Source organism: Tsukamurella sp. II2bb (genome assembly GCF_057815145.1).
The window spans coordinates 112,852-167,376 of record NZ_JBYPZI010000011.1 but is presented as its reverse complement, the minus strand read 5'-3'; the positions used below and the strand labels follow the sequence as shown (position 1 = coordinate 167,376).

At 68.2% G+C, this 54,525-nt stretch carries 64 protein-coding genes and 1 tRNA gene (2 of these 65 cut by a window edge); 29 read left to right on the top strand and 36 right to left on the bottom strand.

The window, feature by feature from the left end:
• Positions 1–87, top strand: partial view of a hemophore-related protein gene (locus AC21LY_RS21610; RefSeq protein WP_489048625.1) — the final stretch only. Its footprint begins 306 nt before the window's first position; 87 of the gene's 393 nt are visible here — the last part of the coding sequence; its start codon lies beyond the left edge, outside the window; it ends in the stop codon at positions 85–87.
• Between the two features lie 100 nt (positions 88–187).
• Here the strand turns inward: AC21LY_RS21610 and AC21LY_RS21605 are convergent, their stop codons facing one another.
• From AC21LY_RS21605 to AC21LY_RS21560, 10 genes are all read right to left on the bottom strand, one after another.
• On the bottom strand, positions 188–532 hold the full coding sequence (locus AC21LY_RS21605) for a helix-turn-helix domain-containing protein (RefSeq protein WP_489048624.1): 345 nt from the start codon (positions 530–532) through the stop codon (positions 188–190).
• Between the two features lie 237 nt (positions 533–769).
• Entirely contained in the window at positions 770–1,411 is a 642-nt protein-coding gene (locus AC21LY_RS21600) for an HAD family hydrolase (protein ID WP_489048623.1), read from the bottom strand.
• Positions 1,412–1,422: 11 nt separating this feature from the next.
• Complete coding sequence (locus AC21LY_RS21595; RefSeq protein WP_489048622.1) at positions 1,423–1,827, bottom strand: hypothetical protein; 405 nt, start codon at positions 1,825–1,827, stop codon at positions 1,423–1,425.
• A gap of 40 nt (positions 1,828–1,867) precedes the next feature.
• Positions 1,868–3,145: a reverse transcriptase family protein gene (locus AC21LY_RS21590; protein ID WP_489048621.1), complete on the bottom strand. Its 1,278-nt coding sequence runs from the start codon at positions 3,143–3,145 to the stop codon at positions 1,868–1,870.
• A gap of 189 nt (positions 3,146–3,334) precedes the next feature.
• Positions 3,335–3,691: a PIN domain-containing protein gene (locus AC21LY_RS21585; RefSeq protein WP_489048620.1), complete on the bottom strand. Its 357-nt coding sequence runs from the start codon at positions 3,689–3,691 to the stop codon at positions 3,335–3,337.
• A complete protein-coding gene (locus AC21LY_RS21580; protein WP_489048619.1) occupies positions 3,688–3,930 on the bottom strand; it encodes a hypothetical protein in 243 nt (80 codons plus the stop codon). Before AC21LY_RS21580 ends, AC21LY_RS21585 begins: the two co-directional genes overlap by 4 nt.
• Before the next feature lie 34 nt (positions 3,931–3,964).
• Positions 3,965–6,640, bottom strand: coding sequence for a DNA polymerase I (polA, locus tag AC21LY_RS21575; protein WP_489048637.1), 2,676 nt, complete (start codon positions 6,638–6,640; stop codon positions 3,965–3,967).
• A 68-nt stretch (positions 6,641–6,708) separates the two neighbouring features.
• The gene (locus AC21LY_RS21570) at positions 6,709–7,143 is read right to left on the bottom strand and encodes a hypothetical protein (RefSeq protein WP_489048618.1); all 435 of its coding nucleotides are present in this window, start codon (positions 7,141–7,143) and stop codon (positions 6,709–6,711) included.
• A 27-nt stretch (positions 7,144–7,170) separates the two neighbouring features.
• Entirely contained in the window at positions 7,171–8,406 is a 1,236-nt protein-coding gene (locus tag AC21LY_RS21565) for a TFIIB-type zinc ribbon-containing protein (protein WP_489048617.1), read from the bottom strand.
• Between the two features lie 2 nt (positions 8,407–8,408).
• Entirely contained in the window at positions 8,409–9,545 is a 1,137-nt protein-coding gene (locus AC21LY_RS21560; protein WP_489048616.1) for an SPFH domain-containing protein, read from the bottom strand.
• Between the two features lie 127 nt (positions 9,546–9,672).
• Here AC21LY_RS21560 and AC21LY_RS21555 point away from each other — a divergent pair, with 127 nt between their 5' ends.
• The 3 genes from AC21LY_RS21555 to AC21LY_RS21545 all read left to right on the top strand — a co-directional run bounded on the left by AC21LY_RS21555 (position 9,673) and on the right by AC21LY_RS21545 (position 11,579).
• Entirely contained in the window at positions 9,673–9,858 is a 186-nt protein-coding gene (locus tag AC21LY_RS21555; protein WP_146437377.1) for a YegP family protein, read from the top strand.
• Between the two features lie 84 nt (positions 9,859–9,942).
• Positions 9,943–10,575 (top strand): HEAT repeat domain-containing protein, encoded by a 633-nt coding sequence (locus AC21LY_RS21550; RefSeq protein ID WP_489048615.1) that lies wholly within the window; start codon positions 9,943–9,945, stop codon positions 10,573–10,575.
• 23 nt (positions 10,576–10,598) lie between these two features.
• Positions 10,599–11,579: a HEAT repeat domain-containing protein gene (locus AC21LY_RS21545; protein WP_489048614.1), complete on the top strand. Its 981-nt coding sequence runs from the start codon at positions 10,599–10,601 to the stop codon at positions 11,577–11,579.
• Here AC21LY_RS21545 and AC21LY_RS21540 read toward each other — a convergent pair.
• From AC21LY_RS21540 to AC21LY_RS21530, 3 genes are all read right to left on the bottom strand, one after another.
• Positions 11,554–11,826, bottom strand: a complete 273-nt coding sequence (locus AC21LY_RS21540; RefSeq protein ID WP_489048613.1) for a phospholipase domain-containing protein — start codon at positions 11,824–11,826, stop codon at positions 11,554–11,556. The genes AC21LY_RS21545 and AC21LY_RS21540 overlap by 26 nt on opposite strands.
• Positions 11,827–11,928: 102 nt before the next feature.
• Positions 11,929–13,344: an alkaline phosphatase family protein gene (locus AC21LY_RS21535; protein WP_489048612.1), complete on the bottom strand. Its 1,416-nt coding sequence runs from the start codon at positions 13,342–13,344 to the stop codon at positions 11,929–11,931.
• A gap of 64 nt (positions 13,345–13,408) precedes the next feature.
• Positions 13,409–14,071, bottom strand: a complete 663-nt coding sequence (locus tag AC21LY_RS21530) for a TetR/AcrR family transcriptional regulator (RefSeq protein WP_489048611.1) — start codon at positions 14,069–14,071, stop codon at positions 13,409–13,411.
• A gap of 60 nt (positions 14,072–14,131) precedes the next feature.
• On the opposite strand from AC21LY_RS21530, the gene AC21LY_RS21525 reads away from it, so the two are divergent.
• Entirely contained in the window at positions 14,132–15,655 is a 1,524-nt protein-coding gene (locus tag AC21LY_RS21525) for an MFS transporter (RefSeq protein WP_489048636.1), read from the top strand.
• A gap of 22 nt (positions 15,656–15,677) precedes the next feature.
• Here the strand turns inward: AC21LY_RS21525 and AC21LY_RS21520 are convergent, their stop codons facing one another.
• Complete coding sequence (locus AC21LY_RS21520; RefSeq protein WP_489048610.1) at positions 15,678–16,100, bottom strand: nitroreductase family deazaflavin-dependent oxidoreductase; 423 nt, start codon at positions 16,098–16,100, stop codon at positions 15,678–15,680.
• Positions 16,101–16,228: 128 nt separating this feature from the next.
• Between AC21LY_RS21520 and AC21LY_RS21515 the strand changes: the two genes are divergently transcribed.
• On the top strand, positions 16,229–16,567 hold the full coding sequence (locus tag AC21LY_RS21515; RefSeq protein WP_489048609.1) for a hypothetical protein: 339 nt from the start codon (positions 16,229–16,231) through the stop codon (positions 16,565–16,567).
• Positions 16,568–16,579: 12 nt separating this feature from the next.
• Here the strand turns inward: AC21LY_RS21515 and AC21LY_RS21510 are convergent, their stop codons facing one another.
• Positions 16,580–16,960 (bottom strand): MerR family transcriptional regulator, encoded by a 381-nt coding sequence (locus AC21LY_RS21510; RefSeq protein ID WP_489048608.1) that lies wholly within the window; start codon positions 16,958–16,960, stop codon positions 16,580–16,582.
• A gap of 41 nt (positions 16,961–17,001) precedes the next feature.
• Here AC21LY_RS21510 and AC21LY_RS21505 point away from each other — a divergent pair, with 41 nt between their 5' ends.
• A complete protein-coding gene (locus AC21LY_RS21505; RefSeq protein ID WP_489048607.1) occupies positions 17,002–18,087 on the top strand; it encodes an alkene reductase in 1,086 nt (361 codons plus the stop codon).
• Here AC21LY_RS21505 and AC21LY_RS21500 read toward each other — a convergent pair.
• Entirely contained in the window at positions 18,067–19,062 is a 996-nt protein-coding gene (locus AC21LY_RS21500; protein ID WP_489048606.1) for a glutathione S-transferase family protein, read from the bottom strand. The genes AC21LY_RS21505 and AC21LY_RS21500 overlap by 21 nt on opposite strands.
• A gap of 118 nt (positions 19,063–19,180) precedes the next feature.
• Between AC21LY_RS21500 and AC21LY_RS21495 the strand changes: the two genes are divergently transcribed.
• Complete coding sequence (locus tag AC21LY_RS21495; protein WP_489048605.1) at positions 19,181–19,675, top strand: LppP/LprE family lipoprotein; 495 nt, start codon at positions 19,181–19,183, stop codon at positions 19,673–19,675.
• Between the two features lie 3 nt (positions 19,676–19,678).
• On the opposite strand, the gene AC21LY_RS21490 is transcribed toward AC21LY_RS21495, so the two are convergent.
• A complete protein-coding gene (locus AC21LY_RS21490) occupies positions 19,679–20,176 on the bottom strand; it encodes a VOC family protein (protein WP_489048604.1) in 498 nt (165 codons plus the stop codon).
• Positions 20,177–20,243: 67 nt separating this feature from the next.
• On the opposite strand from AC21LY_RS21490, the gene AC21LY_RS21485 reads away from it, so the two are divergent.
• Positions 20,244–21,017, top strand: coding sequence for an AraC family transcriptional regulator (locus tag AC21LY_RS21485; RefSeq protein ID WP_489048603.1), 774 nt, complete (start codon positions 20,244–20,246; stop codon positions 21,015–21,017).
• Here the strand turns inward: AC21LY_RS21485 and AC21LY_RS21480 are convergent.
• Genes AC21LY_RS21480 through eat form a run of 4 tightly spaced genes read right to left on the bottom strand, consistent with a single transcriptional unit; the run spans position 21,001 to position 24,963 of the window.
• Positions 21,001–21,264 carry an Rv1893 family protein gene (locus AC21LY_RS21480; RefSeq protein ID WP_489048635.1) on the bottom strand — a complete coding sequence of 88 codons (264 nt, stop codon included), beginning with the start codon at positions 21,262–21,264 and terminating at the stop codon, positions 21,001–21,003. The two genes, AC21LY_RS21485 and AC21LY_RS21480, sit on opposite strands and share 17 nt — an antisense overlap.
• 50 nt (positions 21,265–21,314) lie before the next feature.
• Positions 21,315–22,112 carry an ethanolamine ammonia-lyase subunit EutC gene (gene eutC, locus AC21LY_RS21475; RefSeq protein ID WP_489048602.1) on the bottom strand — a complete coding sequence of 266 codons (798 nt, stop codon included), beginning with the start codon at positions 22,110–22,112 and terminating at the stop codon, positions 21,315–21,317.
• The gene (locus AC21LY_RS21470; protein ID WP_489048601.1) at positions 22,109–23,524 is read right to left on the bottom strand and encodes an ethanolamine ammonia-lyase subunit EutB; all 1,416 of its coding nucleotides are present in this window, start codon (positions 23,522–23,524) and stop codon (positions 22,109–22,111) included. Before AC21LY_RS21470 ends, eutC begins: the two co-directional genes overlap by 4 nt.
• Positions 23,521–24,963, bottom strand: a complete 1,443-nt coding sequence (eat, locus tag AC21LY_RS21465) for an ethanolamine permease (RefSeq protein WP_489048600.1) — start codon at positions 24,961–24,963, stop codon at positions 23,521–23,523. Before eat ends, AC21LY_RS21470 begins: the two co-directional genes overlap by 4 nt.
• A gap of 409 nt (positions 24,964–25,372) precedes the next feature.
• On the opposite strand from eat, the gene AC21LY_RS21460 reads away from it, so the two are divergent.
• Together AC21LY_RS21460 and AC21LY_RS21455 are read left to right on the top strand one after the other, a co-directional pair.
• A complete protein-coding gene (locus tag AC21LY_RS21460; protein ID WP_489048599.1) occupies positions 25,373–26,575 on the top strand; it encodes a uracil-DNA glycosylase family protein in 1,203 nt (400 codons plus the stop codon).
• Between the two features lie 140 nt (positions 26,576–26,715).
• Positions 26,716–26,895, top strand: a complete 180-nt coding sequence (locus AC21LY_RS21455) for a hypothetical protein (protein WP_489048598.1) — start codon at positions 26,716–26,718, stop codon at positions 26,893–26,895.
• A gap of 15 nt (positions 26,896–26,910) precedes the next feature.
• On the opposite strand, the gene AC21LY_RS21450 is transcribed toward AC21LY_RS21455, so the two are convergent.
• The 6 genes from AC21LY_RS21450 to AC21LY_RS21425 form a co-directional block, all read right to left on the bottom strand.
• Positions 26,911–27,663: an ABC transporter ATP-binding protein gene (locus tag AC21LY_RS21450; RefSeq protein WP_489048597.1), complete on the bottom strand. Its 753-nt coding sequence runs from the start codon at positions 27,661–27,663 to the stop codon at positions 26,911–26,913.
• Positions 27,650–28,504, bottom strand: coding sequence for an ABC transporter ATP-binding protein (locus tag AC21LY_RS21445; RefSeq protein ID WP_489048596.1), 855 nt, complete (start codon positions 28,502–28,504; stop codon positions 27,650–27,652). Before AC21LY_RS21445 ends, AC21LY_RS21450 begins: the two co-directional genes overlap by 14 nt.
• Positions 28,501–29,712 (bottom strand): branched-chain amino acid ABC transporter permease, encoded by a 1,212-nt coding sequence (locus tag AC21LY_RS21440; protein WP_489048595.1) that lies wholly within the window; start codon positions 29,710–29,712, stop codon positions 28,501–28,503. The genes AC21LY_RS21445 and AC21LY_RS21440 overlap by 4 nt, the downstream gene beginning before the upstream one ends.
• A complete protein-coding gene (locus AC21LY_RS21435) occupies positions 29,709–30,740 on the bottom strand; it encodes a branched-chain amino acid ABC transporter permease (RefSeq protein ID WP_489048594.1) in 1,032 nt (343 codons plus the stop codon). Before AC21LY_RS21435 ends, AC21LY_RS21440 begins: the two co-directional genes overlap by 4 nt.
• Before the next feature lie 4 nt (positions 30,741–30,744).
• Positions 30,745–31,968, bottom strand: a complete 1,224-nt coding sequence (locus AC21LY_RS21430; protein WP_489048593.1) for a branched-chain amino acid ABC transporter substrate-binding protein — start codon at positions 31,966–31,968, stop codon at positions 30,745–30,747.
• A gap of 149 nt (positions 31,969–32,117) precedes the next feature.
• Positions 32,118–32,705: a TetR/AcrR family transcriptional regulator gene (locus tag AC21LY_RS21425; protein ID WP_489048592.1), complete on the bottom strand. Its 588-nt coding sequence runs from the start codon at positions 32,703–32,705 to the stop codon at positions 32,118–32,120.
• A 65-nt stretch (positions 32,706–32,770) separates the two neighbouring features.
• Between AC21LY_RS21425 and AC21LY_RS21420 the strand changes: the two genes are divergently transcribed.
• From AC21LY_RS21420 to AC21LY_RS21410, 3 genes are read left to right on the top strand one after another with little or no spacing between them, the layout of a single operon-like run.
• Entirely contained in the window at positions 32,771–33,694 is a 924-nt protein-coding gene (locus AC21LY_RS21420; protein ID WP_489048591.1) for a metal-dependent hydrolase, read from the top strand.
• A 4-nt stretch (positions 33,695–33,698) separates the two neighbouring features.
• Complete coding sequence (locus AC21LY_RS21415; protein WP_489048590.1) at positions 33,699–34,829, top strand: DUF7802 domain-containing protein; 1,131 nt, start codon at positions 33,699–33,701, stop codon at positions 34,827–34,829.
• Between the two features lie 41 nt (positions 34,830–34,870).
• A complete protein-coding gene (locus AC21LY_RS21410; protein ID WP_489048589.1) occupies positions 34,871–36,178 on the top strand; it encodes a KasA/KasB family beta-ketoacyl-ACP synthase in 1,308 nt (435 codons plus the stop codon).
• A gap of 96 nt (positions 36,179–36,274) precedes the next feature.
• On the opposite strand, the gene AC21LY_RS21405 is transcribed toward AC21LY_RS21410, so the two are convergent.
• Complete coding sequence (locus AC21LY_RS21405; protein WP_489048588.1) at positions 36,275–36,802, bottom strand: hypothetical protein; 528 nt, start codon at positions 36,800–36,802, stop codon at positions 36,275–36,277.
• A 178-nt stretch (positions 36,803–36,980) separates the two neighbouring features.
• On the opposite strand from AC21LY_RS21405, the gene AC21LY_RS21400 reads away from it, so the two are divergent.
• The gene (locus tag AC21LY_RS21400; protein WP_489048587.1) at positions 36,981–37,445 is read left to right on the top strand and encodes a hypothetical protein; all 465 of its coding nucleotides are present in this window, start codon (positions 36,981–36,983) and stop codon (positions 37,443–37,445) included.
• Positions 37,442–37,786, top strand: coding sequence for a transcriptional regulator (locus AC21LY_RS21395; protein ID WP_489048586.1), 345 nt, complete (start codon positions 37,442–37,444; stop codon positions 37,784–37,786). Before AC21LY_RS21400 ends, AC21LY_RS21395 begins: the two co-directional genes overlap by 4 nt.
• Before the next feature lie 7 nt (positions 37,787–37,793).
• Here the strand turns inward: AC21LY_RS21395 and AC21LY_RS21390 are convergent, their stop codons facing one another.
• From AC21LY_RS21390 to AC21LY_RS21370, 5 genes are all read right to left on the bottom strand, one after another.
• Positions 37,794–39,263, bottom strand: coding sequence for a DUF1254 domain-containing protein (locus AC21LY_RS21390; protein ID WP_489048585.1), 1,470 nt, complete (start codon positions 39,261–39,263; stop codon positions 37,794–37,796).
• 74 nt (positions 39,264–39,337) lie between these two features.
• Positions 39,338–40,840 carry a DUF1254 domain-containing protein gene (locus AC21LY_RS21385; protein ID WP_489048584.1) on the bottom strand — a complete coding sequence of 501 codons (1,503 nt, stop codon included), beginning with the start codon at positions 40,838–40,840 and terminating at the stop codon, positions 39,338–39,340.
• A gap of 2 nt (positions 40,841–40,842) precedes the next feature.
• A complete protein-coding gene (locus tag AC21LY_RS21380) occupies positions 40,843–42,294 on the bottom strand; it encodes a DUF1254 domain-containing protein (protein ID WP_489048583.1) in 1,452 nt (483 codons plus the stop codon).
• A gap of 314 nt (positions 42,295–42,608) precedes the next feature.
• Positions 42,609–43,097 carry a hypothetical protein gene (locus AC21LY_RS21375; RefSeq protein ID WP_489048582.1) on the bottom strand — a complete coding sequence of 163 codons (489 nt, stop codon included), beginning with the start codon at positions 43,095–43,097 and terminating at the stop codon, positions 42,609–42,611.
• Positions 43,098–43,476: 379 nt separating this feature from the next.
• The gene (locus AC21LY_RS21370; RefSeq protein WP_489048581.1) at positions 43,477–45,489 is read right to left on the bottom strand and encodes an HNH endonuclease signature motif containing protein; all 2,013 of its coding nucleotides are present in this window, start codon (positions 45,487–45,489) and stop codon (positions 43,477–43,479) included.
• A 40-nt stretch (positions 45,490–45,529) separates the two neighbouring features.
• On the opposite strand from AC21LY_RS21370, the gene AC21LY_RS21365 reads away from it, so the two are divergent.
• Entirely contained in the window at positions 45,530–45,709 is a 180-nt protein-coding gene (locus AC21LY_RS21365) for a hypothetical protein (RefSeq protein WP_489048580.1), read from the top strand.
• Here the strand turns inward: AC21LY_RS21365 and AC21LY_RS21360 are convergent.
• On the bottom strand, positions 45,706–46,164 hold the full coding sequence (locus AC21LY_RS21360; protein WP_489048579.1) for a hypothetical protein: 459 nt from the start codon (positions 46,162–46,164) through the stop codon (positions 45,706–45,708). The genes AC21LY_RS21365 and AC21LY_RS21360 overlap by 4 nt on opposite strands.
• A 9-nt stretch (positions 46,165–46,173) precedes the next feature.
• Complete coding sequence (locus AC21LY_RS21355) at positions 46,174–47,034, bottom strand: TIR domain-containing protein (protein ID WP_489048578.1); 861 nt, start codon at positions 47,032–47,034, stop codon at positions 46,174–46,176.
• 374 nt (positions 47,035–47,408) lie between these two features.
• On the opposite strand from AC21LY_RS21355, the gene AC21LY_RS21350 reads away from it, so the two are divergent.
• The 12 genes from AC21LY_RS21350 (at position 47,409) to AC21LY_RS21295 (ending at position 53,565) form a co-directional block, all read left to right on the top strand.
• Complete coding sequence (locus AC21LY_RS21350; RefSeq protein ID WP_489048577.1) at positions 47,409–48,521, top strand: tyrosine-type recombinase/integrase; 1,113 nt, start codon at positions 47,409–47,411, stop codon at positions 48,519–48,521.
• Between the two features lie 233 nt (positions 48,522–48,754).
• On the top strand, positions 48,755–49,168 hold the full coding sequence (locus AC21LY_RS21345) for a hypothetical protein (protein ID WP_489048576.1): 414 nt from the start codon (positions 48,755–48,757) through the stop codon (positions 49,166–49,168).
• Between the two features lie 572 nt (positions 49,169–49,740).
• A complete protein-coding gene (locus AC21LY_RS21340) occupies positions 49,741–50,073 on the top strand; it encodes a hypothetical protein (RefSeq protein WP_489048575.1) in 333 nt (110 codons plus the stop codon).
• Positions 50,070–50,300 carry a hypothetical protein gene (locus AC21LY_RS21335; RefSeq protein WP_489048574.1) on the top strand — a complete coding sequence of 77 codons (231 nt, stop codon included), beginning with the start codon at positions 50,070–50,072 and terminating at the stop codon, positions 50,298–50,300. Before AC21LY_RS21340 ends, AC21LY_RS21335 begins: the two co-directional genes overlap by 4 nt.
• Positions 50,293–50,583 carry an RNA polymerase sigma factor sigma-70 region 4 domain-containing protein gene (locus tag AC21LY_RS21330; protein ID WP_489048573.1) on the top strand — a complete coding sequence of 97 codons (291 nt, stop codon included), beginning with the start codon at positions 50,293–50,295 and terminating at the stop codon, positions 50,581–50,583. Before AC21LY_RS21335 ends, AC21LY_RS21330 begins: the two co-directional genes overlap by 8 nt.
• Complete coding sequence (locus AC21LY_RS21325) at positions 50,580–50,825, top strand: hypothetical protein (RefSeq protein WP_489048572.1); 246 nt, start codon at positions 50,580–50,582, stop codon at positions 50,823–50,825. The genes AC21LY_RS21330 and AC21LY_RS21325 overlap by 4 nt, the downstream gene beginning before the upstream one ends.
• The gene (locus AC21LY_RS21320) at positions 50,822–51,037 is read left to right on the top strand and encodes a hypothetical protein (RefSeq protein ID WP_489048571.1); all 216 of its coding nucleotides are present in this window, start codon (positions 50,822–50,824) and stop codon (positions 51,035–51,037) included. The genes AC21LY_RS21325 and AC21LY_RS21320 overlap by 4 nt, the downstream gene beginning before the upstream one ends.
• Before the next feature lie 50 nt (positions 51,038–51,087).
• Positions 51,088–52,014, top strand: a complete 927-nt coding sequence (locus AC21LY_RS21315; RefSeq protein WP_489048570.1) for a hypothetical protein — start codon at positions 51,088–51,090, stop codon at positions 52,012–52,014.
• Positions 52,005–52,361, top strand: a complete 357-nt coding sequence (locus tag AC21LY_RS21310) for a hypothetical protein (protein WP_489048569.1) — start codon at positions 52,005–52,007, stop codon at positions 52,359–52,361. The genes AC21LY_RS21315 and AC21LY_RS21310 overlap by 10 nt, the downstream gene beginning before the upstream one ends.
• Positions 52,358–52,513, top strand: coding sequence for a hypothetical protein (locus AC21LY_RS21305; protein WP_489048568.1), 156 nt, complete (start codon positions 52,358–52,360; stop codon positions 52,511–52,513). The genes AC21LY_RS21310 and AC21LY_RS21305 overlap by 4 nt, the downstream gene beginning before the upstream one ends.
• 412 nt (positions 52,514–52,925) lie before the next feature.
• Positions 52,926–53,306, top strand: coding sequence for a hypothetical protein (locus tag AC21LY_RS21300; protein WP_489048567.1), 381 nt, complete (start codon positions 52,926–52,928; stop codon positions 53,304–53,306).
• Between the two features lie 174 nt (positions 53,307–53,480).
• Positions 53,481–53,565: transfer RNA gene (locus tag AC21LY_RS21295), tRNA-Leu, on the top strand.
• Positions 53,566–53,735: 170 nt separating this feature from the next.
• On the opposite strand, the gene AC21LY_RS21290 is transcribed toward AC21LY_RS21295, so the two are convergent.
• Positions 53,736–54,525 carry the 3' portion of an alpha/beta hydrolase gene (locus AC21LY_RS21290; protein WP_489048566.1) on the bottom strand. 326 nt of this gene lie beyond the right edge of the window, so the window shows 790 of its 1,116 coding nt (coding positions 327–1,116); its start codon lies beyond the right edge, outside the window; its stop codon occupies positions 53,736–53,738.

Genomic DNA, 54,525 nt, shown 5'->3' with positions numbered 1-54,525 from the left:
GCCTTCAGCCTGCTCGGCGAGCAGGCGAACGTGCAGCGCGCGGTGGCGGACGCCTACAGCACCTGCGGTACTGCGAAGGCCAAGTAGGCTTCTCCCACTCAACCCCGAACGGCGGCACGCACTGCGCGTGCCGCCGTTCGGCGTCGAGGGCATGAAATTCCCGTCCGGCGCGGCGCCACCGCGGAAGTCAGAGCGCTTCGAGCGCCGCGCGGAGGGCGACCTCCACGGCGGAGACGGCCTCGGCGGTCGCCTGTTCGGGCGATCGCGCGAGCACTGGCCGATCGATGTCCGGCAACAACATCGACGGCGGCACACCCAGTGCCGCGGCCAGACGATAGACGGTCGACATGTGCGGGTCGGAGACACCGTCGTTCGAACTCACGTTGCGTTCGATGTTCGAAACCTGGTTGCGGTGGATACCGGCCAGCTCCGCGAGCTTCTCCTGCGAGAGGCCGCGCGCCTTCCGCACCGTCACCAAGCGGCGGCCGAGCGAGTCACCATAGGTCCCCCACTCGATACTCCCACCGCTCACCTGATCCAGGTTGGTGCATGCACATCACATTGTCTGCCCTACTTGTTGTGCATTTATCCTGCAGCGCAATGCCTTTGCCGCCGCAAGGCGTCGACACGGGCCGGCGCACCGCCGGAGCATGTCATCTGCACAACATGTTCCCCAGCAATGACGGAGGCGCGGTGGAGCCGAGGCGTGGTCATCGAACGGTGCGGGTGCCGGCTCGACGACGGACTCACCCTCCCTCTCCTCGAGGCATCACACCCCCGGCGAGAGGTCCGGCTCCGGCTCCCCGAGACGCGCGAGTCCGGGCAGCAGATCGATGACGTCCGCCAGGTTCCCGACGGTCCACTCGGCTCCCGCGCCGGCCAGCGCGGCGGCGTCGAACTCGCCGGTGGTGACGCCGATGAAGGCGCATTCGGCGGCCCGCGCAGCTGCCGCGTCTTCGATGTGGTCGCCCGCATAGGCGCGCACATTCGTGAAGCGCCGGAGCGCCTCCCCCTTATCCGCCCCGAAGTGCTCGCCCACGACGGCGACGACGTCGAGCTCCGCGTCGGCGACCGCCCGCTCCGCGGCCGCCTGCTGCTTCGCCGACACCACCACCGCCGCGCCCCCGGCGGAGCGGATCGCCGCGAGAAGCTCCTGCGCGCCGGGGAGGACGGGGACCGGCGTCGTGCCGTCCGTGTCGTAGTGGTGGCGGTAGCGGCGCAGGAACAGCTCCGAGTCGATGCCGGGGACCGCGGCCCGCGCGACGTCGTCGATAGGCACGCCCATGTGCGGGAGGAGCACCGCGTCCGGCACGGTGTGCCCCAGGTCGACGAACGCCCGTTGCGCCGCGGTGAGGATCCGCTGCCGCGAGTCGATCAGTGTGAGGTCGAGGTCGAATCCGATGGTGAACACGCCGCCCAACCTTACCGCCGCCACGTGTTCAGGGTGAAGGCGCTGTTGACCACCAGCATGACGGCGCAGCAGCCCCACAGGATCCTCGAACCGAGTGATGGATCGCCGTCGCGGAACGGCATCGACAGAAGGACCAACGCATTCAGGACCGCCTGCACGAAGACTGATGCTGCCACTCGGATCGAGTGGTCGGATATCTGCCTTCGGCGCCACGCGACCAGCACCGACAACGCTCCGAGAGCACAGGCGGCTACACCGAATCCGACGACGAGGGTCGGAATCCGTTCCGGCGAGAGCGCGCCCGCCAGCAGTACCGCCGCCACCGGGACCTGCGTGTACCAGGCGATCCGCATCGGATCAGGTCGCGGCAGGCGCGGCACCCGGACACCGAGAAAAGTCAACGCGTTGCTGTTCATGCGGCCGAACGTGCCACAGGCCACCGACAAGTTCCGGCGATCACCACCGCACCTGTGCGGCCATGGTGAGGAGGCGTTCGCGTCGCCGCTCGTTACCCTGCCCGACCCACGCGATCCGGCCGTAGACGTGGGCACGGAAGTCGGCCAGGCCATCACGGTTCTGGCTCTCGCCGCCGAACCGAGCCGCGTTGTGCAGTAGGGCACGCAGGGTGTCGTAATCGGCACGGAGCACCTGCGGATGGACGTTCACCACGATGCCGGCGAGTTCCTGGCGGGATCCGGCCCGCATGATGCGCGTCTTCGCCGGGTTGACCGAGAGACCCTCCGCCGCAATGATCTTCGGCGCGACACCCGCGATGAGCGAGGGATCGTCCGCACCGGAGAAGGCCAGATCGTCGCCGTACCGGGTATACCGGGCGCCCTGGGCGCGCGCCAGCCCGGACAGCCGGGCGTCGAGGCGGTGCAGCACCAGATTCAGCAGTGCCGGCGACGTGGGTGCGCCCTGAGGGAGGTGGCGCGACCGCAGAACTGCGGCCTGCCATGGGTCGAGGCCGCGCAGTTCGTCACCGGGCGTCGAGGTGGTGCACAGGTCGGCGAGCACGCCCGCGACCGATGATCCGTAGCCCAGGCGCCCGAATGCCCTCCGGACGCGGGGCACCGTCACCGTCGAGAAGCAGTCCCGCAGGTCCAGGCGCACGATGGACCGGGCACCGGCGTGCGGTGCTGCGTACGCGAGCACCGACCCGCCGGGGCGGAATCCGCGGGCCGCGGGGTGCGCTCCCGCCGGGTCGAGGACGTGCCGCAGGATCCGCCGCTGCGCCTCGGCGAGCCGCGGCTTGGGCGCCTCAATCACCCGCACTCCCCCGGCGGGCTTCGTTATCCGCCGCACGCGGTAGTGCCGCAGCGGCGGAGCCGAATGTCGAAGCCACTGACCGTGATCGGCGAACCACTCGAGTTCCGGTGCGGTGACGTCCAGCATCCGCGCGACGGAGGCGAGGTCGGGAAGAGCGCGTCCGGGCACATCGCGCGGAGCACTGGGCTCGATCAGTTCGACGGTGCGGAAGCCCTCCAGCGCCGCGCGAAGGCGGCCGGGCCGGGGCCGGGGCACCGTGCCGTCGACGGTCGCGAACGGCGGCTGCGGGTGCTCGGCGAGCAGACTGCGCGCGATCTGGACGGTCAGGGCCTCCGGCACGATGTCGCGGATCGCGTCGGCGACAGACTCGACGGTCCAGGTCTCCTCGATGAAGAACTGGAGGCGCTCAGCGATCGCGTACAGCCACGCCCGCGGCAGCCGGCGCGAGACCTCGATCGCTGTCATGAGCGGGATGCGAGCGCCGCCCGGGTGACCTGAAACATGTTCCCGGAGCGCCGCCCGGTGCGCGCAGCGCACTGACCGGCGTGGGACGCAGGGTGTAACTGTGCAGTGCCCCCAGCGGTTACCGCTGAGACGGATCGCGCGGATCCCACCTCACCCGGGCGACGTCGCATGAATCCACAATGCCACAGATCAGACCGGCACGATCTCCACGCCTGCAGCCAGCCCACGGATGTCCTCGGGATCGGACGTGAAGACCGTGCCGCTCACACGCTCCGCGATCAAAGCGATGTGAGCATCAACGACGTCGCTGGTCCCTGTGCGGCCGAGGCGCACCCCGATCTTCGCGCCGACCTCCGCATCAAGCGGCTCCACCCGCACGAAGCCGGCGCGCAGGAGACGAGCCAGCGCGTGCTGCCGGGCGCCGCCACGCCACACCTGCCCCAGAACCGCCGTACGGTCCCGCTCGAACTCGTGGATCAGCAAGGTCATGCGGCTGTCACGGCGTTCAATCGCGATGAGAGCTCCCGAATCGAAAACCGGGATCACGACGCCGCCGAATCGACATCACGCCCGAGGACCTGACGTACCCAATCGCGATCCTCGTCGGTGATCGGCCCCGATTCGGCGATGATCTCGTCGATCACCTCACGTGCCATCACCCAATCGGGCTCACGCTCGGCCAACATGGCGAAATACCCCGACACACTATCGGCGTCGCCCGCGTCGACCGCGCGCTGTGCCTTCGCGGCAACCTCGTCCGGAACGCTGATCGTCAACCGCTTCATACTCCGACGATACTCCCGTAATCGCTGGTCGAGACTAGTGTGCAGCGTCGTCCCAGGTGCGGCCGTAGCCGACGGAGACCTCGAGCGGCACCGAGAGTTCGGCGGCGCTGCCCATCGTCTCGCGGACCAGCTTCTCCAGCTCGTCCCGTTCCCCGGCGGCGACCTCGAGCACGAGTTCGTCGTGCACCTGCAGCAGCATCCGCGACTTCAGGCCGGCCTCACGGATCGAGTCCGCGAGCCGGATCATGGCGACCTTGATGATGTCCGCGGCGCTACCCTGGATCGGCGCGTTGAGCGCCATGCGCTCCGCGGACTCCCGGCGCATGCGGTTCGTCGAGGTCAGATCCGGCAGGTAACGGCGGCGGCCGTAGATGGTCTCGGTGAACTCGTTGCGACCGGCCTCGACGACGACGTCCCGCAGGTAGTCGCGCACGCCGCCGAAGCGGGCGAAGTACGCCTCCATCTGATCTTTCGCCTCGTCCCGCGAGATCTTCAGCTGCGCGGCCAGGCCGAAGGCGGACAGGCCGTACGCCAGCCCGTAGGACATTGCCTTGACGCGGCGGCGCATGTCCGGCGTGACCTCGTCGATGGGCACGCCGAAGGCCCGCGATCCGACGAAGTTGTGCAGGTCCTCGCCGGTGTTGAAGGCCTCGATGAGCCCCTCATCGCCCGAGAGGTGCGCCATGATCCGCATCTCGATCTGGCTGTAGTCCGCCGTCATCAACGTCTCGAAGCCCTCGCCGGCGACGAAGGCGTGCCGGATCTGCCGGCCCGCCTCGGTGCGGACGGGGATGTTCTGCAGGTTCGGATCGGTCGAGGAGAGCCGACCGGTGGCCGCCACCGTCTGGTTGAAGGTGGAGTGGATCCGCCCGTCGGAGGCGACGGTCTTGAGGAGGCCCTCGACGGTGACCTTGAGTCGCGTCGCGTCCCGATGCTCCAGCAGGTACTGCAGGAAGGGGTGCGGCTCCTTCTCGTACAGCGCCTCGAGGGCGGCGGCGTCCGTGGTGTAGCCCGTCTTGGTCTTCTTCGTCTTCGGCAGGCCCAGCTTGTCGAAGAGGATCACCTGCAACTGCTTCGGCGAGCCGAGGTTGATCTGCTCGCCGATCGTTTCGAAGGCGGCCGCCTCGGCCGCGCGGATCCGATCGCTGAACTCACTGTGCAGCGACTCGAGGTGCGCCGTGTCCACCGCGATGCCACTGGCCTCCATGACGCCGAGCACGCGCAGCAGCGGCAGCTCCATCTCGGCGAGCAGCGGGCGGGACTCGATGTTGTCGAGCTCCCCGTCCAGCGCGTCGGCGAGGTCGGCGACGGCGCGGGCCCGCAGAATGGCCTGCTGCGCCTTCTCCCCGGCCGAATCATCCGGATCGTCGAGGAGGGAGAGCTGCGAGTCCTCGCCCCCGGCCTCGACGCGCAGCTCGCGGTGCAGATACCGCACCGAGAGGTCGTCGAGGTTGAAGGTGCGTTGGCCGGGCCGCACGAGATACGCGGCGATCGCCGTATCGGACGTGAGCCCACTGAGCGTCCAGCCGCGAGAACCGAGAGCGTGCATCGCCCACTTGGCCTCGTGCACGGCCTTCGGCTGCGTCTCGTCCGCCAGCCAGGCGCCGAGCGCGGCCTCGTCGTGCGGGGTGAGCGAGGAGAGCTCGATGTAGCCGCCCTCGCCGTCGGGGGCGGCGATGACGACGGCCTCCGCGTCACCGTCGACCACGACCTCCGGTCCGATCACGCCCAGGCCGGACCGTGCGCCCGAGGCCCCGTGCTCGGCGAGCCACTCGGCGACGGTGCCGGGCGCGACGATGCCGCCGGAGATCTCGAAGCCCTCCTCCGCCTCGGGCTCCGCACTGGCGAGCTCGGTGAAGATGCGCTCTCGCAGCACGCGGAACTCGAGATCGTCGAAGAGCTGGTGGATGGCCTCGCGGTTCCACGGCTGCAGCGCCAGATCCTCCGGCTCGTAGGGCAGCGTCATGTCCCGGACCATCTCGGTGATCTGGCGGTTGAGCTGCACCGTCGCGAGGTTCTCGCGCAGCGCATCGCCCACCTTGCCCTTCACCTTGTCGACATTGGTGACCAGGCCCTCGAGGTTCCCGTACTCCCGGATCCACTTCGCCGCGGTCTTCTCCCCCACGCCGGGGATGCCGGGCAGGTTGTCCGACGGGTCGCCGCGCAGGGCCGCGTAGTCCGGGTACTGCACCGGGGAGAGGCCGTACTTCGCCTCCACCTCCTCCGGGGTGAACCTGGTCAGATCCGAGACGCCCTTACGCGGGTAGAGCACGGTGACGTCCTCGTTGACCAGCTGCAGTGCGTCCCGGTCCCCGGTGACGATGAGGACCTTGAAGCCCTGCGCCTGCGCGCGGGTGGTCATCGTGGCGATGATGTCGTCCGCCTCGTAGCCCTCCTGCGCCATCGTGGGGATGCCCATCGCCGTGAGCACGTCCTTGACCACGTCGACCTGCCCGCGGAAGTCGTCCGGCGCCGACGAGCGCTGCGCCTTGTACTCGGGGTACATCTCCGCGCGGAAGGTCTGCCGCGAGACGTCGAAGGCCGCGGCGACGTAGCCCGGAGCCTCCTCCTTGAGGAGCTTGATCAGCATCGACGTGAAGCCGTACACCGCGTTGGTGGGCTGCCCGGACTTGGTGCGGAAGCGGCCACCGTCGAGCGGGAGCGCGAAGAAGGCGCGGAACGCCATCGAATGCCCGTCGATCAGCAGCATCGTGGGCTTGGTCGAGGAGTTCGCTGAAGTCACACGGGCAGTCTAGTGATCGCCTCCGACAGATTTCGTCAGGTCGTCGTGGGCGGCAGCTGGGGCCGCACGACGACGGTGTCGGCGACACGCTTCTCGAGGTCGGCGACGTCCGCGGTCGCCGATTCCAGTGCCGCGCGCTTCTCCGTCTCCGGGAGCGCCGCGATGGTCACCAACCGATCGTCGATCTCCTGCGCACGCACCGTCAGCCGCACCTGCTCATCGAGCTGCGCCGCGGAGAGGACACCCGCGGGCTGCTCGAAGGCGCGCAGCGCAGCGCGGATCCGGCGGTGCAACCGCGCCTCCGGAACGTGCGAGCCGGACCAGGACAGCGGCGCGCGGGACGGGAAGGGCATCTCCGCCTCCGCTCGCTGCTGCCGGCGACTGTTACGCACCAACGCCACCGCGAAACCCGTGGCCCCGAGCACGGCCAGCAGCACGACCACGAGCACCACCAGGATGATCGACGACACTTCTCGTACCTCCTCGCTCCGCGGCGACTACCCGCCCCGGGCCTGCATGTACAGGTACACCGCCAGTCCGACCAGCAGCAAGCCGACGGCCACGGCGAACCCGATCTTGATCGCGCTCCACGGCCGTTGCCCCTGCACCTCCCCGGTCACACCGTTGACGAAGACCTGGAAGGGCCGATCGGCGAAGGTGACGGTCAGCAGCCACACGGGCATGAGCAGGTAGAGGAAATCGATCGACTGGTAGACCGGGTTCAACCGGCTGATCCGCTGCTCGTCGCCGCCGATGTCGCGCCGCACCGTGTTCTCGACGATGCGCTCGATCCGCGGCCGCGCCTGCGCCTCGAAGACCTGTGCCGCGTCACCGTCGTAGGTCCGGGCGAGATGCCCCGCGACGAACTCCGGCGTGTACGTGACGGCCTGCTCGGTGGGCCAGGGCTCGAGTTCGCGCACCCGGTCGCCGTCGAGTCCCGTGTTGGCGGACTCGGCGAGCTGCCGGATGCTGTCGTGCACGCGCCCGCTCACGGGCCACCAGTCGGTGTAGGTCTCCATGTTGCCGTCACGGTCCCGCCGCGTCCGGTGGACGCCCCGCTGACCCGAGTAGTCGGTGGTCACCTCGGCGTCGTAGCTGTAGTACGAGAGGTAGACGCTCGTGAACGAGCCGAGCACGCGGTACTTCTTGAACTCGCGCGGCGCGAACCACCGGCTGTTCACCCAGCCCTCGATGTTCCGCCGGGCCTGCTCCTCACCGACCCGCAGCGGCAGGATCCCGTCGATCGGCAGCCGCGCGGGCGCGACCTGCACGTCGGCGCGCTGGATCGGGGTGTTGCAGTACGGGCAGCGCACGGCGGTGAGGGTCCCGCTGAAGAGCGTGTGTCCTCCGCAGTTCTGGCAGACGACCTCGTGGTCGACCACCGGCACGGCTGCGGACGAGGCCGCACGCGCGTACAGCGCGGTCATCGTCGGCCCCAACGGATGCGGAATCAGGGCCTTCCGGGTGTCGAGCAGGACCGGGTACGTGCTGCCGCAGCTCGGCGAGCGCAGCTGTCCGATCGCCGGGTCGTAGACCAGCGCGTCACCGCAGTTCCCGCACGGATAGGTGCGGGTCTGCTCGGTGAAGTGCAGCATCTCGCGGTCGTTCGCCGACGGGGCACCGGGCACGAGCTGCGACGGACCGTGCTGTCCGGGCCCGACGGGGCGGGGCGGCTGCGGCCCGGAACGGCCGGGCAACGGAGGCGGGCCGGGCAGCGGGGGCGGCACCGTCATCGCTAGGCCCGGGGAGGCAGCGGCGGAGGCGTCTGCCCGAACAGCGAGGCCAGGGCCGGCACCTGGCCGGCCGGCGTCCAGCCGGTGAGGGCCGGCGACCAGACGAGCGTCGCCGGCGTGAGGCCCATGCCGCGCAGCTGCTCGATCGGGAACGGACCGGCGGACTGCCCGTTCTGCTCGACGTGGAAGACCTGCGCGTTCGGCAGCGGCGGCGGGCCGGGCTGCGGCGCACCGCCGGCCTGCCCCGCGCCCTGCTGATTCTGGAAGTTCTGGGCGAACTGCTGCCCCATCGCCATCCCCATGCCGGCGCCCAGGAACTGGCCCGTTCCGCCGCCGCCCTCGTTGGTGGCGGCACCGAGCATCGAGTCCGCGGCGCGGCCCTGCTGGAATCGGTTCATGTCGCCGACGTTGCCGTAGTAGCCGCGCTCCTCCACGCCGCGGGCGACACCGCGGGTCATGGCCTGGGTGATCTCGTCGGGCAGGGAGATGTTCAGCTCGACCGCCTCGCAGGCGAGGCCGTACTGCTGATGGATCTTCGACTGCACGTACTCCTGCAGCTTCGCCGCGAGCTCCCGCTGCCGGGCCTGCAGGTCGATCGCGCCGATGCCGGTCTCGATGAGCATCTCGGAGAAGGCGGTGGTGATGGTGCGCCGCAGCAGTTCGGCGATCTCGTCGGAGTCGACGTTCGAGTCGGTGCCGATCACCTGGCGCAGAAAGGTGGGCGAGTCGACGACCCGCACGACGCACAGTCCGTTGGCGCGCACCTGGACCATGCCGAAGTCCTGGTCCCGGATGGTGATCGGGTTCGCCGTGCCCCACCGCAGATCGGTGATGGGTCGGGTGTTGACGAAGTACACCTCGCTGCGGAACGGGCTCGCGAAGCCGTGCGGCCAGCCCTGCAGCGTGGACATGATCGGCATGTTCTCGGAGACCAGCTGGTAGCTGCCCGGACCGTACCGGTCCGCGAGCTGCCCGCGGTAGACGAACAACGCCTCCTGGCCCTCACGCACGATGAGCTGGGCACCGTTCTTGATCTCGTTGTTGTACCGCGGGAACCGCCACGCCATCACCCCGCGGTCGTCCTCGAACCACTCGATGATGTCGACGAGTTCGCCGCGGATCCTGTCCATCAACCCCATGCGCGCTGCCACCCCTGTCGTTGTTGCGATCGAGTCCAACGATAGTCACTTGCCGCGCGCGTAGGCCTCCGACGACTTAGGCTGCTTCCGTCCCGACGACGGGGACACCACGAGAAAGGTGCTCCACATGGCAGGCAAGTTCGAGGTGTACGAGGACAGCGCGGGGAAGTTCCGGTTCCGCCTCAAGGCCGGTAACGGTGAGGTCGTGGCTTCCGGCCAGGCCTACGCCTCCCGCAAGGGCGCCCACGACGGGGCCGCGGCCGTGCAGCGCGCCGCCGAGGGCGCGAAGGTGGTCGACGTCGACAAGGAGTGACCCGACGCCCCTGACCTGCGGGGCTTGACCTTGTCACGGTGAGAGGGTCTTCCATCGGGGCCACCGATGAATGGAGGTGGCCCCATGGCCCGGACCCTGCTCACCCATCAGAACGCCTCGATCCGCCTGCGCGCGGCTCTCGATGCGGGTTCCGCCGCGGATCCGGCCGACGCGCCGGACCTGGTGGCGCGCTGCGCCGTCGAACCGGACTTCTTCGTCCGCGACATGCTCACCTGGGCCCTGACCCGCCTCCCGGCGGCGACGACGGTACCTCTGCTGCGCGCCGAACTCGAATCGGCGGTCCCGCAGGCCCGCAGTCAGGCGCTCCACTCGCTGTCCAAGATCGGCGGCGCGGAGGCCGCCGTGGCGACGCCCCGCGTCCTCGACCTCGCCGGCGACCCCGACCCGGACGTCGCGAGGGCGGCGTGGCGCACCGCCGCGGCGCTCGCCCACGGGCCGGAGGAGCGACGGTGCGCCGCCTCCACCCTCGCGGCGCACCTCGGGCGCGGCGATGGCGAGACCCGGCGCAGCCTGAGTCGCGCGATCCTCGGCCTCGGCGACGAGGGGGTGACGGCGCTCCTGTCGGTGACCGCGACGTCGGACGCCGCCCGCGAGCACATCGCCGATACCATCCGGATGTCCGAGGATCCCGACTCCGGATTCGCGGACGCGGTGCACGAGGCGCGCCGCGTGGCCGCTCTGGGCCGCACGGACTGACGTGATGGAGGCGGGCGGATCGGATGCGGATCGGCGAGGTGGCGCGACGGTCGGGGGTCAGCGCTCGCATGCTGCGGCACTACGACGCGCTGGGCCTCGTCCGGCCCTCGCAACGATCGTCCTCCGACTACCGGGAGTACTCGGCCGCGGACATCCGGCGCATCTTCCATGTGGAGAGCCTGCGGTCACTCGGCCTGTCGCTCAAGGAGATAGGTCGCGCGCTCGACGATCCGTCCTTCGCGCCGGAGCATCTCGTCGCGGACATGGTCGCTCGCAGCCGGGAGCGGATCCGGCTGGAGAGCGAGCTGCTCGAGCGGCTACAGCGCGTCGCCGCCGCGGAACCGTCGGACTGGGAGCAGGTGCTCGCGGTGGTGGCGCTCCTGTCCGAGCTCGACTCCGAGTCACCCGGAGGCCGGCAGCGGGCCGCGCTCCTGGCCGGCGGGCGTGCCCCCGTCGACGCGCTCACGGGGGCGTTGCTCGCGGAGGAGAGCACGAACGTGGCCGGGGCCCTGCGCTGGGCCCTGGCACAGGCGCCGGACCTCGACCCCGCTCCCCTGCTCGACGCCCTCGGCTCTCCTGATCCGGCGGTGCGGGTCCGTGCGGCGGAGACCCTCGCCGAGCTGCCGGGGCAGGACGCGGCGCTCCGGACCGCGCTGCGCCACGAGGACGACGCCGTCCGGACGATCGCGGCCCTCGCGCTCGGTGCGCGCGGCGATGCGACGGCCGCCTCGCACTTGATCCGGATGGTGCGCGACGGGAACAGGGACGTCGATGCGGCCGAGACGCTCGGCGTCCTCGCCGTCGACGAACCCGAGACGATCAGCGCGGACATCGCAGCACTCGCCACGACCTCCACCGACTACGCGGTGCGGCAGCGCGCGGTACAGGCCCTCGCCGAGATCCCCACGGACGGGGCCGCCGTCGCGCTGCGCCTGCTCGCGACCGACGACGATCCGCGCATCGCCGGCACGGCCGCGTTCATCCTGCGGCAGCGGGAGCACTGACGAACGTCCAATGCTCCCCCGTGGGGCCGAGGACCAGAAGGTCGTAGCGCCCGCCCGGCGCGGGCACCGTCAGCTCGCACGCACCGAGCACGTCCGCGTGCAGCGGAACGGAATCCGGTGCGTGATAAGGGAAGACGATGAAATGCGCACTGCGGGTGCCGGCATTGCTGAGGCGGACGAGGGCACCGTCGGGCCGGGGTACGACGGTGGCGCCGGGCACATAGGGCACGGGGCGCGCCGGGCGCACGCCGGCCTCCTGACCGGGACGCCGCCCGACGGCGGGCGCGTGCGGCTTCCAACGCGGGCTCAGCGCGCCCGGCGACGGGGGCCGCGACGGGACGGGAAGCGCCTACGGCGCACGGAAGTCGAAGACGCTCGTGAGGTCCCCGCAGACGGTACGGCGCCAACCGGAGATCGCCGGTACCGCGATGCCCAGCCAGCGTTCGAGGAAGCGCAGCGTGGAGGTGTGGTCGAAGGTCTCCGAGGCGCGGAGCCCGCCGACCGTCCACGGGGAGATCACCGTCATGGGGACCCGATCGCCGAGGCCCAACGGCAGGTCACCGACCCACTCCTCGGCGAGGTCGCGGGGCGGGCGCGGCGGCGGGACGTGGTCGAAGTAGCCGTCGTTCTCGTCGTAGAGCAGGAACAGGGCCGTCTTCCGCCAGACCTCGGGGTGCCGTCCGAGGGCGTCGAGGATCCGGTAGACGAGGTTCGCGGACGCGCGCGGCGAGGAGCCGCTGGGGTGTTCGGATTCCCGTTCGGAGGCGACGACGTAGCTGACGGTCGGCAGGGTGCCTGCGGCGATGTCGGCGGCGATCCGGTCGGTGAGGGTGCCGGTAGCCGTGCGGTGCAGGCCGCGGAAGAACAGCTCGCGGTCGGTGGGCGGGAGGGCCCGGGCCCGGGCGTCCACCCCCGCGGAACGACGGTGCGCCTCCGCGGCGGGCAGGCGACGCAGGCTCTGGTAGAAGTCGTCGATCTCGGTACCCGCGTCGCCGATGACCTGTTTCGACACCTGCTTGAACCGGCGGAAGAACTCGATGTTGTTGTCCGTGAAGTTGTCCCACTCCTGGTACACCTGCCAGTTCACGCCGGCGTCCTGCAGGATCTCGCCGATGCACGGCCAGTCGTAGCCGGGGTGGCCGCGGTCGTAGGCGGCGTTCCCGACGGCGCGGTCGCCGGTGCCGGGCTCGTATCCCGTTGTGCCGGAGAAGAAGAAGTTGCGGTTCGGCGAGGTCGACGTGGGTGAGCTGCAGTAGTAGTGGTCGCAGATCGTGAAGGCGTCGGCGAGCGCGTAGTGGAAGGGGATGTCCTCGCGGTCGTAGTAGGCCATCGTCGAGTCGGTCTTCGCGGCGATCCACCCGTCGTGCCAGCCATCGGCGAGCGCCGCATGGCCGCCCTTCCACGTGTGGTCGAGGGCGTCGATGTTCTCCGCGTCCATGCGTTGCCGGTCGGCGGCGCCGCGCACCGGGAAGGGCGGCACCGTCAGGCCCGATCGCGTGGGCTGGGAGAAGACGTCGTGCCCGCTGCGCAGGCGGATCGCGGCGGGGTCGGCGAAGCCGCGCACCCCGCGCAGGGTGCCGTAGTAGTGGTCGAAGGACCGGTTCTCCTGCATCAGGAAGATCACGTGCTCGAGGTCCGCGAGACCTCCGGACGGGACGGGCTCGGCCAGCGCCTCGGTCAGCGACGGAGGGAGCAGGCCCATACCGGCGGCGATACCGCCGCCGATGGTTCCGCGGAGGAAGGTGCGCCGGTTCGCAATGCTCACAATCGCCACGGTGGTGCATCGGATTGAATCGCCGGTGGCGCCGGGCTGAACGGGCGTCGAAGGTTCAGCGCGGGTACCGCTGCGCGAAGCCGTCGCAGAGCGCCTCGATACCGGAGTGCAACAGCGGCATGACCGCGCAGAGATCGGGCCGATCGACGGCCACGAGTTCCTCGAGCAGGGGAAGCTCCGCGATCGCAGGATTGTCGGCGAGGTCCGCGACGAAGCCCGCCCCCTCGAGCGACGAGCCCGGGGCGAGCAGGAGCCGCCCGACGGCCCCGATACCCGCCCCCTGGACGTGGTTCCACACGTGCAGCGTCAGCTCCGCGGCCTCGACCACACCTCCGGTGAGGTGCGTGAACGCCTCGACCAGCCAGTTGAAGCAGGAGATGGCCGACGGTGCCATTGCGGCGCGGGGCATCGAGTGCGCCAGGAGCACCCACGGATGGTGCAGGTAGAGCCGCATATCGGCCTCCGCCGCCAGGTGGGCGCGCATCCGCCAGTCCGCGTGTCCCATCAGCTCGGGCGGGTAGAGGTATTGGGCGCCGACGGTGGCCGCCATGTCGCGCACCAGTGCGTCCTTGTCCGGCACGTGACGGTACAGGGACATGGCGCCCGCGCCGAGCGCGTCCGCGATCCGCCGCATGGAGACCTTCTCGAGGCCGCCCTCGTCGGCGAGACGGACGGCCTCCGCCACGATCGCCTCGCGGGTCAAGGTGGTCTCGGACACCCCTACCCCCTTCTCCGTTGACCTTGCTCGGACCTGCTGCGTACAGTGTACCCAGTCGTCCTGCGTACGCCGTACGCGCCGCCGTCCCCCACCGAGGAGTTCGAAGTGTCCACCACCCCGCGCCGCGCCTGGGCCGGTCTCGCCGCACTGCTGCTGCCGGTGTTCCTGGTTTCGATGGACGCGTCGGTGCTGTACCTGGCGATGCCCCACCTCACCGCGGCGCTGCACCCGAGCCCGGAGCAGCAGCTGTGGGTGCTGGACATCTACCCGTTCATGCTGGCCGGATTGCTCATCACCATGGGCAATCTCGGCGACCGCTGGGGCCGCCGGCGCCTGATGACCTGGGGCGCGGGCCTGTTCGGCGTCGCCTCCGTGATCGCGGCCTTCGCGCCCTCGCCCGGTCTACTGATCGCCGCTCGCGCCCTCATGGGCGTCGGCGGCGCCACGCTACTGCCCGCGAGTCTCGCGCTGATCGCCAACATCTTCCGCGACCCGAAGGCCCGCGGCATCGCCATCGGCATCTGGACCGCCGCCTTCTCCTTCGGTATGGCGGTGGGCCCCGTGATCGGCGGCATGCTCCTGCATCACTTCTGGTGGGGCTCGGTGTTCCTCATCAACGCGCCCGTCTTCCTGGCCTTCCTGGTGGCCGGGCCGCTGCTGATCCCGGAGTTCCGCAGCGGCTCGTCCGCCCGCTTCGATCTGGTGGGCGTGGCGCTGTCGATGGCGGCGATCTTCCCGCTCGTCTACGCGGTGAAGTCCGCGGCCGGTCACGGCGTGCACGGCTCGACGATCGCGATCGGGGCCCTCGGCGCGGCGATGCTCGTGGCCTTCATCGCCCAGCAGCGCCGCACTCCGCACCCCCTCATCCCGTTCGACCTGTTCCGCAACCGCGTCTTCGCGATGGCGATCGCGGGCACGATCCTGGCGATGTCCACGCTGGGCTCGATGTCCTACCTCACGGGTATCTACCTGCAGTCGGTCGTCGGCTTCGACGTGCTCGCCGCCGCGCTGCTCGGGCTGCCCGCCGCCGCGGTCGTCGCCTACTTCTCGATGCGCGCGCCGTGGATCGAGCAGTACCTCGGCCGCCGCGCGACCTTCGTCACGGCGCTGCTGTTCGCCGCCGCGGGCCAGTTACTGCTCGTCGGGCTCGGCGTCGACGGCCCGTCGTGGCTGTACGTGCTCGGCACCGTGGTCGCCGGCGTCGGCTACGGCACGCTGTTCACCTTCGTCTCGGCGGTCGCGCTCGACGCGGCGCCGCCGGAACGGGCGGGCCAGGCGTCGTCGATGTCGGAGATGAGCTTCGAGCTCGGCACCGCCCTCGGCCTCGCCGTGCTGGGCTCCGTCGCGACCGCCGTCTTCACCCGTCACGACGGGATGTCGCGCACGCTGGGCGACACGCTCTCGCGGGCCGGCGATCTTCCCGTGCCCGACGGTGCCGCCCTCGCCGACAGCGCACGGTCCGCGTGGGTCGACGCGGTCACCACGACCGTCGGGGTTTCGAGTCTTCTCCTCGTGGCGACAGCCGCCGCAGCGTTCGTCGTGATGCGCGACCGGGCGCCCGCGCGGGAGTCCGTGAGCTGCTGATCTCGCGCGGATCAGCCGGCGATCAGCGCGGCGTCAGTCGGAAGACTGGGATGATCCGCCCCTGCGCGGCCTTCTCGTACTCGGCGAAACCGGACGAGCGGGCGACGAACCGCGCCCAGGCCTCGTCGCGCGCCTCGCCGGTGAGCTCCGTGGCCGTGACCGCGGCCGTCGAGATGCCGCCGTCCTCGTCCGGGTACTCGATCTCGATCTCCGGATTCGCCTTCAGGTTGTGATACCAGGCGGGGTTCCTCGGCGAGCCGCCGGCGGAGGCCGGCAGGAGCCAGCCCTCGTCGTCGCGGATGGCGGCGAGCGGGTTCACCCGGGGCTCGCCGGACTTGGCGCCGATACTGTGCACGAGCGCCAGTCCGCGCCCGAAACCCATGGCGGTCACGGTGCCGTTGTTCGCGCGGAACTCGTCGATGATGGTCTGATTGAAGTCGGTCACGGCTACATCATGCGCCCGCGTGCTCGACGTGTCATCTGAACGGACCAACCTGCGCGGAACCGACGGCCCTCGACCTGCGCCGCCAATACTCTGCGGGAGTTCTATCAACTGGCAGAGAGGAATTCACCGTGATCGCATCGAGGATCCGGCGCGCATCGATCGGCGCGGCGCTCGCCGCTGCCGTCGCGTTCGGCGGGGCCGGCATCGCACCCGCGAACGCAGTGACCACGGAGTGCAAGGACGGACGATGCATCTTCCGTCTGAGCAAGGCCGAGACCCGCGATTTCGGTAATGGGAGGATCCCGAAGCCGCCGACCGCGGATCCGCGTCTGCGGGCGGCCTACTACGCCCTGGCGTACGGGCACAAGGCGATCGCCAAGCAGTACGCCAATCGCGGCTGGTGCTCGGCGTTCCTGATCTCGCCGCGCCCCTGGGACAACCAGGGGTACACGGGATATCGGCGCTGAACCCGACCCCCTTCAGTGTTCCCGTGACGGGCGCGCCCCGCCGGCGGCGGTGTCGATCACCGCGTCGAGGACCTCCCGCGCCCGCTTCAGGTCCCGGATGCCCGCATCGATGCGGTCGCGCTCCGACCGGAGCGTCGCGGTGAGCCACGGCGTGGCGCTCGCGTTCGGCGAGCCGTCCTCGTCGTGAATGCAGGGCAGCAGCTGGGCGATCACGCTGCTCGCGAGGCCGGCGGCGAACAGCTCCTGAATGCGCACGACGCGGTCGACCGCCCGCTCCGGATACACCCGCTGACCTGCCGCGGTGCGGGTGGCCGCGAGCAGGCCCTTCTCCTCGTAGTACCGCAGCGAGCGCACGCTGACACCCGTGCGTTCCGCGAGTTCGCCGATCCGCATCGCTTGCCCCTCACATCGGTGTCAGGTTCTAGCGTACGGACATGTCACTCCTCACGCCGTACCGCAGCCGGACACTCGACCTCCCCAACCGCATCGTCATGGCGCCCATGACGCGCCTGCGCTCCGAACCCGACGGTTCGCCCACCGCGGACGTCGCCGACTACTACCGGCAGCGCGCGGCCGCGGGCCTGATCATCACCGAGGGCACGTGGCCGCACTCCTCCGGGCAGAGCGAAGCCCGCGTCCCCGGCCTCGCGACCGATCGACACCAGCGGGCATGGGCGCGGGTGGTCGACGCGGTGCACGCCGACGGCGGCCGAATCGTCGCCCAGCTCATGCACGGCGGCAGGAAGGGACATCCGGCCGCCCGCATCGACGGCTCGGTGCCCGCGGGACCGTCGGCGGTGCCGGACGGTGACCTGCTCCACCTTCTCGACGGGTCGAAGGCCTCGTGGCCGCGGCCCGCGGCGATGACGACCGCCGACATCGCCGGTGCCGTCGAGCAGTACGCCGCCTCGGCGAGACGCGCCGTCGCGGCCGGCTTCGACGGGGTGGAACTGCACGGCGCGAACAGCTACCTGATCCACCAGTTCCTCGCGGACAACACCAATCTCCGCGACGACCGGTACGGCGGGCCGGCCGTGAACCGGATGCGATTCGCCCTCGAGGTGGTCGACGCGGTGACGGAGGCGATCGGTGCCGAACGCACCGCGATCCGGCTCTCGCCCGGCAATCCGCAGTTCTCCATGGTCGAGAGGGATCCGGCCGGGCTCTACCGGAGCCTCGTCGACGAGCTGAGCGGCCGCGGACTGATGTACCTGCACCTGACCGACAACGACGACTACCCCGCGCTCGCGGATCTGCGCCCTCGGTTCGCCGGCACCGTCATCGCCAATGTCGGCGAGAACCGCACGCCCACGTCCGCGGCCGACGCCGAGCGCGCGATCGCCGACGGTGCCGATCTCGTCTCGTTCGGCCGCGCCTTCATCGCGAACCCCGACCTGGTCGAACGGATCCGGCGATCCCTGCCGCTGGCCTCCATCCGCGAGGACGTGCTCTACGGCCGCACGGCCGAGGGGTACACCGACTACCCGTGCGCCGCGGTCTCAGCCGGCCGGGATCGGTAGCGGCGCAGGCGCGGTGCCGGAGCCGAAGGGGCTGCCGCCCAGCTTCTCCCGGCCGTGCTCGGTGAACCAGTTCTGCAGGTCCGGGCCCTTCGGCACGATGCCGGACGGGTTGATGTCGCGGTGCACCTCGTAGTAGTGCCGCTTGATGTGGTCGAAGTGGGTGGAGTCGCCGAAGCCGGGCGTCTGGAACAGGTCCCGCGCGTACGCCCACAGGACCGGCATCTCGCTCAGTTTCTCGCGGTTGCACTTGAAGTGGCCGTGGTAGACCGGGTCGAACCGCGCGAGGGTGGTGAAGAGCCGCACGTCGGCCTCGGTGATGGTGTCGCCCACCAGATACCGCTGCGTCGACAGCCGCTCGCTGAGCCAGTCGAGCCGGGCGAAGAGCTGATCATAGGCGGCATCGTAGGACTCCTGCGAGCCGGCGAAACCGCAGCGGTAGACGCCGTTGTTGACGTCGCGGTAGACGAGCGCGTTCACCTCGTCGATCTCGGCCCGTAGGTCCTCGAGATAGAGCTGCGGGGCACCGTCCCGGTGGTAATCCGTCCATTCGAGCGAGAAGTCGATCGTGATCTGCGGGAAGTCGTTGGTGACCACGGCGCCCGTCGGAACGTCCACGATCGCGGGCACGGTGATGCCCTTCGGGTAATCGGGGACGCGTTTGAAGTAGGCGTCCTGCAGGCGCGGGATCTTCAGCACCGGATCGACGCCGCCCGGATCCAGGTCGAAGGTCCACGATCGCTTGTCGTGGGTGGGGCCGGCGATGCCCAGGGAGATCGCGTCCTCCAGGCCGAGCAGGCGCCGCACGATGATGGTGCGGGTCGCCCAGGGGCACGCGTACGAGGCGACCAGCCGGTACCGCCCGGCCTCGACGGGGTAACCGTCCCGCCCGTCGCGGGTGATCCGGGTCTCGATGTACCGGGTGTCGCGCTCGTACGGCTGGTTCTCGGTGACGTAGCTGCCCTGTTCCTCGCTCATGCCCCCAGGCTAGTGACACCGGCCGTGCCGCGGGTAACACCGTACGATCGTTACCCGATACAAACAGTGCCCGTCGATGGAGCCCGCGTCGACCTCCCGTCATGGAAGGACCGAAGCAATGCGCAAGCCTCTGATCGCACTCGCCCTGTCCGCCGCGGCCGCCGCCACCGGTCTCGGAACCGTCGGGGCCGGAGCGGCCGGCGCCACCCCGATCGCCTGTCCCGAGCTCCCGCAGGACCGTATCGACAGCGCGATCCACACGATCGCGCCGCCGATGCCCGGCGTGCCGTGGCGCGTGACCGGCATGGGCGGCTCGGTGGACTGCACCCTGAACTGGGTGCGGCTCGACACGGACCGCGGCACCGGCAGCTCGCCCGTGCAGATCCTGCTCTTCGACCACCAGAAGTTCGCCGGCACGCCGACGCCGAGGGGCGACGCGTTCACCTCGGTGGTAGGGAGCAACGGGCCCGGCCAGATCACCGTGCGCTTCCGATGGCTGAACCCCGGTGACGCGAACGCGAACCCGACGGGGCGTGCCGACGTCCGGTTCCAGACGATGCCGCAGGACACCCCGCAGCCGCTGGACCCGATCCCGCCGCAGGTCGCGGACTGACGCTCAGCCCTGCGCCGCCGCCCACTCCTCGACGCGGGCGGCGCTCTCCTCGTCGCTGAGATCCTCCACGCGCGTCATGATCGACCAGCGCACCCCGAAGGGATCGCGGATGCTGGCGAACCGGTCACCGGAGACGAAGTTCATCACCGGTTCGCGGATCGTCGCCCCGGCCGCCTCGGCGCGGGCGACCACGTCGTCGACGCTGCTGCAGTACAGGCCCAGCGAGTAGCAGTCCGCGTCACCGTCGGGCATGGGCACCAGGCCGAACTGCGGGTTGGGCTCGCCGAGCTGGAGCCGGCCGTTGCCGAAGTCGAGTTCGGCGTGGGCGATCACGCCGCCCATCTCGGTGACCCCGAGCACCCCGGCGCCGAAGACGTCGCGGTAGAAGTCGATGGCGCCCTGGGCGTTCGGGATCGCGAGGAAGGGCGTCAGCGAGGAGAAGGAGTGCGGGACGCCGTTCGTGGTGTGTGCGCCGTTCGCGGCGGTGATGTTCTCGGTCATGCCAGAGACGTTACGAGCGCGCACGGTCCCCGGGATTGAAGATTCGCGACAGCTCTACCATCGATCCGTGGACACCCGCGGCATCCTCTACCCGGCGCAGCTCCCGACCTTCGAGCGCCGGCCCGCCTCCCCCGCTGCGGACGCCCTGGTGCGCTGGTTCTGGATCTCACAGTGGGCGATCGCGCCGGGCCGCACCTCCCGGCAGGACGTGCTCGCCTACCCCGCCCTGAACCTCGTGGTCGAGTCGGAGCTCGTCGGCCTCGCCGGCGCGACGACGGTGCGCAGCCACCGCGACCTCGTGGGTACCGGCTGGGCCGTGGGCGCACTCCTCCGCCCGGCCGCGACGCCGGCGGTCACCGCCGACGCACCGTCGATACTCGACGCGTACGTCGCCCTCGACGCCCCGGACCTGCACGCGACCGTCGCGGCCGCGATGACCCGCGGGGATGTCGACGATGCCTGCTCGGCCGCCGAATCCTGGCTCACCGCAGGACTTCCGACGGTGCCGGACGACGCGGTGCTGGCGAACCGGCTCGCCGCGCTCATCGAGGAGGACGACGCGATCACGACCGTCGAGGACGCGGCGGCCGCTGTCGGGCTCTCGGCGCGCACGGCGCAGCGCCTCACGCGCCGATTCATCGGCCTGACGCCGCTCGCGCTGATCCACCGGCGCCGGCTGCAGCACGCCGCCGAACTGCTGCGCACACAGCCCGACCTCCCGATGGCGACGATCGCCGCCGATCTCGGCTACGCCGACCAGGCCCACCTCGTGCGCGACTTCCGCAAGGTGCTCGGGTTCACGCCGGGCGGATACCGACGGGGCCCTACCTCGGCTTGTTGACCTCGTCCGCGACGGCGTCGGTGGTCTCCCGGACCGCGTCCATGCTCTGAGTGGCGATCTTCATGCCCTCCGAGGCCGAGGTGGTCGCGATGTTCGTGGCACTGGCGGCGATCTTGCCGGCACCGCCCTTGAGATCACCCTTGAGGATCTCCGCGGCACCCTCGACGATCTCGCCCGACTTGTGCACCGCGTTGGTGGCGATCTTCGCCGCCGAGTCGATGTTCTGTTTGATCCGATCCGCCACCATGGTGAACTCCTTCTCGCTGGTTCGCGTCAGCGTATCCGCGATGAAGGCCCTCACGAGGGCAGTCCGCCAGACTCACCGGCACCGAGGGACGAGTCGCCGCGCGAGGTGTCCTTGAGGTCGACCCCGGACCTCCCGAGCCTGCGGGCTCCGACGACGAGTCCTGCGGCGATGCGGGCGGCGTCGGCATAGCCGAGCCCCTCGGGCGGGTGGATGTTGGAGATGCAGTTGCGGTGCGCGTCGGTGACCCCCGCCCCGAAGTCCTCCGGGTCGGCTCGGTGGGTCAGATAGATGCCGAGGCTGTCCGCGACCGACAGACCCGGGCGCTCCCCGATCAGCACGAGCAGGGTCCGGGCGCCGAGCGCCCGGGCCACGTGATCCCCCAGGGCCACCCGCGCCTGCGTTGCCACGACCGGCGGCGCCACGACCACGTCGGACGGTAGCGCGGCGAGGATCGCCGCCGCGAGCGCGGTGCCGTGATCGGTCAGTGCCCGCGGCGAGAGTCCGTCGGCCAGGACGAGCGCGACGTCGGCGTCGGGCACCGTCGGCACCCCGGACAGGTCGGCGGGCACCCGGCCCAGGTCGGGGCGGCGCAGGTATTCGCCGCGGTCCGCCGCGCGGCTGGTGACGGCGACGGGTTCGCCGAGGCCGAGTTCCCACGCCCGGGCGACGAGGTCGTCGACGTCGAGCGGCTGGTGCACGGCGTCCCGCGCCGCGGCGTGCGCGGCCGAGAACTCCAGGACGCGGCGCGTCGGCAGTGCATCGCCGGTGCGCCCCAAACCGATCCGCGATTGCGTGGTCACACGCAGGACGTCCCAGAAGGCGCCGTCGGAGCGCTCGGGCGAGGTCACCGCCCGACTCCCGCCGCGAGTTCCCGCAACGGGGAGGCCTCGACGGCCACGTCGCGGAGGCCGCCGGATTCGTCGGTCATGCCCTGCCGCGCCAACCAGGCGTCGAACTCCGGGGCCGGCCGCAGGCCCAGCGCACGGCGCACGTAGAGGGCGTCGTGGAAGGCGAGCGACTGGTAGCCGAGCATGACGTCGTCGGCGCCGGGGACGGTGATGACGAAGGAGACCCCGGCGACGGCGAGGAGCGTGAGCAGGTCGTCCATGTCGTCCTGATCGGCCTCGGCGTGGTTGGTGTAGCAGACGTCGACGCCCATGGGCAGGCCGAGGAGCTTGCCGCAGAAGTGATCCTCGAGCCCGGCGCGGGTGATCTGCTTGCCGTCGTAGAGGTATTCGGGTCCGATGAACCCGACCACGGTGTTCACGAGCAGTGGATCCAGATGCCGGGCGACGGCGTACGCGCGCGCCTCGAGCGTCTGCTGGTCGACGGGCGCGCCGCCGGTACCGAGGTGGGTACCGGACGAGAGCGCGGAGCCCTGCCCGGTCTCCAGGTACATCACGTTGTTCCCGACGGTGCCCCTCCCGAGCTCGCGCGCGGCGGCGTTCGCCTCGTCGAGGAGCGAGATCGTCACACCGAAGGCGGCATTCGCACCCTCGGTACCGGCGATCGACTGGAAGACCAGGTCGACGGGCGCGCCCTGCTCGATCAGGCCGAGGGTGGTGGTCACGTGGCTGAGCACGCACGACTGGGTGGGAATCTCGAACCGAGTACGCACCTCGTCGAGCAGGTGCAGCAGGTCCGAGGTGGCGTGCGGCGAGTCGGTGGCGGGGTTGATCCCGATCACGGCGTCGCCGCAGCCGAGCAGCAGGCCGTCGAGAGTGGCGGCGGCGATGCCCCTCGGGTCGTCCGTCGGGTGGTTGGGCTGCAGCCGCGTGGCGAGGGTACCGGGCAGGCCGACGGTGGTGCGGAACCCCGCCGTGACGCGGACCGCTCGCGCCACGGCGATGAGGTCCTGGTTGCGCATCAGCTTGCTCACCGCCGCAACCATCTCCGGCGTGAGCGCCGGACCGAGGGCGGCGAGCCGGGCACCGGCATCGTCGGCGATCGCGATCCGCAGGAGAAGGTCCCGGAGGTCCCCGACGGTGAGATGCGCGATCGGGGCGAAGGCAGCCCGGTCGTGGGTGTCGATGATGAGGCGGGTGACCTCGTCGGACTCGTAGGGCACCACGAGCTCTTCGAGCAGTGCGGTCAGCGGGACCTCGGCGAGGGCCCACTTCGCGGCGGCGCGTTCGGCGTCGGAGGCGGCCGCGCAGCCGGCCAGCTGGTCGCCCGAGCGCAACGGCGTGGCCTTGGCCAGCAGGTCGGCCATCGACGTGAAGGTGAAGGTCTCCCCGCGGACGGATTGGCTGCGGATCATGTGAGCTCCCGTTCGGCGTCGGCGAGGGCGGCGAACTCCTCGTCGGGCGAATTCGCCACCAGGTGATGTCGACTGTAGACCCCGAAGTAGACGAGGAAGGCCGCGAACGCGGCGAGGGTCAGGCCCGCGGCCTTCGGGTCGACGAGGAAGGTCGCGACCACGGCGGCGCACGCGATGACCAGGGCGAACGAGGTGGTGACGATGCCTCCGGGCGTGCGGTACGGGCGAGGCATATCGGGCTCCCGGCGGCGCAGCACGATGTGGCTGATCATCATCAGCACGTAGCTCAGCGCCGCGCCGAAGACGGCCATGTTGAGCAACATCGCGCCCTTTCCGGTGAGCGAGAGGGCGAAACCGATCACGCCGGGCACGATCAGCGCGAGTACCGGGGCCTTACGGGAGCTGGTGACGGACAGGCTCTTCGGCAGGTAGCCGGCGCGCGAGAGCGCGAAGGTCTGGCGGGAGTAGGCGTACATGATCGAGAAGAAGCTCGCGACCAGGCCGGCGAGGCCGATGTAGTTGACGGCCTTGGCCGCACCGCCGTCCCCGAGCGCCTCCACCAGCGGGTTACCGGAAGCGGACATCGCCTGCGCGCCGACGGCTCCCGGCGCCAGGAAGAACACCGTCGCACCGGTGACGACGAGCAACAGCATCGCGACGATGATGCCGCGCGGCACGTTCTTCTCGGGCTCGCGCGCCTCCTCGGCAGCGAGCGGGACGCCCTCGATGGCGAGGAAGAACCAGATCGCGAAGGGCACAGCGGCCCAGATGCCGAGGTAACCGTGCGGCAGCCAGCTGGATGCCCCGACGGCATCGGTGACGGCGATGTCGGTGAGGTTGTGGGCGTCGAACTTCCCGATGGCGAAGATCGCGAAGATCACGAGGCCGACCAGCGCGATCGCGGTGATCACGAACATCGCCTTGAGCGCCTCGCCGGCTCCGGTGAGATGGATGCCGATGAACAGCGCGTAGACGAACAGGTAGACCCACCACCCGTCGGTGATCCCGAACAGGTTGAGGGATTCGACGTAGGCACCGATGAAGGTGGCGATCGCCGCGGGCGCGATGGAGTACTCGATGAGGATCGCGATGCCGGTGGCGTAGCCGCCCCACGGGCCGAGCGCGCGCCGGGCGAAGGTGTAGCCGCCGCCGGCCGCCGGCAGCGCCGAGGACATCTCCGCCATGCCGAGCACCATGGCCAGGTACATGCCTGCGATGATCACGGCGGCGATCGCCAGACCGCCCCAGCCGCCCTGCGCGAGACCGTTGTTCCAGCCGGCGTAGTCGCCGGAGATCACATAACTCACGCCGAGACCCGCAAGGAGCACCCACCCGGCGGATCCCGAGCGGAGGGTGCGTTTGGCGAGGTAGTCGTCGGATTCGATGGTCGCGTCCACCCCGTCGTGATGGAGCGGCTGCGCGTGGCGCTCAATACTCATATCGGCCTTCCTGATCACGGTCGATCCTGTGCCCGGCGTGTTTCCGGGCGGTATCGGCGTGTTGCACCGACGGTTCCTGTCGGTGTGATCTGGAACACTACGAGTCAAGCGTTGCAGCGGGGTTGCAGCGCAGGTCGCGGGCGGGCATCCGGGCGCGCGGCGGGGTCTTCATAAGGGGCGTGAATCATGCAGTGGTGTGGCGACGCGGCGTACCGCGAGGACCTGTTCCGGAGGCGCTACGAGCCGCATGTGCGGCCGGTGAAACGATCTGGTCGACCAACTGCGCACGGAGCAGGGCACGTTCATCCCGTACGTCGCTCCGACCTATGGGGGAACCAACGCCCGCCTGCTCGCACTTCTGCAAGATCCCGGGCCGAAGACCGACGCCCGCAGCCGCAACGGGTCCGGGATGCTGTGCATCGAGAACGCCGACGCGACCGCGGAGCGGTACAAGGCACTCCTCGCGGCCTCCGGCATCGACGTGAGCGACATCCAAGCGTGGAACGCCTTCCCCTGGCGCCCGACGACGACCCTCGTGAAGGGGCACCGAGCGCTCACTCCTACCGAGAAGGACGTGCGCGATGCCACGGACGCTCTGGCGCGGCTCGTGGTACTTCTCCCCCGACTCCGGGTCGTTCTCCTCCACGGAGTCCAGGCGAAGGCCGCTTGGCCCCGTCTGCAGCAGGCGCATCCGGAGCTCACCTCCGGAATCCGAGTGATCAAGTCCTGGCATCCACGCGCCGCAGATCCGGTCTACAAGTCTGCTGGTGAGGTCGAGAAGTACGCCCGCGAGCTCACCGAATCGTTCTTCGTGGCAGCCGATCACCTGCGACGTCCGGATCAGGACTACCCGCCGGCACCCGAGGAGGACGTGCGCGCGGAGGACACGTCGACCACGCCGCGGGAGCACGCCGAGCGACCGACGTGGCGCTCGACTCTGAACGATCTCCGCACTCGATTCATCGCGCTTCGCACACAGGAATCGTCCGAGTCCACCTCCACGGCACCGCCCGAACCAGCGAGTCCAGCCGAACCGGCTACTCCCCGCGAAGCACCAGCCCCGCCCGAATCGGCAACGCAGACCGCCGACCTCGCCGATTTCGATCGCGAGCTCGACCAGTACTCGATAGCCGAGGCGAGCCTGCTCGACCTACGCCGGAGCCTGCGTACCGGCATGGACGAATGCCGAGACAGCCGGGAACGACGGGAGGACTACCAGCGGCTCGCCGAGAACGAGCGAACCGTGACACTTCGGCTGGCCGATCTAGAGCAAGCCCGTGTCACCTATCTGGCGAAGCGCGACGAAGTCGTCGCCTGGGCACGGGCACGCAACGTCTCCACCGAGAGCCGCGCCTTCCGCGGGTCGATCGTCACCGTCCGGTACGCCGACGGTGGGAGCGAGACCTGCGTTCTCACCGAACGGGATACCGATTCCGAGTACGACACCGTCTCACCGAGTTCGACACTCGGCGAGCGGCTGAAACTGGCACAGGTCGATGACACGATTCGATTGCCGAACGGACAGTCCATCGTTGTGACGGCCATCCAACCGGGCTTCAGGGTAGGTTCGCCCGCGGCGGACAACCCCGAGAAGAGAGGAGGCGACCGATGAGGTGGCAGAGTACGCAGCCCAGTATCCCGAGGTGGAGGTCGTGGATTCCCTCCAGTCGCTGACGGCCGACCACCTCGGCGAACTCCACGCCCGACGGAAGACGCTGCCGCGGTGGCGAATACTGAACGAGAAGCGGCGTGGTGAGCTCCTTCGGTGTGTACCGGCTGCCGCAGATCCAGGATCTCCAGTTGCGCATCCAAGAATCGGGCGCCGTGACGGCCGCCGAGTTCACCACCTCCCGCTTCTCCTTCGACGACTCCGCGGCCGCCTTCGCCGCCGCGGCGTCCGGCACCGAGGTCAAGGTCGTGGTGACGGTCTGACGTCCGGCGGCGCGGCTACGCCACGCCCAGGTACGCGGCGCGGATCCGCGGGTCCGCGAGCAGCGCCCGGCCCCGTCCCTCCACGGTGACCTCCCCCGTCTCGAGGACGTACGCCCGGTCCGAGCGGGTGAGCGCCTGCTGGGCGTTCTGCTCGACGAGCAGGATCGTGGTGCCCGCGCGGTTGATCTCGCTGATGATCTGGAAGATCTGCGCGATCACCCGGGGTGCGAGGCCCATCGACGGTTCATCGAGGAGCAGCAGGCGCGGACGGGCCATGAGGGCGCGGCCGATCGCCAGCATCTGCTGCTCACCACCGGACATGGTGCCGCCGGCCTGTTTCCGCCGTTCCAGCAGTCGCGGGAAGAGCTCGAAGACGCGCTCCAGTGTCGCCGAGTAGTCCGCCTTGGAGGCGAACTTCCTTCCCTGACAGCCCATGTCGAGGTTCTCCTGCACCGTCATCCCCGGGAACACACGACGTCCCTCCGGGACCTGCACGATGCCCTCGCGGACGCGGATGTGCGCGGGCATGGTCGTGATGTCCAGCCCGTCGAACTCGATCGTCCCGCGCGCGGCGGGAACGAGACCGGACAGGGCCCGCATGGTGGTGGACTTCCCGGCGCCGTTGGCGCCGAGCAGGGTGACGAGTTCGCCCTGGCGGACCTCCAGGCTCACCCCGTGCAGGGCCTGGATGCGGCCGTAGCGCACGGCCAGGTCGTCGATCCGCAGGACCGGGGTCCCCGCCGGCGTGGTCTGCTCAGAGCTCGTCATCGGGCACTCCCAGGTAGGCGGCGATCACCTTGGGGTCGTCGCGGATGTCCGTGGGACTGCCGTCGGCGATCTTACGGCCGAACTCGAGCACCACGATCCGGTCGCACACCCCCATGACGAGGCGCATGTCGTGCTCGATGAGCAGCACGGTGTAGCCGTCATCGCGGATCTTGCGGATGAGGTCCATCAGCGCGGACTTCTCGCTGGGGTTGAAGCCCGCGGCGGGCTCGTCGAGGCACAGCAGTTTCGGCTCGGTGGCGAGCGCCCGGGCGATCTCGAGTCGCCGCTGGTCGCCGTAGGGCAGGTTCTTCGCCTTCACCGCGGCCCGGTTGCCGATGCCGACGAACTCGAGCAACGCCATCCCGCGCTCGACGGCGTCCGCCTCCTCGGCCCAGTGCCGTGGCAGCCGCAGGACCGCGCCCAGCACGGAGGTCCGGTGCCGCGCATCGGTTCCCACGACCACGTTCTCCAGCGCGGTCATCTCGTTGAACAGCCGGATGTTCTGGAAGGTACGGGCGATCCCCGCCCGGGTGATGCGATTGCGCTTCACCCCGGCCAGAGGCGCACCGTCGAAGACGACCGAACCGGCGGACGGCCTGTAGACGCCCGTGATCGCGTTGAAGCAGGTGGTCTTGCCCGCACCGTTCGGCCCGATGAGCCCGAGGATCTCGCCGCGGCGGATCGAGAAGGTGACGTCGTCGAGTGCCTTGAGGCCGCCGAAGGCGACGGACAGCCCGTCGACCGCCATGAGGGTCTCCCCCACGTCAGCCTCGACGGGGCGGCTCGGGGCGACGACCTCGGCCACCGCCTCCTCGTGGAGTCGCTCCGGCGATTCGCTCATACGGCACCTCCCGCCCGGTGATAGACCTTGCGGCCGAAGGCGATCAGCCGTTGGCGCGCGGGGAAGAGCCCCTGCGGGCGGAAGATCATGAGCACCACCAGCGCGACGCCGAAGAACAGGTACTTGAAGTCTCCGAGGCTCTGGCCGCCCACCTGGATGCCCTGGACCCGCGCGGGCAGGTAGACGATGAGGAAGGCGCCCACGATCACACCGAGCTTGTTGCCCTGACCGCCGAGGACCACGGCGCACAGGAACAGCATCGAGTTGATCACGTTGAAGTTCTGCGGATCGACGTACTGCACCTGCCCGGCGTAGAGGGCACCGGAGAGCCCGCCGATCCCCGCGCCGATCACGAAGGCCCACAGCTTGAACCGGAAGGTGGGGACGCCCATGATCTCGGCGGCGTCCTCGTCGTCCCGGATCGCCACCCAGGCGCGACCCACGCGGGAGCGCTCCAGGTTACCGACCACCAGGAGCACGCAGATCACCAGGACGATCCCGAGCCAGTACCACCACACGCCCGAGTTCAACGGGTGCGCACCGTTTCCCGAGGAGAAGACGCCCTGGTCGTTGTTCGACGGGGCCTTGCCGACAGGCGGGAAGGCGATCGCCGACAGGCCCGATGCACCGTTGGTGATGTCGGTGAAGTTCTGCGCCGAGAGGCGCACGATCTCGCCGAATCCGAGGGTGACGATCGCGAGATAGTCGCCGCGCAGCCGCAGGGTCGGCGTCCCCAGGATCAGGCCCGAGATGCCGGTGATGACGATCGCCAGCGGTACGCAGGCGAGCCACGCCCACGCGCCGGAGTGGTCGAAGATCCCGTGGCTGCCGCCGTGGAACAACGGGCTCGACGGGCTGGTGAGGATCGCGACCGTGTACGCGCCGACGGCGTAGAAGCCGACGTATCCGAGGTCGAGCAGGCCGGTCTGCCCGACCACCACGTTGAGGCCGATCGCGATCAGCGCCAGCATCGCCACCTGTGCCATGACGCCGCCGAAGTCGACGGCGGTCGTGGGCAGCAACGGGATCGGCAGTACCGGCAGCAGCGCGAGCAGCACCAGGATCGGCACGCCGACCAGCCACTGCATCGGCCGGGACAGGCCGTCCCACCAGTCCCGGAGCGGGTCCGCGATCCCCCTGCGGGGCTTGGGCTCACTCGGTGTGGGCTCGTTCGGCTTCGACGGTGCCGGGGTCACGTCGGTGCTCATGCGCGGGCCCGTCCCAACTTCTCACCGAGGATTCCGCTGGGGCGGAACATGAGGACGATGATCAGCAGGACGAACGCGACCACGTCCTTCCACTGGTTCCCGAACAGGATCGACCCGTAGTTCTCGGCGACCCCGAGGATCAGGCCGCCCAGCAGCGCGCCGCGGATGTTGCCGATGCCGCCGAGCACGGCGGCGCAGAAGGCCTTGATGCCCAACAGGAACCCGCCGTTGTAGACGATGCCGCTGGGCAGCCGCAGGGTGTAGAGCAGCGCGGCCGCGCCGGCGAGGACGCCACCGATGAGGAAGGTCAGCATGATGACCCGCTCCTTCGAGACCCCCATCAGGGTGGCGGCGTCCGGGTCCTGCGCGACCGCGCGGATGGCGCGGCCGAAGCCGGTGCGATTGATCAGCACGTCGACCAGCACCGCGAGCACGAGCGCCGCGACGATGATCACGAGCGTGACATTGGTGATCTGCGCGCCGAACACCGTGAACTGCGTCGACGGCCGGACCAGCGAGATGATCGGCTGTGCGCTCGAACCGCCGAGCCGCGGCTCCACAGGCACCTGCGGCAGCACGTACTGGACGATCTGCTGGAGCACGAAGGACATGCCGATCGCCGTGATGAGGAAGACGAGCGGCCGCGCGCCGCGCCGGCGCAGCGGCCGGTACGCCACTCGCTCCAACCCGAGCGCAACACCGCCGGAGACCGCCATCGCGCCGACCCCCGCGATCAGCAGGTAGACCAGCGTGAGAGCGACGCCCTGGTCGTAGGTGTTGCCATTGGGGGTGAAGCCCAGCATCACCAGCACCACGTACTGGCCGAACATGCCGAACATGAACACTTCCGAGTGCGCGAAGTTGATCAGCTTCAGCACGCCGTAGACCAGCGTGTAGCCCACCGCGACCAGGGCGTAGATGGCCCCGTAGGTGAGACCCTCGACCGTGAGGGTCCAGAACCCGTCGATCAACCCACCGGGGTTGAAGTCGATCGACGAGGCCAGGACCGCGGTCCCGCCGCCTCCCACGTCGCTACTGGACCTTGTACATCCAGATCAGGGCGGAGGTCAGCTCGCCCTGCGGCGTCCACTGGTACTGGCGCGCCAGCCCGGTGCCGTTGTAGGTCTTCACGAATTCGAGCAGCTCCGGGCGGGTGCGCTTACCCTCGGAGATGCCCTTCATCAGGATCGTCGCCAGGTCGTAGGCCTCCACGGAGTAGACGCCCGGGTCCTGGTTGAAGGCCTTGCGGTAGTCGGACTTGAACGGATCCTTCGACGGGCCGCACGGGCACGACAGGAACGCGCCGTTGGAGGCGGAGCCGGCCTGCTGGACGAACTTCGGGTCGTTCACACCGTCGGCGGAGACGAAGACCGCGTTCACGCCCTGGTTCTTGAGCTGCTGGACCAGCGGGGCGGCCTCGGCGTAGTAGCCGGAGAAGAAGACGGCATCCGGCTTGGCCTGCGAGACCTTGTTGACCACGGCTGCGAAGTCGCGCTCCTTGGCCTTGATGTCACCGTCGCACGAGGCGTCGTGCGCGGAGCCGAGGCCCTCGGTGATCGTCTTGGCCAGGCCGACCCCGTACGTCGAGTCGTCCTTGATGACGCAGACCTTCTTGTAGCCGAGCTTGCCCACCATGTACTTGGCGACCGCCGGGCCCTGGACGGCGTCGTTCGCGAGGCCGCGGAAGAAGGTGCGCCAGCCCTGCTTCGACAGTTCCGGGTTGGTCGCCGAGGCGGTCGTGGACACCAGGCCGGCCTGAGCGAGGACGGGCCCCGTCGCCTTCGTCTCCCCCGAGAACGCGGGACCGATCAGGCCGATGATGGCGGGGTCGTTGATGATCGACGGGATGACCTGGGTGGCCTTCTGCGGGTCGCCCTCGGTGTCGAAGGTCTTGAGGATGATCTTGCAGTTCGGGTTCGCCTTGTTGTGCTGGTCGACGGCGAGCTGGGCACCGTTGCGGATGTTGATGCCGAGCGCCGCGTTGTCGCCCTGCAGCGCTCCGGCCGTCGCGATCGTGGTGTCCGGGCAGGACGCCGTGCCGAGCTGGGAGGGAAGAACGGGCTTGGCGGACTCGTCGGGCTTGACCTCGTTGCCCGACGTGTCGATCTGGGCCACCGGGACGATGCTCAGCCCTCCCGCGCCGGCTCCGCCGGACGAGCCGCTCCCGCCGGAGGTGGACTTCTCCCCGCAGCCGGAGAGAACGAGAACTGTTGCGGTGCATACCGCTACGCCGCTCATAGCTAGACGACGATTCATGTGCAGCCTCCATCGATGGCACGGATATAGGAGGAACCTAGACCCGCCGTGAGCCGCTCGCGGCCGCATTCGCGGATATCAGCCATCGTGTTCCACAGAATTAACGGGCACCGGACACGAACGGGTACCGGACGAGTCCCGCGAAGCGGTCATCCGATCCGCACGGCGGGCGCGACCCAGCGCCGCAGGTACTCGCGCAGGTCGTCACCGGTCCGGGGCGGGTCGCCGGGCGAGATGAAGAAGGACTGCATGATCCTGAGCTGGAACTCGACCAGCTCCCGCAGGCGTACGTCGTCGTAGCCGTGGGCGGGCCAGTCGACGTCGAACCGCCGGATCATCGTCATCCCGAACTCCATCGCCTGGTCCGAGGCGATGGCCTCGGTGTGCGAGTGCTCCCCCGCGAGCATGAGGCGCAGGTGCGGCGCGCGCGGCACGTCGTCGAGGGTGAAGACGATGCCCTCGACGACCGCCTCGGCGGGGTCGACCACGCCGCGGACGTGCGCGGCGAGTCGGTCCAGGAAGGCGCCCACCGAGCGGAGGGCGGCCGCCTGGAGCAGGGCGTCGACCGTCGGGAAGTAGCGGTAGACGGTCTGCCGGATCACGCCCAGTGCATCGGCGACCTCGGCGATCGACGTGGTGCCGCGCTCGCCGATCAGCGCCACCGCGGCGGCCACGATCCGCGCCGACGCCTCCTCGTCGCTCGACGGTGGCGCCCCGCCCCATCCCCTGCGTGCCATCGCCCCAGGTTACAGCTTCGATGGATATTAACATACAGAACCTGTTCTATGTGTATGTTGACCTCATGACGGACCTGCACCCCCGCAAGATGGACTTCCACTTCGACGAGGCGCCCGTGCCCTTCCTGTGGAACCCCGACAACCCGGCCTTCTCGTCGATGATGAACGCGGTCAGCTTCCTCGCCGTCGGCTTCGAGAAGATGATCGTCAAGCTGATCCTGCAGTTGCGCAAGGAGTTCGCCGACCCGGAGGTCGCCGCGGAGGCGACCGCCTTCATGCAGCAGGAGGGGCACCACTCGACCGCGCACCGTCGACACGTCCAGGCGCTCATCGCCCAGTACCCGGGACTGGAGAACACCCTGGACGCGGTGATCGGCGAGTTCGACCTCCTCACCGAGGCCACCACCACCGACTACCGGCTGGCCTACACCGCGGATCTCGAGGCGACGTTCACGCCCGTCTTCAAGCTCATGCTCGACAACGAGGAGGCCCTGTTCCGCCCGGGTGACGACCGGGTGGCTTCGATGTTCCTGTGGCACTTCGTGGAGGAGGTTGAGCACCGCAGCTCGGCCCTCATCATCTACAACGCGATCGTGGGCAGCGAGGTCTACCGGATGCGGATGGCACCGTCGGTCTTCGCGCACGTGCTCAAGGTGATCCGGATCGCCTGCGCGGGCTTCAATCAGCATGTGCCCCTGAAGGACCGGAAGGTCGACGCGCTGTCGATGTTCGGCCGGTACCGGCTCAAGCAGAAGGTGCTCGTCGCCGTCGCGCCGCACCTGACGAAGGGCGCCATGCCCCGCGCCTTCGACGTGCTCCCGAAGGCGGAGCAGGCGATCGCACTCAAGGGCATCATCCGCAGCCAGATGCCGCTGCACGACCCGGCGCACGAGAACCTGCCGGCGCTCGCCGGGGAATGGTTGCGCCGCTACGACAACGGCGTCGACTGCACCCGGTGGTACGCCTCGGACGCGGCGATCGGGGTCTGACGCGATGGACCTGTGCACGCCCACCTTCGACGCCCTCGCGCGGCGCATGGGCTTCACCTGCGACGACACCGGCGGGCTGTTCTCCGTCCGGAGCCCGTTGCAGTTGGAGAACTGGACACTGCCGGTCCTGGAGCTGACGATCGTCGTGGGCTCGGCCCTCATGCTGGTGCACGCCTTCCGGCGCTGGCGTCAGGGAGACGCGACCAACCTGGCCGTGTGGTTCGGCGCGACCGCGTACCTGTTCGTCATCGAACCGCCGCTCTACTTCCCCGGCGCCTTCGGGCTCGAGGGATACGTGGACACGATGTTCGCGCACAACCTGTTCACGGTCGAATTCCTGTGGGGCAGGCTGCCGCTGTACATCGTGGCGATCTACCCGCTGATGGCCACGATGTCCTTCGAGATCGTCCGCATGCTCGGCGTCTTCCGCCGATGCGGGACGCTCCTGGGGGCGTGCACCGTCGGGCTGGTGCACGGGGTGTTCTACGAGATCTTCGACCACCTCGGGCCGCAGCTGCGCTGGTGGGAGTGGGCGCCGGACAATCCGATCAACCTGCCCTTCTTCGCCTCGGTGCCGATGGGCTCGGTCGTGGTCTTTGCGGCGCTCTGGCCGATGTCGCTGGCGCTGTGCGTGCAGTTCCTGGTGGGCAGGCACGTGGACGCGGGCGCCCGGTTCACGAGCCCGCAGCTGGTGTGGCGCACCGTCGTCATCGGGCTCGCGGCGTCCGTGGGCACGTTCGTCCTGCCCCTGCCCGCCACGGTCCTGGGCCTGGCCGGCGATACGGTGCGGGGCACCGTCTACGCCCTGGAACTGGCCCTGATGGCCGGGGTCGCCCTGTACGCCGTCCGACGGTGCCTGTCCCCCGGCGCACCGTCGATCCCGCCGTACCGCAACCCCCTGGTCCAGGCGTACGCCGTGCTCTACCTGGTGGTCTTCGCCCTGCTGTGGGCGACGGCGCTGCCCGCCTTCCTCGGCGCGGACGGCGGCGTGACCGAGTCGGGCGACCCCGTCGGGAACCTGCCCTTCACGCTCCTCTGCTTCGTGATCGGCATCACGGCCGTGACGGCGACCTTCCGGGTGAACCGAACGGTTCGTCACGATCCCACAAGAGACGGCTCGGAAGTTCTCACCTGAGGACAGCCGGATGGGCAGCCCGATCCTGTTTCATGGAGGACATGGCAGACATCCGGAGTTTCAGCACGCTCGGTGGGCAGTTCCCCAACGTCGTCGTCACCGCGATCGAGATGACCACCTCGATCGGTACCGACACCGAGTCCACGTGGGCGGGCCTTCTGGCCGGCAAGAGCGGCATTCGCGACCTCAAGGGCGACTTCATCGGCGTGGACATCGCCGACCTCCCGGTCCGCTTCGGCGGTCAGCTCCTCGAGGATCCGACCTCCGAGGTTCCCGAGCGTCCCGACCGCAAGTACGCCGGGGACATCAGCAAGCAGCACGTCTCCAAGCGCCGCATGTCCTTCGTGGAGCAGGCGGCACACGTAATGACCAAGCGCCTGTGGGACAACGCGGGCCGCCCCGACGTCGACCCCAACCGCCTCGCCGCGGTCGTCGGCACCGGGCTCGGCGGCGGCGAGTCGATGGTCGAGGCCGTCGACGCGCTCCGCGACCACGGCGTCCGCAAGGTCTCCCCGTTCACCGTGCAGATGGCCATGCCCAACGGCGCCTGCGCCGTGGCCGCGCTGGAGATCGGTGCCCGCGCCGGCGCCATCGCCCCGGTCTCCGCCTGCTCGACCGGCAACGAGGCCATCGCCCACGCCTGGCGTCAGATCGTGCTCGGCGACGCCGACATCGCCGTCTGCGGCGGCATCGAGGGCAAGATCGACAGCCCCGTCATCGCCCCGTTCGCGATGATGCGCGCCCTCTCGACCCGCAACGACGATCCGCTGCACGCCTCGCGTCCGTTCGACAAGGACCGCGACGGCTTCGTCTTCGGCGAGGCGCAGACGCTGATGATCATCGAGACCGAGGAGCACGCCCTCGCCCGCGGCGCGAAGCCCATCGCGCGGCTGCTCGGCGCCGGCATCACCTCCGACGGCTACCACATGGTCTCCCCCGACGTGGAGGGCGGCGGCGCCGCCCGCGCCATGAAGCGCGCGATGCAGACCGCCGGCCTGCAGAGCTCGGACATCGACTACATCAACGCGCACGCCACCGCGACCCCGATCGGCGACCTCGCCGAGGCCAAGGCCATCAACGCGGTCGTCGGCACCGACGCGGCGATCTACGCCCCGAAGGGCGCGCTGGGCCACTCCATCGGCGCCGTCGGCGCCCTCGAGGCCGCGCTGACCGTGCTGTCGCTGCGCGACGGCATCATCCCGCCGACCCTCAACCTGGAGAACCAGGACCCGGAGATCGAGCTCGACGTGGTGCACGGCGAGGCCCGCAAGGGCGATTTCAAGTACGCCCTGAACAACTCGTTCGGCTTCGGCGGCCACGACGTGGCGCTCGCCTTCGGCAAGTACTGATCTGCTGGTACGAAAGAACCGGCGGCCGGGATTCCTCCCGGCCGCCGGTTCTTCATTGTCGACGGCGGGTCCACGGCACCATTCTTTCGGCCGGCCTTACGGGTGAGACGTCGCCGGGAGCGGGGGCGGGTTTGCGAACGGCGTCTGACAGCTCAGCTCGATCTTCATCAGGCCGTTCCCCTTCGCCCCACCGGTCGGCTCTTCGAAGACCCAACCGCCACCGGCGCGGCCGAAGTACGTCGTGACAAGACACGTCTGCTGCGTCCCGCCGGTCTCGGCGCTCGATTCGATCCGAACCCGCCTCCGCGCCGCGTGCACTCCCGGCAGTTCGCCGGGATCAACAACCGTCATGCCCAGCCGCTGATGAAGGTGCGCGGCTTGCTGCTCCCGGCGCACTCGTTCGAAGGCGGTCGATTCGTTGACTACGCCGACAACGCCGACCGGTACGAGTACGACGGCGACCACGATCAGCACCGAGCGAACACCGCGAAGCCCCTGACCTCGTCGCTTCAACCGGAGCTGCCAGTAGAACGCCCCTACCGCGACGGCCCACGGCAGCACGTACAGGTACCACATTCCCCAGTCAGTCGGAAACCGCCAGATCACGTCCGCCGTACGCACCATGCCCCCACGAGCAGAGGATACTTAATCGCCTGTTGTCAGTGACGTACACCTTCCTGCCGACTACGCAGCCTCCCACCCACGCCGCACGATCGTGCTCGGCCGGCACAAACGAGCCTATTGACTTTCCCGGTAGGAAAGCAGATCCTAGTTTCCAGACGGGAAACCCAAGGAGGCACTCATGGCTCACGTCAATGCAGAGCAAGCACAGGAATCACTCGCCATCGCCGAGCAGGCGCGACGGCGCATCGCGAGCGAGGTCGGGCTGCCCAGCCTGTACTGGTGGGGTATGGCCGCGGGCTGGATCGCCCTGGGCGCCGTCGGCGAGACCCGTTCGGTCTGGGCGATCGCAAGCGCAACGGCGGCCTTCGGCGCGATCCACGCCTACGCCGCCTCGCGGCTACTCCGGGGCCGCAACCGGAACCGCGGCGTACAGCTGTCCGATTCCGTGGCGAGCCGCCGCATCCCGGCGGTGATCGTGGGCGTCCTGGTCGCCCTCGTCGCGCTCACCGTCGGAGGAGCGCTCCTCCTCGACGCCGACGGTGCCGCCCACCCGGGACTGCTCGCGTCCGCGTACGTCGCGACCGTCGTTGCACTGGGTGGGCCGCAGATCCTCTCGGCCGCGCTCAGGGCGGTGCACGCGTGACCGCCGCTCGATTCGACGAACTCATCCACCCGAGCACGCGTCTCACCCTTGTCGCGACGCTCGCCGCCGCCGACTGGGCCGAGTTCGGCTTCCTCAGGGAACGCCTCGCACTATCGGACTCGGCGTTGTCGAAGCAGCTCGCAACCCTGGAGCAGGCTGGATATCTGGTCACCGAGCGCGAGGCCGCGGGCAACCGCCGCAAGGTCCGCGCGCGGCTCACCGACCTGGGCCGCGATGCGTTCGCCGGCCACATCGCGGCCCTACAGGACCTGGCCGCGCAGGCCTCGCCTCGCGTCACGGGCTCGGCTTCAGCTTCGGCTTCGGCTTCGGCTTCGGCCTGAGGCTGAGCTACTCCTTGACCACCTTGGGCTGGACCCACTTACCGTCCAGGACCTCCGGCTTCGGCCAGTACAGGCGCGTCACAATCTTGAACGCGCCCTCCGGGGCGGGTAGCCAGTTGGACTCCTTGTCCGCCCCGGGCGAGGCGGCCTGGAGGTAGAACGTGACGCTGCCGTCCTCGTTCTTCTTCAGCTGGTCGGTCATCGGCGAGTTGATCAGGTACCGGTTGATCGGGTTCTCGACCAGCAGGCTCTGCGGCATCGAGTACATCGTGGTCGACCAGAACGCGTTCACCGGCGGCAGCTGTCCGGCCGGGAACGTGATCGTGTACTTGGCACCGTTCGCGCCGTTGAGCGGTGCGCCGGTCGAGTCGGTCTGCACGGGAAGGTACGTGGCTTCCGCGCCCGGCAGGCCGAAGATGCCGATCTCCGCGCCGGCCATCCGGTACAGGTAGTTGCCGTTCAGTTCCTCCGCCGTGCCGAAGAGCTTCCCGGCGCCGACCTTGCCGGTGATGATTTCGGTCTTGACGAAGTCGGCCAGCCCCGCGACCGCCGCCTTCATGCCGGCCTCGAACGCGGCCCGGGTCGCGTCGCCCAGCTGCGCCGGATCGAAGGTCCCCTCACCGCTGAGCCCGATGGACGCGAACCGCGCGCGGACGTCCTTCTCGCTCGGCGAGACCGGGGCGTACTTGAGCGAGAAGTTCAGCAGCTTGTAGAAGTCCAACGAGGTCTTCTCAGCCTCAGGCGTGAGCGGCTTGGGGAAGTCGATCGCGGGCGCGGGCGCCGGGGCCGGCTTCTTCTCGAAGTCCGAGAGGGTCTGCAGCTTGTAGCCCTCCTGGATCTTCTTCACGTTGTCCATGTCGGCCGGGTTGAAGAGCTGGGTGCGGAAGATCACCTGGTTCAACTCAGTCGCCGAGGTGATCACCTTGTCGACGCCGGCGGGCTTCTCGCCCTTCCAGTTCGGCCCGGCGATCAGGTACGTGCCGCCGTCGTTCCCGGTGGTGCGGCTGCCGAGCAGGGCGTAGTCGTAGGTGTACTGGTCGATGAACGACACCGAGAAGTACCGGCCCGCCTCGACCTTCGGCAGGGTCAGCACCACCGGCTGGGCCCGCAGGTCCAGGCCCAGCTGCGAGTACGGGGTGTCCGAGTTCGGGGTCTGCACCGCCGTGTCCTTCGGGGTGTACACCCGGGCCACGTTGTGGATCTCGTTCCACGGACCGAAGTACTGGCTGCTGCTCTTGTCGACGTAGTAGTCGTACAGGATCCGGTACATGTCGACCACCGGGAAGCCGTAGGTGAAGGCCTCCTGCGCGATCTTCTGCACCTCTGCCGGAGCGACCTTGTTGGCCGCCGCGGCGCCCTGTCCGGCGGCGGCGCTCGCCGCCGCGCTCGACGGTGCCTTGCTCGAGGATGCCGCCGGGTCGGTCTTACCGCCGCACGCCCCGGTCGTCGCGACCATGGCGACAATCAGGCCGAGCATCGGATACTTCAACGCTCGCTTCATATTTCATTTCTTTCATTGATCGTTGGGCTCCGCCGGATCAGGGCAAGCGGTCAGGACTTGACGACCTTCGGGGCGACCCACTGGCCCTGCGCCACCTCGGGCTTGGGCCAGTACAGGCGCATGATCATGTCGAACGGACCGTCCGGGGCGGGCAGCCAGTTGGACTCCATATCCGGTCCGGGCGAGGCGCTCTGGACGTACAGCGTGACGCTGCCGTCGGGGTTCTTCTTGAGCTGGTCGAGCATCGGCGAGTTGATCAGGTACCTGTTCAGCGGGTTGGCCACCAGCCAGCGCTCCGGGAGCTTGTACATGGTGATCGACCAGAACGCGTCCACCGGCGGCAGCTGACCGGCAGGGAACGTGACCGTGTACTTCGCGCCGTTCGCGCCGTCGAGGGTCGCCCCCGGGTCAGTACCCAACTTGAGTGGGAAGTACTGCGCCTCCGCGCCCGGCAGGCCGAGAATACCGACCACCGCGCCGGCCATCCGGTACAGGTAATTGCCCTTGAGTTGCTCGGGAGTGCCGAACAGCGCACCCGAACTCACCTTGCCCGTCGCCAGCTCGTTCTTGACGAAATCGTTGAGTTCGCTCCAGGCATCCTTGACACCGGCGGCGATGGCGGCCTTGGCCTGATCGTTCAGCTGCGCCGGGTCCCACGTGCCGGCCCCGGTGAGGCCGATCTTCGCCATCCGCGCGCGGACGTCGGTGTCGTTCGACAGCGCCGGCGCGAACCGCAGGGTGAAGTTGAGCAGCTTGAAGAAGTCGAGCGAGGTCTTCTCCTGCTCCGGGGTGAGCGCCGCCATGAAATCGATCGCCGGCGCCGCCGCGGGCGCGGCCTTGCCCTCGAACTTCGACAACGGCTCGACCGAGTAGCCGGCCTGCGTCTTCTTGACGTTGTCGATGTCGCCCGGGTTGAACAGCTGGGTGCGGAACAGCACGAGGCTCAGCTCGGTGTTCGCGCGGATCACCTTCTCGACACCGGCGGGCTTCTCGCCCTTCCAGTTCGGCCCGGCCAGCAGGAACTTGCCCCCGCCGTTGCCCGACGTCCGGCTGCCGAGCAAGTCGTAGTCGTAGGTGTAGCCGTCGATGAACGAGACGGAGAAGTACCGACCCTCCTCGACCTTCGGCAGCGTCAGCACCAGCGGTTCGGTGCGCAGGTCCGCACCGATCCAGGAGTACGGGGTATCCGAGTTGGGCGTCTGCACCGCGGTATCGGCCGGCGTGTACACCCGGGCGATGTTGTGCACCTGGTTCCATGGACCGAGGTACTGACCGCTGTCCTTATTGACGAAGTACGCGTTCATGATCCGATACAAGTCGACCATCGGGAAGCCGTAGACGTAGGCGTCCTTGACGATCTTCTGCACCTCGGCCGGATCCAGTCGATTCACGGCAGCCGCATCGGCAGGCCCGGCCGCGCTTGTCGACGGTGCCGCGGACGCCCCGGCCGCGGTCGAACTTCCGGCCTCACCGGCTTTCGTGCCACAGCCGGACATGGTGATCGCGAGGAGCAGGGCCAGCGCGAGCATTGGGAATGTGCGGAGTCTCTTCATATTCAGGCCTTCGTCACCTTGGGGGCGGTCCACTTGCCATCGGCTACCTCGGCCTTGGGCCAGTACAGGCGCATGACCATGTCGAACGGGCCGTCCGGGGCGGGCAGCCAGTTGGATTCCAGCTCCGCGCCGGGCGAGCTGTTCTGAAGGTAAATCGTGACGCTGCCGTCCGGGTTCTTCTTGAGATGCTCGGCCATCGGCGAGTTGATCAGGTACCGGTTGATCGGGTTCTCGACCAGCAGGCTCTGCGGCAGCTTGTACATCGTCACCGACCAGAATGCGTTGACCGGCGGGAGCTGGCCGGCCGGGAACGTGATCGTGTACTTCGCGCCGTTCGCCGCGTTGAGCGGGGCACCCTTGTCGTCGATCTTCAGTGGGTAGTACAGCGCCTCCGCGCCCGGCAGGCCCAGAATGCCGAAGAACGTGCCGGCCATCCGGTAGAGGTAGTTGCCCTTGAGCTGCTCTGCGCTGCCGAACAGGTCGCCGGAGCTGACCTTGCCGGTGGCGAGCTCGTCCTGCAGGAACTTGTCGACCTTCGCCTGGCCGGCCTTCATGCCCGCGAGGAAGGCCGCCGTGGTCTTCTCGTTGAGCGAGGCAGGGTCGAACGGCGCGTCACCGGTAACGCCGATCTTCGCGAACCGAGCGCGGACGTCCTTCTCGCTGGGCAACACGGGAGCGTACTTCAAATTGAAGTTCAACACCTTGAAGAAGTCGATCGACGTCTTCTCGGTCACGGGGGTCAGTGGCGTGACGAAGTCGATCGCCGGCGCCGCCTTCGGCGCGTCCTTCTTCTCGAACTTCGACAGCGGCTCCACCGCGTAGCCGGCCTGGATCTTCTTGACGTTGTCCAGATCCTGCGGATCGAACAGCTGGGTGCGATAGAGCACCATGCCCATGTCCGTGTCGGACTTGATCACCTTGTCGATGCCCGCCGGCTTCTCGCCCTTCCAATTCGGCCCGGCCAGCAGGTACTTACCGCCGCCGTTGCCTGAGGTTCGAGTACCTAGCAGCGCGTAGTCGTAGGTGTAGGAGTCGATGAACGACACCGAGAAGTACCGGCCCTCTTCGATCTTCGGGATGGTCAGCACCAGCGGCTCAGCGCGCAGGTCGACACCCATGGTCGAGTACGGGGTGTCGGAGTTCGGGGTCTGCACCGCAGTGTCCTTGGGGGTGAACACCCGCGCGATGCTGTGGATCTGGTTCCACCCGCCGAGGTACAGGGGGCTGGAGTTGTTGATGAAGTAGGCGTTCATGATGCGATACATGTCCACCATCGGGTACCCGTAGACGTACGCGTCCTCGGCGATCTTCTGCACCTCGGCAGGATCGAGGGCGTTCGCCGAGGCAGCGGAGCGCGCCGCAGACGACTTCGGCGGTTCCTCGTTCTTCGTGCCGCACGCCCCGATCGTGGCGGCCATGACGATGGCCAACCCGAGGGCAGCAAACCTCTGCATCTTCATTTATTCTCCCGGCTCGTGTCTGGACCGTGAAATCGGACGACGAGAACCAGGTGATCCCCGCCGGTCAAGCAACCGCGTCGGCACTACCCTAGCCCGCGCCACCGACATCCGGGAGTACGCTGACCGACCTGCCCAAAAGCGCCTGGGAGGCGGTCCCGGCGGCGGTCCGACGACTGACGCGCCGCTACGCGGCAGCTACTCGGACAGCCCAGGAACCGTGTGCGTTCGCACACGACTCAATAGGCGCTCTGATCCGAACACACGTCAGGAGAAGGCACGTGAAACCAGGCGTGGCAGCAACTGCGGGGCTAGCTGCTTGGAGGTGTCTGTCGACTCAGGAAATCGACGACCGCGGGTCGAACGCGTGGGACGTACTGCATGTACTTCGCAGCGATTTTTCCAGGCGATGCGGAGGAGGCAACGTCGGCGGGCACTCCCCTACCGGGAACGTAGTGGGTCAGCCTCCAGGTGCCCCCGAGCGAAATGTGCAGATTGCTGTTGCGCGGCGAGCGAACGTCCTTCGCGTCGGCGATGACTCTCGCTACCAGCGCGTTAGGAGGAGGCACAACCCCCTGAAAGATCGGCACCTTCCACTCGTCGCGATTGCGACCAAACAGGCCACGCTTCGGCTTCAGTCCAAGCTGCTGAGTAGCCGCCAAGAACTCCTGAACCGCATCGTCGATGGACTGCCACGCCTGCTGAACGGCACGTTGCGCAGCATCGAGATTGTCCCTGGCCAACTGCGAAGCACTCTCACGTGTCTGCCGAGCACGGTCGGCCTCGTCCATCATCCCCATGTGCCGATGATTTCACACCACTGACGTGGAACTTCCTCGGATGGGCAAAGCCCCTCTAGACCACACAATTCGGGGGGCTTTGCACCGCCTCGGTGTATCCGGAGACTTGCTCAAACAGTCACCGGCACCCGATGGTCGGGTGTCCTCACAACTCAGCCGGGTACCGATTCGACGTGCTCCCTGTCATGACTCCAACCCTTCCAAACATTCAGAATCTCCGGGCTACCCGAGGCGATTCCCTGCGACAAACCGCCAACGAGCGCGCGCGGGAAAAGCGAATCCTGTTCCACACCAAGTCGACACGATTTGTACCGCACAATCCGGGCTCGATCGGGCTCGGAGTTGCCTGTGACGCCCTTCCGCTGATGGCCCCCGCTCCTCAGAACGGTGGGGGCTTGAGCGGGGCGGTCTCGTCATAGGCATGGCCGGCGGCCTCGGCTTCGGCACGCTCCTCCGCCCGCTGCCGTGCGTGGGCTTCGGCGGCTTTCCGTTCGCGGCGTTGCTGGCGCAGGAGCCGGTTCTTGGCACGCAGGGCGCGGCGGGCTTTCGCTTTCCGTTTCGCCGCCGTGGTGAGTCCGTCGGGGCTCTTCGGTGTGGTGGGGGTGGGGTCGGGGGCGTCCCAGATGATCTGTTTGAGGCCGGGCAGGAGGTCGCGGGCGGTGCCGGGTGGGACGGTGTAGATCCCGCCGGTGGGGTGGCGCCATTCGACGGTCCCATCGGGCAGGACATCGGAAAGCCACCCGGTCTCGGTTTTGATGCGGTGGTGGAATCCGCACAACGGCACCAGGTTTCCCGGTCCGGCGCTGCCGGCGACAGTGGTCGCCCCACCCACCGTGGGGTCGTCGCGGTCATATTCGGTGACGTGGTCGGCCTGGCACCGATCCGACGGCACACTGCAGCCGGGGAAGACACAGGTGGGATAGGTCAGACGCATCACCAACAGCTGGTACCAGGTGGGCCGGTACCCGCCTGCACCCCGGGCGTGGATCTCCCCGGTCGTGGGGTCCCGGCGGCCGAGGACCCGCCATTGCGTCCGCGCGGCGGCGACCAACTTGCCTGCCTGCTCGACGGTGACGGGTCCGGTGATCCCCGGCTCCCCAGTCAGGATCACCGCCCCGGAACTACGCCCCGGTCGTCCAGGGGGCTCACCGCCCGCACCATCAGCATCATTCACATCACACCGGTCGCCTGGGTCAGCGACGTCAGCATCGTCTCCTGGGACGTCGGTAGCGGCCGTGCCGTCGCCATCGACATCCGAGGCATCTGCGTCGCGCGCAGTGGAACCGGAAGCAGTGTCGGCGAGCGACCCGTCCACATCAGCGTCGCCAACGTCCGCCTCGTCGACGTCGTCCACGTCGCAGTAGGTGTCTGACGCGCCTGGGCGGCCGGCGACATCGCCAGCACTGTCGAATCCAGATGCGTTCTCGGTGAACAGATCCGGAACCGACGACGCAGCCTCCCTGGCGACGATCGAATCGGTCTCGGCGGGGTGCATGTCGGCGAGGTCGGTCTCGTTGAGCACGATCACCGCCAACGCCTGAACCTCCTGCGACACCGCCCCCACCCGCGGCCTCGCCTCCCGCAGCTCACACGAGTCCTTCCCACACAGGCACCCCAAAGTCTCGTAACCTTCGGCGAGAGCGACCAGGGCAGCGACCTGCCGCTGCCCCACCGTCCGACCATCATCACGACACACCGACCGCACCACCGGGCCAAGCACCGCTGACAGGCGCAACGCCTGATCCTTCGGCATCACCGCCTCCAAATCGACCAGACCGTCAGTGCGGGCGTGGAACTCCAACCGCTCCCGCGGCGCCACCGCAGGTGTTTCCCGCGCCGCAGCCGGATCAATCCGAGTCAGGATCGTCTTCGCCGCATCGGCGACCGCACCCACCGTCAACAACCGCCCCACCCGGCTGGTGAGCCAGGCCGTGACCCGCTCATCGAACACCCGCGCAACCCCCTCGTCGAGCACCGCAGCAGAAGCCCGCAAGACCTCCCGCACCACCGACAACCCCACCACCCCGGACGCGAACAACCCGAACAACCGCGGGCAGCGCTCCCGAAGATCCAAACCCCGATGCACCGCCGACCCCGCCGCCATCCGACCGACCCCGAGCGCAGCACCGACCTCCGCCACCAACTCATCCCACTCATCGACAAACCGGCGGGAAGACTCCTCCCGCACCCGCCGCGCATCATCACGGAGCTCATACAACCGGGTCAGCACCGCGGACCGTTCCGCCTCCAACCGGTTCTGCTCGACCGCCAGCACCCGCAACCGCGACAGCGCGCCACCGGCGGTCAGCTGGGACACGACACCGTCGAACACCGCGGGCAGCGGGGTCACCACCCGCCGGCCCAGGGTGAAGGCGTCATCCGAACTGCTCATACCTTCGATTCTACCGACCGTTTTCGAACAATGATAGGTCTTGACAAGGCTGGGCCACGCGCAGTACACGCTCACCCTCGACACCTACGGCGATTGGATTCCGAGTCAGGACGGCGGCGCTCTCAACAACCTCCCGGCTCCGGCTTCCATCGCGACTCCCGCGCAGGGCACCGAGGACGTCCAAGACCTCGCCCCGGTGATCCAGCTATTCGGTCGCTAAGCTGAGAACAGCTCGCCGCAGATTAGGCAATGCAGCGGACCTGAATCCGCGCGTTCCTCCATGACCTTGACAGGCTCCCACGGATGGCACGGCGGCTCCACGATGATCATGTCGTCAGGCTCGACCAAAGCCACTGGGGCATCTGCCGTGTTCCGCGCAGGCTCGAACTTGAAATTCCGATCGTTGCGGAACTCCTGTGCAAGCGCCTCAGCTACCAAGTCCGTCTTGTAGAACTCGATCATGTCGTCCCGATACTGAAGCTGGGCTTGCGTGTACCACTGATTCGGCTCTGCAGCCTCTCCACAAAGCGGACACGAGTACATCGCGGGGTCCAACGCATCAGGCGGTCTCGTGTCCGTCGGGCCATCATGCCACTTGAATTCCTGTGCACAGGAAGGGCATTCACGACGGAGATAACCGTCGCTGTCATGCGGAAATGCTATCGCGATGTTCATCTTCGCCACCTAACCATTCAGGTCCAAGAACAGGTCCTGCTCAAACTCGATGCCACCCTCCGTCCTTGCAGAAACTCGAAGCTCGACCCTTCGCTGCCCGTCCCAACCCCTGTTTGCGACGAGATTCACCGATTTGAATGCAGGCAGCTTCTCGATTGGGAATCCATCGATGCGCCCCTTGAACGCTTCCCGATTCAGCCAGGTTATGTCTAGAATCGCCTCCGCGGTGCGGTTCACGATCTGAATGCGATCGCTCCCGGTCGAGCGCGATAAGTAAGTTGCGTCGAGCCTTGGGCGCGACGGAACTTCAGGACTTGCGATTCTACGACCTTTTGGGATTTCACCACCGACCTCTGGTGGATTGAAATCCCCTACGCTGAGCCAATCGGTGCCACTTCGATCGACTTTGCAACCTGCGGTCGCCAACCGGTTCGCGAGGTCACTTCGGCTCTCAGCAGTGTTTCGCAGCCTCACCGCATGGCGCCCTGCAACGTCGCTAAATGGCCTCAGAGATCCCAACTCAACCAGGATCGTTCGATCTGGATGCGTTCCGAATGCCCGCCCCGCCTCAAAGAGCACGTTCGGCCGAGCCTGATACCCAGGAACGAGCTCAGGATCGTCCGGGCCGGACGCGTACTCCTCCACGAGTTGCACCCTGTCATCCGGGGTCATGAGCACCACGACAGCAACGGCCTGCTCGAACGCAGCATCTAGAGCCTGGCCGATGTAGGGGCTCGCGCTCTTTGTTGCTGCTAGCGCCGAACTCCACTCGATGGGGCTCAATCCAAGTGCTCGCAAGAAGGCGAACATCGACTGCCGCGCAGCGTCATTGCGTCCGTGGATCACAAACACTTTCCGGTCATCTGACATAGGCCAGAGCTTATCCCTGGCCACCGACAGGTTCCGGGCATTTCGGGAGGTAGCACGCACCGCGCGCCGGGGTGTTGCCGGGGTAGCGCGGCCACCAGGCGACAGAATGCGCTTGGCAAGCCTTCTACCTGCGGCGATGCGGTGCCCCCGGTGAGACTCGAACTCACACTGGACGGGTTTTGAAAGTCTCCCTTTCGACAAACGCGTCCTTCCACTGACCTGCATGCGACGTCGATAGTCACTTAATACCAATTGCTTTCACTGTCTTCATCCTGTTCGTGTCTGCACGATCCTGCACCGACCTGAAACAAGACTGCTCCCCGTCGCTCCCCGAATTCGGCGACGGGGAGCGGGGAGCGTGTAATGTCTCCAGCATGGCGTACATCGAGGAGAAGCGACCGGGCCGGTTCACCGGTAAGTACCGGGACGCGAACGGGAAGCTCCGGAGCGCGGGCACGTTCGATCGCAAGAAGGCGGCCATGCAGGCGGCCGTCGACAAAGAATCGGAGATCCGCCGGAATCCGACCGTCGGATCTACCGACACAAAGATCACCGTCTCCGAGTATTGGGACACGTGGTCACCTACCCGCACGGTGCAACCGTCGTCGGCGAAGGCGGACAGCAATCGCTTCGATCACCGGATCCGGCCGGTGTTCGGCGATCGGCGTCTCGCGTCGGTCACGCAACAAGACATCGTCGATTGGGTCGCGGCCATGCGGGCCGAGGAGCTTGCACCGTCGACGATCGTTAAGCACGTGCACACGCTCTCCGCGGCGTACAAGGCGGCGGTAAGGGCGCACGTGGTGCCGGTCAATCCGTGCGCCGGGGTCGATCTGCCGAAGCCTGGGCCGTCACCGGAGCGATTCCTTACCGTCGCCGAGCAGAAGGCAGTGGAGGAGGCAATGCCGGAGCGCTGGAAGCTCATCACGTCGCTCCTGTTCCGAACCGGCGTCCGTTGGGGTGAGGCCGTCGCGCTGCACTGGGATGCCCTCGAGCTGCCCGCCGAAGGCAGAGGCCGGATGCATGTCGCGATGGCGTGGGACCGCACGACGAAGACATTTAAGGCGCCGAAGACGATGGCCGATCGGTACGTGACGATTCCGCCTTCGCTGGTCGCTCTACTACGCACGGAGCGTGATCTCGCTGGGACTGGAGTACCGCTGCAGGTGAACAAGTACGTGGGCGTACGGCGCCCGAACGCTGGTCTCGTGTTCCCCGGGTCGGGCCTCGAGGGTGATCCGATCACCGAGACGACGTTTGCGCATTCGCTTGCCGCCGCCGGTCTGGTGGCGAAGGTCGACGGACGGCCCGTCGGTCACGTCCGCCCGCACGACGCCCGACACACGTACGCATCCCGGCTGCTCGACAACGGCGTCTCGCTCGAGCGGGTCGGCAAAGCACTGGGACACCAGAACATCCTCACGACGCAGCGCTACGCGAAGCTCATCACGGAGCATGACGCCGAGATCGCGGCCATCGTCGACTAGCGCTCCCCCTGCCCCGAGATCCCCCACGGACACGTTCTGTGCCGCCGTTCCGAAGATCCCGGCGAAATCCAGAAACGTATACTGGAACTATAGCGGTGAATAGAAACCCGCTCCGGCGCGGACAGCTACCGCGCTGCTTCTCGAGATCCCCGATGGCCTACCGAACGTGAGCGCGTAGGCCGCCGGGGATTCTCATTTCTCACGCAAGGTAGATTCATTTGAGTTGTCCCATCATGGACGGCCCTGTAGCCGTTCGTCGGTACGTCGATCCCGACCCGATCGAGATCGAAGAGTCGCCGCGCCGGAACAATCGACGCCGATTCGATGGCCGGTATGTCGACCTCGACCAAGCACACCTCGCTGGCCTGGCGAGCAACGACGGCCTACCGCGATGGGTACGGATCGGATTCCTCGCGATGGCCAAAGCGTACGCGAACGGACACGCGCCGCTGCGCCGCGGCGAGCTCGTGAACCTGCTGGGCGTAGGGCGATCTCGCGATGTTCGGCGTGAGATCGATCGGGCGATAGCGGAAGGATTGATCCTCGAGACGTCCACCGAGGAGTGCTTGATTGTGCCCACTTCGGTCCGTGCCCACCTGGAGGTTCCGGACGGTTTTTGCTGCGCCCACGGAGTCCTCGACGACTGACAAACCGCGCAAATTTCGCGCGGTTGCGGGCCGAATTCGGTCGATTTCAGCTCAAGCGCGCGCAAATTTCGCGCGCTTTTCATGCCCAAAATCGTCTTGACCTGGTCAAATGCGCGAAGTGGTGACACATTCGGTACTTATACCTGGTTTTGGACGAAGCGTCCACGTGAACCGATCGGCAGTCTTTCAATGTCGCTTCGCTCCGGCTGGTTACAGGTGAGCGGCCTGCATTCAAGGCAAGCATCGATCCCTGACGCCTCGATAATCCCCACCCATACAACCACCCCACCCCGGCCCCGTTCGTTCACCCACAGGCGAATCAGAGGCCGCTATTCGCCCCCTCGAGAAAGGAATGCGATGTACCTATCCGAAAAGACTCACGATGTCCTGGCCGCGGTCGCCGAAGGACACGCGACGAATCCGGCAATCGTGGCAGTGACCCGACTCCCTGCGAACTACGTCAAGGGCGCCATCCACCGACTGCATCGTCGCCACGGACTCCTGGTGCGCCATCGCCATGGCGTGTACCGCATCGGCCCCGCCGGATGGGCGTACCTCGAGGAGGCGGATCGATGGGCGTGATCGACAACCACACCATCCACTACCCGCCTGCACCGCTGGTGCTGCCGCTCACCGTGCACGTCTTACGCCACCTGCAGGACCACGGACCCGATACCCCAACAGAGATGTCCGCACTCTACGGCGTACCAATCGCCGACGTGGTGGCCGCACTCCGTGGGCAACCGTGGGCGATTCACCGACTCACTGAACAGCGCACGGGCGTATACACGTTCGCCGAAGCATTCGCCGACGTGCGTTACGAGATCACCGATTACGGGCGTGATCTGTTGCGGTGGGAGGCGATCGGCGTGAACGACGGCCATTTCGAGGGGAGCGCGGAGTGACGGACGGGCCTCGATACTCATCGCGCGTCGTCGCTGTTCTCACCGCGGTCACTTACTGGAGCCTGCCGGTCCGCATCGCCGACGAGATCGCGGAGAGTCCGAAGTTCGTGGCGAACACGCTCGGCCGTCTGGTGCGCGATGGAATGGTGCGCCGCGTGTGCTTTGGCGTCTACGAGATCACGCCGATCGGACTCGAGGAGCTTGCTCGAGGAGACGACGATGCGTGACATGCACCCGGCAGAGGTCTCGATTCTCGAGGCCATTCGATTCGATTGGCGCACAACGACGGAGATCGCCGAGCTGACCGGACTGTCCACGGCGACGGTGAAGACATACCTGCGGCGGTGGTCGGCGGGGTGTCCTGCGGTGCGTCTGCATGCCCTTGTGGGCGGTGACGGATACGAGTACCGCTGCAACGGTCGCGGTCTCGCGTGGCTCCGCTACGCCGCGGACGGGATGCCTCAGACCTACTCGGTCGACGACGATCTCGAGCCGGAGGAGACCCCGTGACGGTCAAATTGAGACGACACGCGCTGATACTGCTCACCGCGATCGCCATGGCCCCGGAGCCGCTGACGCGCGGGCAGCTCGCGAAGGCGGCCCGCCTTCGGTTCGCGACGGTCCTCGACGCTGCCGAGGAGCTTGTCGCGGTCGGACTGGCCGCACCGCTCGACCCCCGAGACAATCGGCTCACGCTCACGGCCGCCGGGGTCGAATTCCTTGAGCAGAAAGCCGACGAGGAGAAGCCGTGACGGTCCACAACCTCGACTATCGGGCCGTTCTCGAGGCCGTGCACGACGGACCACGGACGCCGCTCGAGATCGCGGTCACCACCGGTCACCAGGTGTTCGTGGTCGATCGGCTGTTGGACCGTCTGGAATGGCGAGGTTTCGTGCTCCCCGTCGGCGAAGAGCCTCGACGGTGGCAGATCACGCACCGCGGGCGGCTCCAGCTCGAGGACTAAGAGCGACTTCTCACGGCCGGATCTCCGTCCCGGCCCCACCCATACCAACCGTGCTCTGTTCGTTCGCCTGTGGGCGAATGAGGGGCCACTTTCTCATGGAGATCTTCATGACTGATGACTTCTTCCCCGCCCTCGACACGTTCCGCGGCAACGGGACTCAGCTAGGCGGCGGCGCCTTCGGTGTCGACGGCCGCCGCTCCGACATCGCTGGCGCGTGGGTCCGACTCGCTGCTGGCTTGCACCATTTCGGCGGCATCGTCGACGCGAAGCTCCTCGAGGCCGTGACCGCACTCCGCGATGCAACCGAGGAGATCGAGACTATCGCCGACGGATACGCCGCTCGAGGCGCCGCGAAGGCACGCGCCGCATTCGCCGCCCTACAGGCCGAGGACGTGACCATCGAGACGTTCGACGCTGCTGTCGACTCTTGCTTCGTTGGGCCGGTCGACGTCGCGGCACGGTTCGCCAACGATGTGGGCGCCGCCCATGTCGCCGAGATCAAGGCGCGTCTGCTCAAGACTCGATCGAAGATCCACGCGGGCCTGGCGCGCGCGCTCAAGATCAACGTGGAAAACGGACTCGAGCTGTTCACCGTCCTCGACGGCCGACTCGATCCCGCGGATGCCCTGGACGCCGGACTTGGTGACGCTTGGCAGTCGCTACGCGCGTCATATTCCGAATACCAGCGGATCTGCTCGCTCACCAGCGATTGCCGAGGGGCGAAACTGCTCCCCGGTCCTGCTCCGCGCGACGGCATCGATCGACTGTGGCGCTGGTCCTACGAGCGCGACCCGGAGCTGGTGAGCGAGATCAACACCGTGAGTGCACGTTCGTCGTCTGCGCCCGCTCCGCGACCGGACATCGTCGGACAGCTCGAGACGTACCGCCGGATGCTGGCCGCGGGGCCGCGGATCGCGACCACCGAGCAGGTATCCGCCGAGGAGACGGCCGAAGCCGCGGAGGCCCGATGGCGCTGATGGAGGTCTGGGACGCGTTCCCAGAGCGTGCCTACGAAGAGCGCGACGCCGAACTCACCGACCTGATCGCGGCCGTCGCGGACATGATCACGGAGGAGAGCGGGCGGCAGTGGTCCGCGGCCACGCTGCCGGATCCGCTCCGCGTGCTCCTGGCGAACGTGGCGCGAAGAACAGCGTGGGCGTGGCCGGAGACCGGGCCGGAGCTGACCCCGTCGGAGATCTCGCTGTGCCGCGCCTACCGGCCGGAGCCGTGCCGGTTCATCACCCCGTACACGCCGCCGGAGCCGGTATCACTCGAGGAGCTGACCGACGGCGCCCGACAACGACGCTCTGGGCGGCTCCTGTGACCCGGCCGGAGTGGTGGCCGGAGATCGACCCGATTGCGCTGGTGGGGCGGCAGTACCGTGGTCTCGATCCGGTGCATCCGCCGGAGTCCGTGAGCTGGGCGCCCGGCGAGATCCGCGACCCCGGCGGCCGTCGGATGTTCTCAGACGACTGATTGCGACACGCCGAACGCATTCGAGCGGACCACGGCCGGAATCGGTCGATCGAATCGTGCAAACCGGCGCGCGGATCCGTACGGGAATCGGTCCGGCGTGCCGTGTCGGAAATTCGCATTACTGCAGGTCAGGAGCCAATTAATGGTTTCCTATGTGAAGTTTCTAGCAAATTTTCAGTTCCCGTAGGACGGACGGCAACGCAGGCTCTACACCTGGTCCACCTGCGATGTCGGAGTACCCCCGTACCGTTTGCCATCTCATCATTTAGCTCTGCTACACGTTCACTCTGGTGTATCGCCCGCACGATTTCCGAGCGATCGCCGAACCGTACGCCCACGCCGCCCTCGAGATCTTCCACGCCTCGAGCGGCGGCCATCGGTGTATCTGGACGCCGAATCGTGCTATCAGTACATGCCTAATCGCGCTCTGGCGCAACGGCTCTCGAGCGCGTACAACGAGATCACATCGTCCACCGTCGAATCCGAGGAGACCATGATGAACCGACCCACCGCCGACGACTGGCAGCGGATCTCCCACGTCATCCGCGAAGCAGAACATCTCCTGCAGCTCGACCCCGACGACGACCACGGCCTACACACGTGCGGGAACCTGGCCGCCCACGGCCTCGAGGCCACCGCGATCGAAGGGGTCGTCCGCTCGCTCCGGCGCGGATTCCGACCGGCGCGGCCCACGGTCCGAGTGCACGCGGGCCGCCTCGCATCATGGGCTGCATGGCAAGCTCGAGGCGCCCACGAAGCCCTCGAGCGCCTGGCCTACAAGCTCGATCACTGAGAGCGCACGCACTCGAGGCCCGCAAGCGCAACACGCGTCATCCGCTCGAGGCGAACAGCGGTATCGGGACCACGGTCCCATTGGTTTCCCTATACGTCACCATCCAGCGCACGCGCGCCGACGGACGCCGTGCTCGAGCATCGATGGAGATCCCGTAGACTCATGTAGGTCTACGGCCCCATGGTGGAATTGGCAGACACGCCGCACTCAAAATGCGGTACCGAGAGGTGTGACGGTTCGAGTCCGTCTGGGGCTACCACAACATCGAACGAAAGTTCGATAGGCAGAGATTCCGCTCCCCATCTGCTCCCCGCGGACGAATATCTGCAGGTGAACGCGGTCAGATTGAGACCTTTTGAATCCGTTGCCTCTGCCAATTGGGCTACGGGGGCGTCCGGCGGACCGTCGGAAACGGCCAGCCTGTCCAGCTTACCGGGCGGGTTCGGCGGCCTCGGACTCGGCATCCACGGAGGCGAGGAAGGCGTCGATCACGGGCCAGGTCTCGCGGGTGGCGTCGGGGCCGGCAACGAGGCCGAGGTGGCTCGACTCGACGGTCGCGAACTCCACCCGGGGCGAGCCGGTGAACAGGTCCACGCCGTGCCGGGCGGTCTCCCACCCGCACAGGGCGTCCCGGTGCGAGCCGAAGAGCTGGATGGGCACGTCGATGGAGTGCAGGTCGATCACGGTGGACCCCAGCGTCACCCTCCCCGCAGCGAGCTCACCGCGGAAGATCAGGCGCTCCCACAGCTGCCGCGCGAGCTTGCCGGGATAGCCGGGGAACGTCCGTTGGAAGCGGTCGATGACCTCCATGCGGGCCAGCTTCTCAGGATCGCCGAGGTTCTCGAGCACGAACTTGGGCTTCTTGAGCTCGCGATCCCACGACGTGGCGCGATACGCGACCCGCACGAGCGGCGCGGGGATGCCGCCGAGCAGGGCGATCAGCGCGCCGGGCCCCGCGCCGTCCACGGGCTTCATCAGCGAGGTCACCACCGGATAGGGCTGCTGCACGCCGTAGTTCAGCGGGGTCGCGATGGAGACGATCGAGCGGATGGACCCCGTCGACGCCCCGGCGGTGAGGAAGGACAGCGTGCCGCCCAGGCTCCAGCCGTACAGGTCGACTCCGGCACCGTCGGGCACCTCACCGCCCCAGAAGTCCTCCAGGGCCCGGGTGATGGCCTGCGGGATGATGTCGAGGACGAAGTCCTCGAAGCCGAGGCCG

Bases quoted from the DNA above. Each gene is read 5' to 3' on its own strand.
- AC21LY_RS21595 (WP_489048622.1), bottom strand. From the start codon at position 1,827: ATGAACAGCAACGCGTTGACTTTTCTCGGTGTCCGGGTGCCGCGCCTG.
- AC21LY_RS21590 (WP_489048621.1), bottom strand. From the start codon at position 3,145: ATGACAGCGATCGAGGTCTCGCGCCGGCTGCCGCGGGCGTGGCTGTAC.
- AC21LY_RS21580 (WP_489048619.1), bottom strand. From the start codon at position 3,930: ATGAAGCGGTTGACGATCAGCGTTCCGGACGAGGTTGCCGCGAAGGCA.
- polA (WP_489048637.1), bottom strand. From the start codon at position 6,640: ATGCTGCTGATCGACGGGCATTCGATGGCGTTCCGCGCCTTCTTCGCG.
- AC21LY_RS21565 (WP_489048617.1), bottom strand. From the start codon at position 8,406: ATGACGGTGCCGCCCCCGCTGCCCGGCCCGCCTCCGTTGCCCGGCCGT.
- AC21LY_RS21560 (WP_489048616.1), bottom strand. From the start codon at position 9,545: ATGGGGTTGATGGACAGGATCCGCGGCGAACTCGTCGACATCATCGAG.
- AC21LY_RS21555 (WP_146437377.1), top strand. From the start codon at position 9,673: ATGGCAGGCAAGTTCGAGGTGTACGAGGACAGCGCGGGGAAGTTCCGG.
- AC21LY_RS21550 (WP_489048615.1), top strand. From the start codon at position 9,943: ATGGCCCGGACCCTGCTCACCCATCAGAACGCCTCGATCCGCCTGCGC.
- AC21LY_RS21545 (WP_489048614.1), top strand. From the start codon at position 10,599: ATGCGGATCGGCGAGGTGGCGCGACGGTCGGGGGTCAGCGCTCGCATG.
- AC21LY_RS21510 (WP_489048608.1), bottom strand. From the start codon at position 16,960: ATGCGGATCGGCGAACTCGCGGAACGCACGGGTGTCAGCGTGCGCTCG.
- AC21LY_RS21505 (WP_489048607.1), top strand. From the start codon at position 17,002: ATGTCACTCCTCACGCCGTACCGCAGCCGGACACTCGACCTCCCCAAC.
- AC21LY_RS21500 (WP_489048606.1), bottom strand. From the start codon at position 19,062: ATGAGCGAGGAACAGGGCAGCTACGTCACCGAGAACCAGCCGTACGAG.
- AC21LY_RS21495 (WP_489048605.1), top strand. From the start codon at position 19,181: ATGCGCAAGCCTCTGATCGCACTCGCCCTGTCCGCCGCGGCCGCCGCC.
- AC21LY_RS21490 (WP_489048604.1), bottom strand. From the start codon at position 20,176: ATGACCGAGAACATCACCGCCGCGAACGGCGCACACACCACGAACGGC.
- AC21LY_RS21480 (WP_489048635.1), bottom strand. From the start codon at position 21,264: ATGGTGGCGGATCGGATCAAACAGAACATCGACTCGGCGGCGAAGATC.
- AC21LY_RS21470 (WP_489048601.1), bottom strand. From the start codon at position 23,524: ATGATCCGCAGCCAATCCGTCCGCGGGGAGACCTTCACCTTCACGTCG.
- eat (WP_489048600.1), bottom strand. From the start codon at position 24,963: ATGAGTATTGAGCGCCACGCGCAGCCGCTCCATCACGACGGGGTGGAC.
- AC21LY_RS21460 (WP_489048599.1), top strand. From the start codon at position 25,373: ATGCTGTGCATCGAGAACGCCGACGCGACCGCGGAGCGGTACAAGGCA.
- AC21LY_RS21450 (WP_489048597.1), bottom strand. From the start codon at position 27,663: ATGACGAGCTCTGAGCAGACCACGCCGGCGGGGACCCCGGTCCTGCGG.
- AC21LY_RS21445 (WP_489048596.1), bottom strand. From the start codon at position 28,504: ATGAGCGAATCGCCGGAGCGACTCCACGAGGAGGCGGTGGCCGAGGTC.
- AC21LY_RS21440 (WP_489048595.1), bottom strand. From the start codon at position 29,712: ATGAGCACCGACGTGACCCCGGCACCGTCGAAGCCGAACGAGCCCACA.
- AC21LY_RS21430 (WP_489048593.1), bottom strand. From the start codon at position 31,968: ATGAATCGTCGTCTAGCTATGAGCGGCGTAGCGGTATGCACCGCAACA.
- AC21LY_RS21425 (WP_489048592.1), bottom strand. From the start codon at position 32,705: ATGGCACGCAGGGGATGGGGCGGGGCGCCACCGTCGAGCGACGAGGAG.
- AC21LY_RS21420 (WP_489048591.1), top strand. From the start codon at position 32,771: ATGACGGACCTGCACCCCCGCAAGATGGACTTCCACTTCGACGAGGCG.
- AC21LY_RS21415 (WP_489048590.1), top strand. From the start codon at position 33,699: ATGGACCTGTGCACGCCCACCTTCGACGCCCTCGCGCGGCGCATGGGC.
- AC21LY_RS21410 (WP_489048589.1), top strand. From the start codon at position 34,871: ATGGCAGACATCCGGAGTTTCAGCACGCTCGGTGGGCAGTTCCCCAAC.
- AC21LY_RS21405 (WP_489048588.1), bottom strand. From the start codon at position 36,802: ATGGTGCGTACGGCGGACGTGATCTGGCGGTTTCCGACTGACTGGGGA.
- AC21LY_RS21400 (WP_489048587.1), top strand. From the start codon at position 36,981: ATGGCTCACGTCAATGCAGAGCAAGCACAGGAATCACTCGCCATCGCC.
- AC21LY_RS21390 (WP_489048585.1), bottom strand. From the start codon at position 39,263: ATGCTCGGCCTGATTGTCGCCATGGTCGCGACGACCGGGGCGTGCGGC.
- AC21LY_RS21385 (WP_489048584.1), bottom strand. From the start codon at position 40,840: ATGAAGAGACTCCGCACATTCCCAATGCTCGCGCTGGCCCTGCTCCTC.
- AC21LY_RS21380 (WP_489048583.1), bottom strand. From the start codon at position 42,294: ATGCAGAGGTTTGCTGCCCTCGGGTTGGCCATCGTCATGGCCGCCACG.
- AC21LY_RS21375 (WP_489048582.1), bottom strand. From the start codon at position 43,097: ATGGGGATGATGGACGAGGCCGACCGTGCTCGGCAGACACGTGAGAGT.
- AC21LY_RS21370 (WP_489048581.1), bottom strand. From the start codon at position 45,489: ATGAGCAGTTCGGATGACGCCTTCACCCTGGGCCGGCGGGTGGTGACC.
- AC21LY_RS21360 (WP_489048579.1), bottom strand. From the start codon at position 46,164: ATGAACATCGCGATAGCATTTCCGCATGACAGCGACGGTTATCTCCGT.
- AC21LY_RS21355 (WP_489048578.1), bottom strand. From the start codon at position 47,034: ATGTCAGATGACCGGAAAGTGTTTGTGATCCACGGACGCAATGACGCT.
- AC21LY_RS21350 (WP_489048577.1), top strand. From the start codon at position 47,409: ATGGCGTACATCGAGGAGAAGCGACCGGGCCGGTTCACCGGTAAGTAC.
- AC21LY_RS21345 (WP_489048576.1), top strand. From the start codon at position 48,755: ATGGACGGCCCTGTAGCCGTTCGTCGGTACGTCGATCCCGACCCGATC.
- AC21LY_RS21340 (WP_489048575.1), top strand. From the start codon at position 49,741: ATGGGCGTGATCGACAACCACACCATCCACTACCCGCCTGCACCGCTG.
- AC21LY_RS21330 (WP_489048573.1), top strand. From the start codon at position 50,293: ATGCGTGACATGCACCCGGCAGAGGTCTCGATTCTCGAGGCCATTCGA.
- AC21LY_RS21310 (WP_489048569.1), top strand. From the start codon at position 52,005: ATGGCGCTGATGGAGGTCTGGGACGCGTTCCCAGAGCGTGCCTACGAA.
- AC21LY_RS21300 (WP_489048567.1), top strand. From the start codon at position 52,926: ATGCCTAATCGCGCTCTGGCGCAACGGCTCTCGAGCGCGTACAACGAG.